The sequence below is a fragment of the Streptosporangium sp. NPDC050284 genome (assembly GCF_044459525.1).
Classification (GTDB): Bacteria; Actinomycetota; Actinomycetes; order Streptosporangiales; family Streptosporangiaceae; genus Streptosporangium.
In genome coordinates this window covers 1-41,884 of the sequence record NZ_JBITIZ010000034.1, presented here as the reverse complement: position 1 = coordinate 41,884, position 41,884 = coordinate 1, and the positions used below count along the sequence as shown (strand labels likewise).

Sequence of the window (41,884 nt, the reverse complement as noted above, 5' to 3'; positions counted from 1 at the left end):
GACCAACCGGTCCGGCAGAACTCCGGGGCGTTCGTTTTATTCTGTTCTTTCGTTGTGCCTTTATTCTTTCAGGCCCGCTTTTTCGTGTCAAACCGGCTCGTTTTAATCCGGTTGATTCGATCTGGCAGATCCTGATGGAATTCAGGCAGCTCCGTTTCCAGAGCAACCCCTCAAACTTACCAGCCTCCGAGCGGCTCTGCGAACCGATCTTCGAGGCCTTTGGCTTCAAAGGGATTGTCGACAAACACGACACAAGCCATACGGAAGTCACCGGAGTGATTGGAGTGGTTTGCGCCGGACCTCGCCGACACCAAAAGATTAGCAGCCCTCGCGGACCGCTCAGGACACAACGACGAACCTCGCGGTCGTATTCCCCGGACTCCCCCGAGCCGGGAGGAGCCGGCGAGCCAGAGAGCCAGGGGCCGAGGCCGCCGAGCCGAGCACGCCCACGGGGACGGACCGACCAAAGGAGACCCGGCGAGACAGGCAGGGCCAAGGGAGACCCGCGACGTCAGGTGAGACGAAGCGAGACGACCGAGCGGGTACCCCCGAACAGGCACCGGCGGAAACATAGACTCGGCCGAGTGAGCAGCCAGACGCCGCCGACGGCGAAGAAGGTTCCCAGCGAGCGCGTGCACCACGGGGACACCGTGGTCGATGACTACGCGTGGCTGACGGTCAAGGACGACCCGGAGGTGGTCGCCTACCTGGAGGCGGAGAACGCCTACACGCAGGAGGCGACCGCCCACCTCAAGCCCCTGAGGGAGACGCTCTTCCAGGAGATCAAGGCACGCACCCTGGAGACCGATCTCTCGGTTCCCACCCGCAAGGGCGGCTGGTGGTACTACTCGCGGACGGAGGAGGGCAAGCAGTACGGCATCCAGTGCCGGGTGGCCGCGGACGGCGAGACGCCGCCCGAGCTGAAGGCCGGGGAGTCGCTTCCCGGCGAGGAGGTCATGCTCGACGGCAACGAGCTCGCCGGAGACTCCGACTTCTTCTCGATCGGTACCAGCTCGGTCAGCCCCGACGGCACCCTGCTGGCCTACTCGACCAACTTCACCGGCGACGAGCGCTTCACCCTGAAGGTGAAGAACCTCGCCACCGGCGAGACCCTCCCCGACGAGATTCCCGGCATCTTCTACGGCGGCGCCTGGTCCGCCGACGGCACGACGTTCTTCTACACGACGGTCGACGAAGCATGGCGGCCCAACCAGGTCCACCGGCACACGATCGGAAGCCCGGCCGAGGACGACGTGCTCGTCCACGAGGAGTCCGACGAGCGGTTCTGGGTCGGCATCGGGCTCAGCCGCAGCGAGCGCTACCTGGTCCTCTCCGCCGGAAGCAAGATCACCAGCGAGGTGCGCATCCTGGAGGCCGACAACCCCTCCGGTGAGTTCCGTGTCGTCAGGCCCCGGGAGACCGGTGTCGAGTACGGCGTCGACCACGCGGGTGACCATTTCCTGGTCCTGCACAACCGGAACGCGGAGAACTTCGAGCTGGCCACCGCGCCCCTCGACGCCCCCGGCGACTGGACGCCGCTCATCGAGCACCGCGCCGACACCCGGCTGCTCGACGTCGACGCCTTCGAGGGCCACACCGTCGTGCACTTCCGCAGGGACGGCCTCACCGGCATCCGCATCCTGCCCCGCGGCGGGGAGGCCTACGAGATCCCCTTCCCCGAGCCGATCTACGACGTCGCCCCTTCCGGCAACCCGGAGTTCGTCACGGGACGGCTGCGGCTCGGCTACACCAGCATGATCACCCCGCCGTCGGTCTACGACTACGACCTGGGCGCGGGCGAGCTGCTCCTGCTCAAGCAGAAGGTGGTGCTCGGCGGTTACGACCCGGCCGACTACGAGCAGTTCCGCGAGTGGGCGACCGCCTCGGACGGCACCCGTGTGCCGATCTCGATCGTCGTCAAAAAGGGCACGGAGCGCCCCGCCCCCACCGTGCTGTACGGCTACGGAAGCTACGAGATCTCGATCGACCCCTCGTTCTCCGTCGCGAGACTCAGCCTGCTCGACCGGGGCTTCGTCTTCGCCGTCGCGCACATCAGGGGCGGCGGTGAGATGGGCCGTCACTGGTACGAGAACGGCAAGTTCCAGCGGAAGAAGAACACGTTCACCGACTTCGTCGCCGCCGCCGAGCACCTCTCCGCCTCCGGCTGGTCGAGCGCGATCATCGCGAGGGGTGGCTCCGCGGGCGGGCTGCTGATGGGCGCGGTCGCCAACCTCGCACCGGAGACCTTCGCGGGCGTGGTGGCGGAGGTGCCGTTCGTGGACGCGCTGAACACGATCCTCGACCCGTCGCTGCCACTGACCGTGATCGAGTGGGACGAGTGGGGCGACCCGCTGCACGACCCCGAGGTGTACGCGTACATGAAGTCGTACACGCCCTACGAGAACGTGGACGGCCGGGTGTATCCGCCGATCCTCGCGATCACCAGCCTCAACGACACCCGGGTCTTCTACCACGAGCCCGCCAAGTGGATCGCGAAGCTCCGCGAGGTGGCGCGTGGCGGGCCGTTCCTGCTCAAGACGGAGATGGGCGCCGGACACGGCGGCCGCAGCGGCAGGTACGACTCCTGGCGCGAGGAGGCCTTCACCCTCTCCTGGATCCTCGACACGGCAAAGGTGGCCCAGTGACGTACATCGCGGCGAACGACAGGTACGACGACCGTCAGCCGTACAACAGGGTCGGCAAGAGCGGGCTCAAGCTGCCCGCCGTCTCCCTGGGGCTCTGGCACAACTTCGGCGACGACAAGTCCTTCGAGGTCCAGCGGGACATCCTCAGGAGGGCCTTCGACCTGGGTGTGACCCACTTCGATCTGGCCAACAACTACGGCCCGCCGCCCGGGAGCGCGGAGACCAACTTCGGGCGGCACTTCCGCGAGGACTTCTCCCCGTACCGGGACGAGCTGGTCATCTCCACCAAGGCGGGCTACGACATGTGGCCGGGTCCGTACGGCGAGTGGGGCTCGCGCAAGTATCTGCTGTCCAGCCTGGACCGGTCGCTGGAGCGGATGGGGATCGACTACGTCGACATCTTCTACAGCCACCGGTTCGACCCGGACACCCCGCTTGAGGAGACGATGGGCGCGCTGGACCACGCGGTCCGGTCGGGCAGGGCGCTGTACGCGGGCATCTCGTCCTACTCGCCCGAGCACACCAAGGAGGCGGCGCGGATCCTGCGGGAGATGGGCACGCCGCTACTGATCCACCAGCCCTCGTACTCGATGTTGAACCGGTGGATCGAGGGCGGGCTGCTCGACGTCCTGGAGGAGGAGGGCGTGGGCTGCATCGCGTTCTCGCCGCTGGCGCAGGGCATGCTGACCGACCGCTACCTGAACGGGATCCCCGAGGGGTCGCGAGCCTCGCAGGGGCGCTTCCTCACCCCGGAGATGCTCACCGACGAGACGATGCGGCACATCCGCATCCTGAACGAGATCGCGAGCCGGCGCGGTCAGTCGCTGGCGCAGATGGCGCTGGCGTGGGCGCTGCGCGACAAGCGCGTCACCTCGGTGCTGATCGGCGCGAGCAGCGTCGAGCAGCTGGAGAACAGTCTCTCCGCGGTGGAGAACCTGTCGTTCGACGACAGGGAGCTGGAGACGATCGACAAGGACGCGGTCGACGCGGGCATCAACATCTGGGCCAGATCCAGCGAGGCCTGACCCCACCCCGCCCGTCCGCGCGTTTCCGAGGAGGCCGCCGGTCCAGGTGACCGGCGGCCTCCGCCTGTCCGAACCGTCCTCGAAAGCCGTTACAGAAGCCCGAGACGAACGCGGAGCGGGTCAGAGCGCCTCGTGTCGCTGCAGGTACGTGAACGAGGCCCAGCCGGGCAGGACCGGCAACCAGAAGGTGAGCAACCGGAACAGCAGCACGGCCGGGGCCGCCACCTCGCGTGGTACGCCCGCCAGGGTGAGGCCGGCCGTGAGAGAGAACTCGACGGCTCCGAGCCCGCCGGGGGTCGGGGCGGCCGAGCCGATGGCGTTGCCCGCGAGGAAGACGATGGCGACGGCGGCGAAGTTGATGGAACCCCCGAAGGCGCGGACACAGGCGTCCAGGCACATCACGAAGGACAGGGTGAGCATCAGGGTGCCGCCGAAGCCCTCGATGATCTTCTGGGGTGACTGGAGGATGTCGAGCAGACGCGGGACGACGCCGGAGAACAGTGAGCGGAGCCGTGCGGTGATCAGTCGGCGCAGGCGCGGGACACTCACCGCGACCAGGGTCAGTACGGCCACGGCGAGCAGCGTGATCACGAGCGTGCGCGACGGGGTGAACGACGAGGCGGTGTTGGAACCGGTGATGTAGGCGAAAAGCAGCAGCAGGGCGACGTGGAAGGCGAGCCCGATGAGCTGGGAGGCCCCTACGCTGGCCACCGCCTGCCCCGGAGGGATACCTCGTTTTTGCAGGTAGCGGGTGTTGACCGCGACCCCGCTCACCGCGGCGGGCGCGACGAGCTTGACGAACGACCCGGCGAACTGGGCGAGAACGGTACGGCCGAGGGGCAGCTTCTCCGGGACGAACCCCCTCAGCATGAGGGCGGCGGCGACGTAGCTCAGCATCGCCCCGGCCAGCGCCACTCCGGTCCAGCTCCACTTGGCCGACGTGATCATGTTGAGGTTGATCTGGGTCAGGTAGTAGACCAGGAAGTACGCGGCGAACGCGGTGCCGATGATGGTGATCAGGGTCCGGGGACGGAAGCGCTCCAGGCGCACCTCCTCGGCCTCGACCTTCGGCTTGAGCTCGACGATCCGGTCGCGGATCTCGGTGAGCAGCTCCTTGTTCCTGGTGAGCGCGGCCCTGGTCTCGCGGGTCAGCGCGATCCGCTGGAGCAGGGGGAGCGCGTCGGCGAGCACGCCGGACCCCGCCACGGCCGCGGCGGCGGCGACCGCCCGCTGGGCACCGACGCGCAGGCTGAGGTAGGTGAGCAGCTGGGCGACGTCGAGACGGAGCAGCAGGTCACCGGCGGCGATCTCGCCGCTGCGGGCGTCCATCAGGACGACCCGGCCGTCGCCGTCGACGTGGATGCTGTCGCCGGTCAGTCTCCGGTGGGCGAGCCGCTGGACCTGCAGCAGCAGGACCTGCTCCCAGATCTGGGCGAGCAGGTTGTCGTCGATCTCGTTGTCGGGGATGCTGTCGAGCGCGCGGGTGGGAACGTGCTCGTAGGCGAGCAGGGCGGCCTCGCTGCCGATCTCGCTGGTGGCGACGAGCCTGGGGGTGCTCGCTCCGGCCGCCTGCGCGGCGTACGCCATGAGGGCCTCGCGCTCCAGCTCGGCGCGGAGCGAGCGGATGGCCTTGCGGCGGGTCTCGGTGTTGAGGCGCATGCGCCGCCAGAGGCGGTAGAGCACGCCGGCGACCTGACGGTCACGGTCGAGGACGGTGACGTCGAGGCGGCTGCCGTCCCTGAGGTCGACGGCGTAGCGGCGGCTGCTCTGGTGGTCGTCGTCGAGCCTGCGGGCCTTGACGGGGACGAAACCCAGCTTGCGGAGCGCCGTGACGACCGTGCTGCCCGGGGGGCGGGTGTTGGGGCTGCCCACGCCGTACAGGGTGGCGTAGCCGACGGCCAGCCCGATCAGGATGGAGACGACGATGCCGAGGATCGTCGCGGCGAGCCCTGCGAACAGGGCGACGGCGTTGAGCGCGACCGCGCTCCACAGGGCCGCCCGCCAGGTGGGGCGGCGGGATATTCGCACCGCGGTGACGTAGGCGATGATCGGGGTGAGCAGGGTGTTGATCGGCTCGACCCCGGCCCGCCCACCGGTCAGCAGGACCCGCAGGTCCTCGGGACCGGCCTTGAGGATCCACTCGCCGAGCGCGAAGGAGAACACCATCGCGGCGATCGCCGCGAAGAGCCCCTCGGCCACCCTGAGGCCGTCGCGGTGGAGCACTCTCTCGATGGCGAAGGCGACGGGCACGCCGAGCATGGCCGACGCGCTCAGCACCCCGGCCAGACCGCTGAGCAGGAACGGTGCCCGGCTGGTGCCGTCGGCGACGTCGCCCTCCAGGCCGTTCAGGGTCTTCTTGGCGACGAGGGCGAGCAGGACCACGGCCGTGAGCACAAGCAGGGTCGCCAGGAACCGCAGCAGGTCGGAGGGGCGGCGGATCCGCTGCGGGAGCAGCGGCTCGACGACGTGCACGGCGAGATCGCCGTCTGTCGGCGGCCGTGTGCCGTCGACGGACGCCGTTTCGTCCAGTTCCTTGATTTCCGTCACCGCCTGCGATTCTGCATGTTCCGCATTACAGGTGCGTCACCGATCTTCTCGTTGAGTGTTCACAATCAGAGTCATGCGTATCTCGGTCGCCTCTGACAGTCTTGACGGTGTGGCCTCCATCTTGGTCTCCGAAATCGAAAAACGAGGCCACATGGTGATACCTCACGGCGCCCTGGCCGACGAGCGGGCCGACTGGGCGTGGTGCTGTGCGCGTGCCGCCGGAGACGTGGCCTCGGGGGCGGCCGATCAGGCGATCGTGTGCTGCTGGACCGGGACGGGCGCGTCGATCGCGGCGAACAAGGTGCCCGGCGTACGGGCCGCGCTGTGCGCGGACGCGGTCACGGCGGACGGGGCACGTCGCTGGAACGACGCCAACGTGCTGGCGATCAGCCTCCGGTTGATCTCCGCCCCCCTGCTCGGGGAGATCCTGGACGCCTGGTTCGCGGGGAGTCCCAGCCTCGACGAGGGAGACCGGGCGAACACAGCGTACCTGTCACAGATGGAGAATTGACCGTTCTACCTGCGAGAACAATCAATTCGATGGGTGAAGGACTGGAAGGCTGAACAACATGTTCCGTCACCCGCTCGCGTCCCGCCGAGTCGCGTCCGAGGGGCGGGAAGCCCCTTCCGTCGTCCCCAGGAAGTTGATGACCGCGATCACCATGGTCTCGGTCCTGTCCCTGGCCGCGGTGTCCGCCGCGACCCCCGCCCCGGCCGACGCGGCACCCGTCACGGGAGGCCCGGCAGCCATCGTGGGAGGCCCGGCACCCTTCACAAAGGGCTCCGCAGCCGTCACAGGAGGCTCGGGACCCGTCGTGGCCGACGCGGCACCCCTCGCGGGAGGCGACGACTCCGGGAGAGCCGCCGGGTCCGTCATCTCGGCCGGCGCGGCACCTGTTTCCGGGGGCGGCGACTCCGCGCCGCCGGCCGGAAGCCCTCTGCCGCCGGAGGCGAAGGCGTTCGGGGCGTCGATCAAACTCGCCGCCCTCAGGGGGCACCTGGAAAGGCTCCAGAGCATCGCCGACGCCAACGGCGGCACCCGGGCGGCGGCCACACCCGGCTACGCCGCCTCGCTCGCCTACGTCGCGGACAAGCTCCGCGAGGCCGGATACCGGCTCACCTCGCAGGAGTTCAAGATCTCCTTTTTCCGCGAGGTCACCACACCCGTGCTCAAGCGGACACGGCCCCTGGCCAAGAGGTACGTGCCCGGCACCGACTTCAGGACCATGACGTACTCCGGCTCGGGGGAGGTGACGGCCCCGGTGCAGGCGGTCGACCTGGTCCTGCCGCCGAGGAAGGGACAGGAATCCACCTCGGGGTGCGAGGCGGGCGACTTCTCCAGATTCGTCCGGGGCAACGTCGCGCTGATCCAGCGCGGCACCTGCAGCTTCCAGGCCAAGGCGGAACGGGCCGAGGCCGCCGGCGCGTCCGGTGTGATCATCTTCAACGACGGCAGGGCAGGTGAGGGAGCCGACAACCACAAGGCCCTGTTCGGTGGCTCGATCAACACCTCCACCGTGCGCATCCCGGTCGTCAGCGCCGACTTCGCGACCGGTGAGCAGCTGGCTGCCCGGGGAACGACGGTGGCACTCGTCGTGCAGACCGAGATCGCCCCCGACCGCAGGACACGCAACCTCATCGCCGAGAGCCCCTGGGGGGACCCCGACAGAGTCGTCATGCTCGGCGCCCACCTGGACAGCGTCATGATGGGCCCCGGCGTCAACGACAACGGCTCGGGCACCGCCGGCATCCTGGAGACGGCGCTGGCGGCGAAGTCGCTGCGGACGAAGAACAGGCTGCGCTTCGCCTTCTGGGGCGCCGAGGAGCTGGGCCTGCTCGGGTCGAAGTACTACGTGTCCGCCCTGCCCCCCGCGGAGCGGGCGAAGGTCAAGCTCTACCTGAACTTCGACATGATCGCCTCACCGAACTACGTTTTCGGGATCTACGACGGCGACTCGTCAGGCAACGTGATCAGCGCGACCCCTCCTCCCGGCTCCGGCCAGATCGAGAAGCTCTTGCAGGCGTACTTCGAGGCGGTGGGCGAGCCGTACCAGGACGCCGATTTCAGCGGCCGATCCGACTACGGCCCCTTCATCGGGATCGGCATCCCCGCCGGCGGCCTGTTCACCGGCGCGGAGGGCCTCAAGAGCACCGAGGAGGCCAAAAAGTTCGGCGGCACCGCCGGGGTCGCGTACGACAAGTGCTACCACCAGGCGTGCGACACCATCGCCAACATCAACGACAAGGCCCTGTTGGTGAACAGCGGCGCGATCGCGGCGTCGGCGTTCACCTACGGGTACGCCGAGGACCTCCCCCACGCTCCCAACAGCCCGCCGAATGCCGGTGATTCCAGGGGCTCCAGGGGTTCCAAGGGCTCCGGGGTGCCCGGCGTGCCAGGCAAGGGGGCCGTCGTCCCCGGCAGGCCGGGCACCGGCGCGGGCGGCCTGGAATCCGGCCACGACCACGAGCACGGCGGCCTCCTCAGGTAACACGGGGGTCGCGTGGCGTACGGCCACGCGGGTGCGGGGTGCCGGACACGGGATACGGCGGGATACGGAGGAGCCGGGGCGCGGGGTGCCGGGCGGAGCGCGGAGATGCGGGCCCCTGGACGCGGGACGCGGAAGAGGGCACGGCTCGATCCGGCCATGGCGACCGTCGGACCGATCCTGCGTGCCCCCACGTGGGGGGCACGGTTAAAGTCGGGGCATGTCGTCAGGCGAATTGCGAGTGCTGGGGGCGTGCCCGCTGGACTGCCCGGACACCTGCTCCTGGGTGGTGACCGTCCAGGACGGCAGTGCCGTCAAGATGCGCGGCAACCCGGACCATCCGTACACCCGGGGTGCGCTCTGTGTGAAGGTGAACCGCTACCTGGAGCACACCAGGGCGGCCGACCGCATCCTGCACCCGATGCGGCGGGTCGGTCCCAAGGGGTCCGGCCGATTCCAGCGGATCAGCTGGGACGAGGCCCTGGAGGAGATCTCCGGACGGCTGCGCGGCATCGTCGACGAGCACGGCGGCGAGGCGATCTGGCCCTACGTGGGCACCGGAACGCTGGGATACGTCCAGGGGTCGGAGGGGATCGCCGGGAGGCGGTTCTGGAACGTCCTCGGGGCGTCGAAGCACTTCCTGAACATCTGCTCCTCGGCAGGAAACTTCGGGCTGCGGCAGGTCTACGGCACGCCGGGCGGCATGGATCCCGAGACGTTCGCACTGTCCAGGCTCATCCTGCTGTGGGGAACGAACACGCTGACGACCGGGCACCACCTGTGGAAATTCATCCAGGACGCCCGCGCGGCCGGGGCGCACCTGGTGGCGATCGACCCGATCCGCACCCGCACCGCCGAGCAGGCCGACGAGCACCTGCCGATCCGGCCGGGCACCGACGCCGCCCTCGCCCTGGGGCTGATGAACGTCGTCCTCGCCGAGGGTGCCGAGGACCGCGACTACCTGGAGAACCACACGAACGGCTGGGAGAACCTCCGCGAGGAGATCCTGCGCCACCCTCCGGCGCGCGTGGCGGAGATCACCGGGCTGCCCGAGGCCGACATCCGGGCCCTGGGGACGCGTCTGGCGCGTACGCGGCCCACCGGGATCCGGGCCACCATGGGCATGCAGCGGCACGCGGGCGGCGGCACCGCGATGCGCACGATCGCCTCCATCCCCGGCGTGACGGGCGACTGGCGCCACCCGGGCGGCGGGATCGTGTACTCCACCAGCGGGCACATCCACCTGAACATCGACACCCGCGACGACCTGCTCCCCGGCCCTGTCCGCACGCTCACGATGACGCGGCTCGCCGACGAGCTGGACGAGTCGGTCAAGTGCCTGTGGGTGTACGCGGCCAACCCGATGGGCTCCACCTCCGGCCAGAACCGGATCCGCGAGAGGCTGCTGCGCGAGGACCTGTTCACCGTCGTGATGGAGCAGTTCCCGACCGACACCGTCGACTACGCCGACATCGTCCTTCCCGCCACCATGCAGATCGAGCACGCCGACCTGCACGCGGGCTATGGGCACATGTACCTGATGTGGAACGAGCCCGCCGTCGAGCCGCCCGGCGAGTGCCTGTCCACCACCGAGACGTTCCGCCGCCTGGCGCGGCACATGGGGCTCACCGAGCCGTCCCTGTACGACTCCGACCTGGAGCTGGCCGAGGAGCTGCTCACCTCGGGGCACCCGTCCTTGGAGGGGATCACCCTCGACCGGCTGCGCAAGGAGGGCTGGGTCCGCCTCAACGTCCCCCGGCCGTTCGTGCCGTTCACCGACGGCTTCCCGACGCCCTCGGGCCGGATGGAGTTCGGCTCGGGACCGGCCTACGTCCCCCCGCACACGGCCTCGGCCACGCCGGGGCCGTACCCGCTCGCGCTCATCACGCCCGCCTCCCACACCTTCCTGAACACCACCTTCGGCAACAACCCCGAGCTGCTGAGGCGCTCGAAGGGCCCGCGCGTCCTGGTCAACCCCGAGGACGCCTCGCGGAGAGGGTTGAGCGAGGGGCAGCGAGCGCGGGTGTTCAACGACGAGGGCGAGTTCGAGGCCGTGGTCGAGATCACCGAGAGGGTACGGCCCGGCGTGGTCGCGTCCGCCAAGGGACACTGGCGCAAGCTCAGCCCGGGGGGCGCGACGGCGAACGCCGTGGTGGCCGCCCGTGACGCCGACATGGGCCGGGGCGCGGTCTACCACGACAATCTGGTCGAACTCGCCCCCTGCGCCACCACGGAATGACCGGCGGTCCCAGGGGGACGACTCCGGGGACGAGTCAGGGTTACTCCCCGATGTGGGCAAGGGGAGGCGAGGGGCACCCTGGAGGCATGAACGACGAACTGACTCGACGTGACGAGATGTCCCTCGCCGGAGCGGCGCTGCGCGGTGCTCCCTGGAAGGCCGCGGCGGTGACCGGCGGCGCGGTGGCGGCGGTCAGCCTGGGGCTGGACCTGCTCACCGGGGATCTGGATCTTACGTGGGCGATGGCGGTCGGTATCGGCCTGTTCTCGCTCATCGCGGCCATCGGCGCGATCAGCAAGCCCGACGTCGGCGACCGGGTCACCCGGCAGGCCCGGCTCTGGGCGCTGCGCCACCCCTGGAGGTTCTCCCTCTATCCCGCGCTCGGCTCCGCGATCCTGCTGTATCCGGTGCAGCTCGTCCTCGACCGTGAGGGTGTGTTCGGGGCGGCGCTGGACGCGCTCCAGGGGGGTGTCGTGGTCTATCTGATCACGGCGATCGTCGCCCTCACGCTCAAGGGACGTGGCCAGACCTCGCTCCCCGGTGGCCGCTGAACCCCGCGGCCCGGCCGTCCGGATCCTGGGCGACCGTCTGGCTCCCGGCGAGCGTTCAAGGTCCCGGCGAGTGCCCAAGGCCTCCGGTGGACGTCCGGGCTCCCAGTGGGTTCAGGGTCTCCGGTAGACGTCCAGGCTCCCAGTGGGTTCAGAAACCCCGGTGGACGTCCAGGCTCCCGGTGGGCGTCCAGGACCCAGCGAGCGGCCTGGGCGTGCGTGTCGCCCGGTCTCGCGGCCCGGCTGAGCCTTTCCGCGTGACCGGGCCAAGGGCGTCCGGGGACGCTAGACCCTCTCGTGCTCGGCGCGGCAGACGCAGAACTCGTTGCCCTCTGGGTCGAGCATCGTGACCCAGCCGCCGCCTTCGGGGTCGCGATGGTCCTCGGAGATCGTGGCGCCGAGCCCGGCCAGACGCTCGACCTCCTCGTCGCGGGTGGTGCCCGCGGAGCCGGTGAGGTCCAGGTGGACGCGGTTCTTGACCGCCTTGTCCTCGGGGACCTTGATGAACAGCAGGTCGACCCTGTCTCCCTGGAGAAGGACCTCGTCGTCGTTCTTCTCCGTATCCGGGTGGAGCTTTCCACCGGTGGCGTCGCGCCAGAAGGTCGCCAGCTCGTACGGCTGGGCGCAGTCGAAGGTCACGCAGTGAACGTCAATCATCGCTCCACCCAACCCGACACCACCAAAGCCGTCAAGCCGGTTTCCGGATAGCCCGATTCGGTTGCGGCGGGTCACGCCGTCGAACCTACGCGTTTCGGTTCTCGCCGGACGCGTCGCCGGGTGCGCCGGACGCGTCGCCGGACGTACGCGTCTCGGTTCTCGCCGGTCGAATGGCCGGACGTACCGGTCGGGTTGCCGAGCGTACGGAGCGTGGCGCCGGATGTACGCGTACAGCCCGCCGGGACGTCCGGGTACGCGGTCAGTGGCCGCCGGCGGCGAGGTTGAGCCCGACGACGCCCGCGACGATGAGCAGGATCGAGGCGATCTTGAGGGCCGACGCGTCCTCGCCGAGGGCGACGATGCCGAGCGTGGCGGTGCCGACGGCTCCGATACCCGTCCAGACGGCGTAGGCCGTACCGACCTCCAGGCTCTTCAGACCCAGGGCGAGCAGGCCGAAGCTGAACGCCCCGAAGACCAGGAAGCCGACGCTCGGCAGCGGCACGGAGAATCCGTTGCTCAACTTGAGTGAGTACGCCATCGCGACTTCGAAGAGACCGGCGACCACGATGAAGATCCAGGCCATGACAACTCCTCCTTGATCAGGAGCGTCGTCTTTGCCTACCGGGTACGGCGCGTCTCGTCCGGAAACGCTCCTTTTGAGCGTTGTGACAGTGGAACATAGCCGAACCTCACTTTGATTCCCACCAGATTGTGAACCACTGGTCGCGGGGCACCGGCCACATGTCCAGCTCGACCACCGCCGCGATGACCTCGTTCGCCCGCTCCCGCCCGAGGCAGAGCCTGCGGCAGGCGCTCTCGGCGAGGTCTTCCAGGCGGGTGAAGCGGGGCAGCGGGGCCACGCGCCGCTCGTGGTGAACCTCGTGGCCGAGCCCTTCCGCGATGGCGATCACGTCGCGGGCCGTGGGCCCGCTGGGGCGGGTGATGCCGTGGAAGTGCTGCCAGAGGGGGTTGAGCCAGCTCATCGGGTGCCGCCCGGTGAGCTCCAGGACGACCCGGACGCGGGCGTGGCGGGTGAGCTCGGCGAGGAACCCCGCCAGTTCGGGCACGTTGTAGACGACGTGGGCACAGACCGCGACGTCCGCCACCGGTGTCCGCGCCGCCACGTCGGGCCAACGGCCGTTGACGACGAGGGCGGGAACGCCGAGCACCTCGGCCCTGACGGCCAGTTCGGCGAGCATCGCCTCCGAGGTGTCGACCGCGATCAGCCGCCCCAGGTCCCGGCCCAGCGGCAGGGAGGCGGCCCCGGTCCCCGCGCCGACGTCCAGCACGCTCCCGCCGGGTGGGAGCGCCTCGGCGATCCGCGCCAGGGTGGGTCCCTCGGGGGCCGCGAGGGCGAGGTCGGTGCGCTCGGCGAACCTGGCGGGAGAGTGACCCCAGGGATCGGCCGGCGCCCTCGCCGCGATCTCCTCGGGAATGCTCCACATCCCGAGGTCGGCCCGCCACTGATCGTCCATGGGAAGAGCCTAGAAGAGCTCTCCCCTCCCCGTCGATCGGCACCGCCTGAGCGTCGTTCCAGCAGTACGGCGGCGTGATGAACGTCCCAGTCAAGGGTGTTTTCTAGGGGTTACCCACGGGTAGCATTACAGGTAACGTTACTGACGAGTATGGAAAGTTCCGGATCCCCCGGTTTCAAGGAGCAGACCCCATGGGCCACTACAAGAGCAATGTCCGTGACCTGGAGTTCAACCTCTTCGAGGTCTTCGGACGCCGGGACATCCTGGGCACCGGTCTTTACGCCGATCTGGACGAGGATGTCGTGCGGAGCCTGCTCGACGAGGTCAACCGCCTCGCCACGGGCGTGCTCGCCGACTCCTTCGAGGAGGGCGACCGCACCCCGCCGGTGTTCGACCCCGCCACCGGGACGGTGACGATGCCGGAGGGCTTCAAGAAGTCCTTCGCCGCCTACCGTGACGCCGGCTGGACCAACCTCAGTCTCCCCGCCGAGCTCGGCGGCCCCGGTCTGCCCAGCAGCGTGAGCTGGGCACTGGCCGAGATGGTCCTCGGCTCGAACCCGGCCATCTGGATGTACTCCAGTGGCCCGGCCTTCGCCCACGTGCTCCACGTGATCGGCACCGAGGAGCAGAGGCGCTACGCCGAGCTCGCCATCGAGAAGCAGTGGGGCGCCACCATGGTCCTCACCGAGCCGGACGCCGGCTCCGACGTGGGCGCCGGCCGCGCGAAGGCCGTGCGTCAGGACGACGGCACCTGGCACATCGAGGGCGTGAAGCGCTTCATCACCAGCGCCGAGCACGACCTGTCCGACAACATCTTCCACCTCGTGCTCGCCCGCCCCGAGGGGCACGGCGTCGGCACCAAGGGCCTGTCGATGTTCCTGGTCTCGAAGTACCACGTGGACCTGGAGACCGGCGAGCTCGGCGAGCGCAACGGCGTGTACGTCACCAACGTCGAGAAGAAGATGGGCCTCAAGGTCTCCACGACCTGCGAGCTCACCTTCGGCGGCGAGCACCCGGCCGTGGGCACGCTCATCGGCGAGGTGCACGAGGGCATCAAGCAGATGTTCATGATCATCGAGCACGCCCGGATGATGGTCGGCTCGAAGGCGATCGCGACGCTCTCCACCGGCTACCTCAACGCCCTCGAATACGCCAGGCAGCGGGTGCAGGGCGCCGACCTCACCCAGATGGCCGACAAGTCGGCCCCGCGCGTGACGATCACCCACCACCCGGACGTACGCCGGGAGCTGATGCTCCAGAAGTCGTACGCCGAGGGCATGCGCGCCCTGGTCATGCTCGCCGCCACCTACCAGGACGACGTGCTGATCGCCGAGCACGAGGGCCGCAGGAACGAGCACGCCGAGGCGATGAACGACCTGCTGCTCCCGCTGGTCAAGGGTGTCGGCTCCGAGCGCTCGTACGAGCTGCTCGCCCGCTCGCTGCAGACCCTGGGCGGGTCCGGCTACCTGCAGGACTACCCGATCGAGCAGTACATCAGGGACGCGAAGATCGACTCCCTGTATGAGGGCACCACCGCGATCCAGGGCCTGGACCTGTTCTTCCGCAAGGTCCTGCGCAACCAGGGGGTCGCCCTCGGCTCGCTGTACGACGACGTGAAGGCCTTCGCCGCCTCCGAGGCGGGCAACGGGCGGCTGAAGGAGGGGCGCAAGCTCCTGGACGAGGCCGCCGACGAGGTCAAGGCGATGGCCGACACGATGGCGGGCTGGGCGATCGGCTCGCTGGAGACCCCGCAGGAGGTCTACAAGGTCGGCCTCAACACCACCCGGTTCCTGCTCGCCCTGGGCGACCTGGTGATCGGCTGGCTGCTGCTGCGCCAGGCCGAGGTGGCCCTGGCCGCGCTCGGCTCGACCGCCGCGGGGAGCGACCACGCCTTCTACAGCGGCAAGGTCTCCGCGGCCTCGTTCTTCGCGCAGACCGTCCTGCCCCGCATCGCCGCCGAGCGCCGCACGCTCGACGCCACGGACCAGGATCTGATGGAACTGCCGGAAGAGGCCTTCTGACCCGCCTTATCCCGGCCTGACACCGGCCTGACCCGGTCTGGGCCTGTCGGTTCAGGCCGCGTGATCACCTGCTCCCGCGGCAGGCACGACGAGGGACCGGCCCCGTTCTCACGGGGCCGGTCCCTCGTCCGTTTCCGCTTCTCCGCAAGGACGAATCACCGCGAAGTCATTGACATCGGCCATCTGTTATTCTCATACTGAGTTTGTCTCAATTTGAGAAGGACATGGAATGGATGAATCGGAGTTCCTCGCCGGCTATGACCCTCGGGCATACCCGGCGGTCGCGGTGACGGTCGACGTGGTGGCGCTCACCATTCGCGGGGGCGGGTTGCGCGTTCTGCTGATCAGGCGGGCCGAGCAACCCTATGCGGGGCTGTGGGCGCTACCCGGAGGATTCATCCGGCCGGGAGAGGACCTGCCACAGGCCGCGGCGCGGGAGCTGGCCGAGGAGACAGGGCTGTCCGACCTGTCCGGGCCATTGGGTCGAATCCACATCGAGCAGCTCGCCAGCTACGGGGCGCCCGAGCGTGATCCGCGGATGAGGGTCGTGTCGATCTCCTACCTCGCCTTCGCCCCCGACCTGCCCGATCCCCAGGCAGGCTCGGACGCGGCCGACGCCTCCTGGCACTCGGTCGACAAGCTTCCTGAGCTCGCGTTCGACCACGACCGCATCCTGGCGCACGGGCTGGAGCGGGCGCGCGGCAAGCTGGAGTACACCCCGCTCGCCACCGCGTTCGCCGGTGAGAGGTTCACGATCTCCGAGCTGCGCGGCGTCTACGAGACGGTCTGGGGAGTGCAGCTGCACGCGGGCAACTTCCACCGCAAGATCCTGTCGGTGCCCGGCTTCGTGGAGAGCACCGGCGAGACCACCGAGAGCGGCGGGGCCAGGGGCGGGCCGCGCGCCAAGCTCTACCGGGCCGGTGACGCCCGGCTCCTGCACCCCGCCCTGCTGCGACCGGCCAGGGAGGAGCAGATCCGATGACCACGGCCGAGGCGATCGCGCTGGTGACCGCCGCTCACACGCCCGAGGACCTGTTCGGCGAGGGCTCCCCCCACCGGGCGTACCGGAGGCTCGCGAGGCTGCTCCACCCCGACCTCGCGTCGGGAGCGGAGGCCGCCGTGGCGTTCACCCGGCTGGCGGAGCTGTGGGCGGCCCGCGAGGGAGCCTCGGAGCGGGCCAAGGGGACGGTGATCACCACCAGGCGGGGCACCTACCGGGTCGGGGGCGTCTTCCGCCGGGGCGCGTCGGCCGTGCTCTACGAGAGCGGCACCGACACGCTGCTCAAACTCCCGCGCAGCCACGCGGACAACGACCTCATGCGCCGTGAGGCGGAGTCACTGAAGACGATCGCGCACGACGGCGACCCGCTGCTCCTGCCGTACGTGCCTCGTCTGGTGGAGTCGTTCCGGCACCGCTCGGAGGGGGTCGAGCGGCAGGCCAACGTGATCAGCCGGGTGCCGGACGGGTTCCTGAGCCTGGACGAGGTCCGGCGGCGCCGGCCGGTGCTGGACGTGCGGGACGCGGCGTGGATCTGGCGGCGGCTGCTGGTGGCCGTCGGCGCGGCTCACCGGGCGGGGGTCGTGCACGGAGCGGTTTTCGGGCACCACGTCCTCGTCCACCCGCTCGACCACGGTCTGGTGCTCGTCGACTGGAGTCAGTCGGTCCCGCTCGGCACCCCGATCACCGCCCTCGTGGCCAGGCACCGCGACGACTATCCGCCCTGGGTCCTGGCCAGAAAGCCCGCGACCCCGGCCACCGACATCCACCTCGCCACCCGCTGCGTGGCCGCCCTCATGGGCGACCGCGTCCCCACCCCGGTCAGGCACTTCGTCCGGGGCAGCCTGCTCAGCCCGCCGAACGACGCCTGGCGGCTCCTGGGAGAGCTCGACGACCTGCTCGACGACCTGTACGGGCCGAGGAAATACCGGCCGCTCCATCTCTGACCCTCGAAATCTCCGACCCTCGAAACCTTCGACTCCCAGAACGACCTTCGAAACGACCTTGACGACCTTGACGACCTTGACGACCTCAGGAACGACCTCATAGAACGTTCCACCCCTGATCCGAGGAGATCCCCCGTGGGAAGCGGAATCTGGTCCACCGACGTCTACTCCGCCGCCGCGAGCTACCGCGCGGCCAAGGGTTCGAGCGCCTTCGCCTACAGTGACAGCGGCGCCCGCTCCGCTCACCCCGACCTCGACCCGCACAAGGTGGCGCTCCGCGAGAGCCGCGACTCCGACGAGCACCCCAACTCCCTCGCCGTGGCCGTCCTGTTCGACGTGACCGGCTCGATGCGCGGGGTGCCCCGCACCCTCCAGACCAAGCTGCCCGACCTGCTCGGACTGCTGCTCCGCAAGGGGTACGCCACCGACCCGCAGATCCTCTTCGGTGCGATCGGCGACGCCACCTGCGACCGTGCCCCCCTTCAGGTCGGCCAGTTCGAGTCCGACAACCGGATGGACGAGCACCTGGGCAAGATCCTGCTTGAGGGCGGGGGCGGCGGCCAGATGTCCGAGTCGTACGAGCTGGCGATGTACTTCATGGCCAGGCACACCTCGATCGACTGTTTCGAGAAGCGTGGCCGCCGGGGTTACCTGTTCATCATCGGCGACGAGCTGCCCTATCCGCAGGTCAAGCGGCGCGAGGTCGAGAAGGTGGTCGGCGAGCGGCTCCGGCGCGACATCCCGACCAAGGACCTCGTCGCCGAACTGACCAGGATCTACGACGTCTACTACATCCTCCCCGCCGGATCGAGTTACGCCGGGGACAGCCGGGTGCTCGCCGCCTGGCGCGAACTGCTCGGCCAGAACGTGCTGGAGCTGGACGACCTGGACGCGGTCTGCGAGACCATCGCGCTCACCGTCGGCCTCGGCGAGGACGCCATCGACCTGCGAGAAGGGCTGGACGACCTCGACGAGATCGGCTCGAACGCCGGGAGCGCCGTGGGCAAGGCCCTCGCCAAGCTCGACCGGGGCACCCTCGTGGTGTCCGACGGGCTCGACCTGGGCGGCGACAGCGGCGTGATGCGGCTCTGAGAACCTCCCCGCCGTGCGGCGGCCACCGCGAAAAGCGGCGGGGAGTGCCACCACGAAGGGAGACGGTTCCTCCCCGGCGGGACGAAACCCGCCGGGGAGGGGCCTCGACGGACCTCGGCGGAGGAGACCGTCCCGGCGCCTTCGATGACGGGGACGTTCGAGGAGCCTCCGGCGGAAGAGACCGACGGCTCCGACGGAGGGGCCGGCAAGGGCATCCGGCTGAAAAGACCGGCCGGAGAACGACTCGTCCGGGACGAGAACCAGCGGAAGGGGAGACGAGGGTGAACGGGTGGCCGTATGCGTGAGCACGTGATCGTGACCGACCTTGGGTACGGCGACGCGGGGAAGGGTACCGTCGTCGACTGGCTCTGCGCCCGCGAGCCCGTCCAGGCGGTCGTCAGGTTCAACGGGGGCGCGCAGGCGGGGCACAACGTCGTCCTGCCCGACGGGAGACACCACACGTTCGCGCAGTTCGGGTCGGGCACGTTCAGAGGCGTGCCGACCCACCTGTCCAGGTTCATGGTCGTGGATCCGCTCTCGCTGGCCGGGGAGGCGGCCCATCTGGAGGCGCTGGGCGTCCCCGACCCGTTCCGCCTGCTCTCCGTGGACCGGGACGCCCTGCTCGCCACGCCGTACCACGTGGCGGCGGGGCGGGCCAGGGAGCTGGCGCGCGGTGAGGACCGGCACGGGTCGTGCGGGATGGGCGTCGGGGAGACGATGGCCTACGCCCTGGAGCACCCCGATCTCGCGCCGGTCGCGGGCGACTGCGAGGAACCTGTCCGGCTCACCCGCAAGCTGCGCGCGCTCCGCGACGCCCTCGGCGGGAGCGGGCCGCCCGTGCAGGACTGCGTCGACGCCTACCGGGCGTTCGCCGAGCGGGTGATCCTGGTCGGCTCCTCGTTCATGGCGGCGCTGCTGCGCAGGCGGCCCGTGGTCTTCGAGGGGGCACAGGGCGTGCTGCTCGACGAGTGGCACGGCTTCCATCCGTACACCACCTGGAGCACGACGACCTTCGCCAACGCGCTGGAGCTGCTCGACGGGGTGCCCGCCACCCGGCTGGGCGTGCTGCGGACCTACACCCCGCGGCACGGCCCGGGACCGCTCGTCACCGAGGACGCGGCGCTCGCGCCGCCCGAGGCGCACAACGGGGCCGGTCCCTGGCAGGGCCCCTTCCGCGTCGGCCACTTCGACGCGGTGGCCCACCGCTACGCGCTCGCGGTCTGCGGCGGGGCCGACGCCCTCGCGCTCACCCACCTGGACGCGCCGGTGTCGCGAATGTGCGTCTCGTACGAGATCGGCGAGCTTCCCGTGGGCGTGACGGGCGACCTCGACGGGCAGGCCCGGCTCACGGAACGGCTTCTGGAACCGCTGACAGGGGCCGGGCCGCGCTACGCCGACGGGATCGACGACTGGCCCGCGGCGGTGGCCGAGGCCCTCGGGGTGCCGGTGTGGCTCGGCTCGTCGGGACCCACCGCCGCAGACAAGGTCCTTCTCGGTGGTGTGATCACGCCGGAAAGGGTATGACCAATCCCGGACTCTCTCTTTGCCTGGCGTACAGCCTTACCCGGAGGAACTCATGGGTGTCGGGGTCAGTATCTTCTTTCTCACGCTCGGCGCCATCCTCCGCTTCGCCATCGATCCCGACGTCCTCGGCGAGGCGGTGCACATCGACGTGATCGGCCTGATCTTCATGATCGTCGGTGCTGTCGGTATCGTGCTGAGCATCGTGATGTCCCCCAAGCGCGGGCACACGTCCGAGGATCGCCTGATGCACCGCGAGAACCACCCGCCGGAGGTCTAGGACCTCCGGGGGACCTTTGGCCGTGCCGGCTGTGTCTTCTCAGACCTCGAACTGCACCGCCGCCCGCGAGGCCACGATCGGCTTGATGTGATCGGTGACCACGGCCTGGTGCAGCGGGTGGTCGCGGTAGACGAGGAAGTCGTCGGCACTGTCGAAGTCCGCGACGACGGCGAACTGGTGGTTGCCGGGGTTCACGCCCGCGTCGGAGCCGATGGTGTAGGAGCGGATCTCGGTGATGGCTCCGGGCAGCTTGGCGAGCTCCGTGGCGACCCTGACCCTCTGCTCCTCGGTGGCCTCTTCCGTCCAGGTGAACAGCACGACATGCCGGAACATGATCTTCCCTTCCCTCGGGTATCCCAGGTGCCCTGAGCGCCCGGCCAGCGTACGGCCAGACGCGCCGGGACGCGGCGGCGCCCCCACGGCACGGGATGGCGCCGGACCCGTACGCGGACCCGCTCTCACGCGGGGACGGCGTGGACCTGCGGGCACGGGAGTCCTCCGTCACGCCGGACGGAGGACTCGGATACGGGAGCCCGTCCTCACGCGGGACGCGACGTGGACCCTCGGCGGCGTCCGGCGGACTTGATCCTTATCCGGCCGGAGCGTCTCGGTACGGCTTCGAGCACGATCTTGTGGGCCGCCTCGGGGATGAACCTGAGGTCGTGGGTGATCAGGATGGTCGTGCGCCCGGCCATGAGCCTTTTGAGCGGTTCCATGATCCGCGCCGCCGTGGGCGCGTCGAGACCCGTCATCGGCTCGTCGAGGACGAGGACGGGAGCGTCGCGCAGGATCGCCCTCGCGATGGCGATCCGCTGGCGCTGCCCGCCCGACACCAACCGGCCGCGCTGCCCGATCGGAGTGTCGTACCCGAGGGGGAGCGTGGCGACGAAGTCGTGGACGTCCGCCATCACGGCGGCCCGCACGATGGCGTCCAGGTCGGCGCCGGGACTTCCGTAGGCGATGTTCTCGCGTACGGTCCCCGAGAAGAGCAGGCTCTCCTGCTGCAGGATGGTGATGTTGTCACGCAGCGACTCGCGCGACAGGTCCCGGATGTCCATCCCGTCGAGGAGGACGCGTCCCGCGGTGGGATCGTGGAAGCGCAGCAGCAGCTTCGCGAGCGTGGACTTGCCCACGCCACTCGGCCCGGTGCACACGACCAGTTCCCCCGGCTCGACGGTGAAGGACAGGTCCCGCAGCGTGGGCCTTCTCCTGTTCGGATAGGTGAAGCCGACCCCCTGGAACTCGATGCGGCCCCGTCCGCGCCCCAGGTGGACGGCGTCGTCGCGATCGACGACGGTCGGCCGGGTCGTGAGGATCTCGATGACACGGTCGGAGCCCGCCGCCGCCTCGGAGACGGTGAGGGCGATCTGTCCCAGGCTCTGCACCGCCGGGTAGAGGTAGGCGAGGTAGGCGGCGAAGGCGAGGAGGCCGCCGATGGTGAGGCGCCCCGAGGAGATCTCCCAGGCGCCGAACCCGAGGATGATGACGAGACAGGCGGTCTCGATGACCTGGACGACGGGTCCGTACAGGGAGGAGAGCCACGCCTGCGCCACGTTCGCCCGCATCCAGGTGTGTCCCTCGGAGTGCAGTCGCTCGGCCTCGGCGCCCTGGCGGTTGTACGCCTGGACGAGCGACTGGTTGGACAGGCCCTCCTCGATGACACTGTTCATGATCCCGTTGCTGAGCCGCTCGCGCGCCGACACGATCCTGAACCTGCTCGCGAAGCCCTTCGCGACCAGCAGGAAGGCCGGGACCAGGAGGAACGTCAGCAGCGCCAGGTCCCACCTGATGTAGAAGGCGGCACCGGCGAAGAAGACCACGCTGACGAGCGTGGTGAAGAGTCTGACCAGGCCGGAGCCGACGAGCTCCTCGATCGCCTCGATGTCGTCGGTGAGCCTCGCCATCAGGTCGCCCAGGCGGCGGTTGTCGAAGAAGTCGGGCGTGAGCGTCTGGATGTGCTCGAACACCCTGTCGCGCAACCTCAGCAGGAAGCGTTCGCCCCCCAGGGCGGTGAGGTAGGACCCCGCGAAGGAGACCAGACCCGCGACGGCCGCGAGGCCAAGCCAGACGGTGGCGGGGAACCAGAAGGCCCCCAGGTTCTGCTTGCTGAGCACCTCGTCCGTGATGTACCCGAACAGGCCGATCGCGGCGACCTCGCAGACGGCCGCGACGATGGCGAGCACGCCACCGGCTACGAGCAGATGACGGAGGCCGCGGGTGTACGGCCAGAACTCCCGGAAGGTCCTGCGGATGGAGACCGTGGGTGCCACCGGAGGACGGCGTACGGTGGCCCTCGCTCCGTGGGGCGAGGGCGACTCTGAGAATGAGAGCCGACGGTTGACCCGCCGGCTCTCATTTGTTTCCGCTAGCACCGGATCCGGCTCACCACCACCATCCGCCACCGCACCCTCCGCCGCAGCGGCATCCACAGCGGCGGCGACGACGGCAGCAGCCGCCTCCCCAGTCCAGGAAACGGCCGGCCGGGAAGAGCTGTTTGAAAGTCATGGCTTCCCCCTTCGCACTGAGCTTGTCGCGCTTACCAATCACGCACTAACTCTCATACCCGGACAAACCGTCATATTTATCACGTATTCAAGATGTTTCACCAAGCAATTCGTAAAGGCCACAAAACGGATCGAGAGTAAAGACCGCCTCGACCTCTCGGCATCGCTCTGCTGCCCCACCGGAGCCGGGAACGCGCACCTTAAAGATCGATCCGCAGGAGAGAAAAGGGGTTTCCCATTACCGGCCGAGCGACGGCCCGCACGGCGTTCCGACTGTCCGGTACGGACCCTCCCGAGGCACGCCCTCGTTTTCCCGCCGAGGTAATCGGGCCTGTGCAGCAGGGAAAGGGAAGGCGAGCGCCGGGGGTATATCGCACCCCTCTCTCCCACCCCGCTTTCCCGACGGGCACGAAGGGAAAGGTGCCCTCACGGACATGCCGGAAGGACCCCGCCCTCTCCTGGCAGGCGGGAAAGAGCCCTTACCCGCGCGGGGAGGAGACGCTCGCGGCCGCGGGAAATCCGCGTTCTCGGGCGCGGGAGGGAGTTCTCACCGCGGCGGGAGGGGACGCGCACGTGGTCTCCCCCTCCGCGGAGGGGGAGACCACGTCACCACGTCACCACGTCACCACGTCGCGGGGTCACCACGTCGCGGGGTCAGGCCCAGGCGAGCATGCGGAGGGGGTCCTCAAGCATGGCCCCGACGTCGCGAAGGAAGAGCGAGCCGAGTTGCCCGTCCACCACCCGGTGGTCGAACGAGAGGGCGAGCGTGCAGACCCTGCGCGGCACGACCTGCCCGTCCACCACCCACGGCATCTCCCTCACCTGCCCGAAGGCCAGGATCGCCGACTCACCCGGGTTGAGGATCGGGGTGCCCGCGTCCACCCCGAAGACACCCACGTTCGTGATCGTGATCGTGCCCCCCGCCATGTCGGCGGGCTGGGTACGGCCTGCCCGCGCGGTCTCGGCGAGGGCTCCGAGGGCGGCGGCCAGGTCGGGCAGCGACAGGCGGTGGGCGTCCTTGACGTTGGGAACGAGCAGGCCGCGCGGGGTGGCCGCGGCGATGCCCAGGTTGACGCGGTGCTTGACCACGATCTCCTGGCGGGCCTCGTCCCAGGCAGAGTTGATCATCGGGTGACGACGGACGGCGACGAGCACCGCCTTCGCGACCATGAGCAGCGGGGAGACCTTGACCTCGGCGAAGTCGGGCAGCCCGCGGAGGCGCTGGACCGCGTCCATGGTCGCCGTCATGTCCACCTGGAGGAACTCCGTCACGTGCGGCGCGGTGAACGCGGAGGACACCATCGCCTGCGCGGTCGCCTTCCGCACCCCCTTGATCGGGATTCGCTCCTCGTCCTCGCCCTCCCAGGTCGCGACCGGTACTCGTGCCCTGACGTCGTTCTCGGTGAGGAGCCCGGCCTCGGCGGCGTCCCCGGGGGTGGAGGCGGCGCCGAGGGCGGCCTGGACGTCACCCCTGGTGATCGAGCCGTGCGGGCCCGTCCCCACCAGGGAGGCCAGGTCGACCCCCAGGTCCCTGGCGAGCTTCCGCACCGGGGGTTTCGCCAGAACCGCGATCTTTCCCGGCGACGAGGCCGGACCCGCACCGGGACCGGCCACCCCGGGACCGCCCGGACCAGGCCCGTTCACACCGGGCCCGTTCACACCGGGCCCGTTCATACCAGGCCCGTTCATACCGGGACGAGCCGGACCGTTCACACCGGACGGCACCGGCTCGGGGGCCCGCGTCGTGGGCGCCGTCCCCGTGGACGCACCCGCCGTCCCCTCACCGGGCCGCGTCGCCCCCGCAGCGGGGGACGTACCGGGCGAGACCGGTTTGCGTGGACGACGCTTGGCCGTACCCGGCTTCACGCCGTACCCCACCAGCACCGGCTGCCGGACCTCGGCCGGCGGGGTCGGCACCATGTCGTCGGCGAGGGCCTCCGTCCGCGCCGCCGCCCCGTCAGGGGCCGTGGCCTGAGCAGGGGCCTGAGCGGGGGCCGGAGAGGCGCCCGTGCCGTCGTCCACCGAGATGATCGGCCTGCCGACGTCCACGACCTCGCCCTCGTCCGCCATCAGGGCGGCCACCACGCCCTCGAACGGGCAGGGAAGCTCGACGACGGCCTTGGCGGTCTCGATCTCCACGATGATCTGGTTGACCTTGACCGGGTCACCGGCCTTCACGTGCCAGCGGACGATCTCCGCCTCGGTGAGGCCCTCCCCCACGTCGGGGAGCTTGAACTCCTTCATCTCTCCGCCCCTCCTCAGAACGCGAACGCGCGGTCGACGGCGTGCAGGACCCGGTCCAGGTCGGGCAGGTAGTGGTCCTCAAGCCGCGAGGGCGGGTAGGGGGTGGAGGGTCCTCCGACCCTCAGGACCGGGGCCTCCAGGTGGTAGAAACACTCCTCGGTGACGCGGGCGGCGACCTCGGCGCCGAAGCCGTTGAAGACGGGCGCCTCGTGCACCACGACGCAGCGCCCGGTCGCGCGCACCGACTCCGTGACCTTCGCGATGTCGAGCGGGTTGAGCGAGCGCAGGTCGACGACCTCCAGGGAGCGGCCGTCCTCCTCGGCCGCCTTCGCGGCCTCAAGGCAGGTCTTCACCATCGGCCCGTACGCGAGCAGGGTGAGGTCCGTCCCCGGCCGCGCCACCCTGGCCTCGTCGAAGGGCGGCCAGCCGGAGGGTTCGACGTCCACCTCGGCCTTCTCCCAGTAGCGCCGCTTGGGCTCGAAGAAGATCACCGGGTCGTCACAGCGGATCGCCTGCTGGATCATGGTGTAGGCGTCGGCCGGGTTGGAGCAGGCCACGACGCGCAGGCCCGCGGTGTGGGTGAAGTAGGCCTCGGGCGACTCGCTGTGGTGCTCCACCGCGCCGATGCCCCCGCCGCACGGAATCCGTACGACGACCGGCAGCCTCAGCTTGCCCAGCGAGCGCAGCGGCATCTTGGCGAGCTGCGTGATGATCTGGTCGGCCGCGGGGAAGACGAACCCGTCGAACTGGATCTCGCAGACCGGGCGGTAGCCGCGCAGCGCCAGGCCGATGGCCGTCCCGACGATGCCCGACTCGGCCAGGGGGGTGTCGATGACCCGCTGCTCGCCGAAGTCCTTCTGCAGGCCGTCCGTCACCCGGAACACCCCGCCGAGCTTGCCCACGTCCTCCCCCATCACGAGGACCTTGGGGTCGTCCTCCATGGCCTTGCGCATCCCCTCGTTGAGCGCCTTGGCCATCGTGAGAATGCTCATGCCTCGAACCCCTCCAGGTAGGTGGCGAACTCGGCACGCTCGGCGTCGATCAGGGAGTGCCGCTCGGCGTAGACGTGGTCGAAGATGGCCGACGGCTCGGGGTCGGGTAGTTCGAGACAGCGTTTGCGGACGTCGCGTCCCAGCTCGTCGGCCTCGGCGTCGACCGCGTCGAAGAACTCCTGGTCGGCGAACTGGTTCTTGAACATGTAGGCCCTGACCCGCTCGATCGGGTCCTTGAGCTTCCACGCCTCCAGCTCGGCGGCCACCCGGTAGCGGGTCGGGTCGTCGGAGGTGGTGTGGGCACCCATCCGGTAGGTGAAGGCCTCGATCAGCATCGGCCCCTGCCCGGACCTGGCGTCGGCGAGCGCCTTGCGGGTGACGGCGAGGCAGGCGAGGACGTCGTTGCCGTCGACACGGACGCCGGGGAACCCGAACCCGCTCGCCCTGCGGTACAGGGGGATGCGCGACTGCTTCTCCAGCGGTTCCGAGATCGCCCACTGGTTGTTCTGACAGAAGAACACCACCGGCGCGTTGAACACCGACGCCCAGATGAACGACTCGTTCACGTCCCCCTGGGAGGTGGCGCCGTCGCCGAAGTAGACGATGCTCGCGGCCTCGGCGCCGTCGCGCTGGATGCCCATCGCGTAGCCGACCGCGTGCAGGGTCTGGCTGCCGATCACGATCGTGTAGAGGTGGAAGTTGTGCTCTGCGGGGTCCCAGCCTCCGTGGTTGACGCCGCGGAACAGGCCGAGCAGGTTGACCGGGTCGACCCCCCTGCACCAGGCCACCCCGTGCTCGCGGTAGGTCGGGAAGGCCATGTCGGCCTCGGTCAGCGCTCGGCCGGAGCCGATCTGCGCGGCCTCCTGCCCGAGCAACGAGGCCCAGAGCCCCAGTTCGCCCTGGCGTTGCAGTGCGACGGCCTCCAGGTCGACGCGGCGGACCATGACCAGGTCCCGGTAGAGCCCGCGGATCTCCTCGGGTGTCAGATCTATGTCGTAGTCGGGATGCTCGACCCGTTCTCCCTCGGGGGTCAGCAGCTGGATGAGCTCCGGAGGTGCTTCCGCACCACGAGAGGCGTCGGCTGTCACGTGCCACTCCTGTGTGCTCGGGGCCGTCTGGATGGGTTCTCCACCGTCGTCCGGCCGATTCGCGACGCGTTCGACCCTTCTGGTGGTGGTTCGTCCGCGCTTGTGGCCATCGTGGCAGAGGTCACATACCTGTGCGCAAGACCTGCCTCGACGTCCATATGATCCCCGTTCCCCGCGCGTTCCTTTTCACCCGCCCGTACCTCCGCGCGAGATCCGGCGTATCGCCTGCCACGTCGGGGATCCAGGGGCGTCACCCGCCGCCGGGTCCCTTCACCCGAGAGATCCGCGACCGCTCACCATCCGTGACCTTTCGCGCGGGATCTGTAGGTCCGGCCCCTGCACCGGAGCGCGGCCGGAGCCCGTTACTCTTGAGGCGCCGGACCGTCCCCGTCTCAACCAGGAGGAACACCGTGGCGCGCGTCATCGTCGACGTCATGCTGAAGCCCGAGATTCTCGACGCGCAGGGGCAGGCGATCGCCCGTGCACTGCCGCGGCTCGGCTTCGCAGGTGTCTCAGCGGTACGGCAGGGCAAGCGGTTCGAGGTGGAGCTCGAAGGGCCCGCCGACGAGGCGGCAATTGCGGACGTCCGAAAAATGGCCGAGACCCTCCTCGCCAACACGGTGATCGAGGACTACACCGTCACCGTCGAGTCCTAGGCCGTCACTCCACGCAGATCGACTGCACAAATCCGGCTATATCCGGCTTTATGGGCGGAGCAATCCCACGGCTTGACCACCAGTCAATAACATTACGGTTATTTTGCGGTTAGCCCGGATTCTGCAGGGAAGCCTTCACGAGGTGACGTCTTACCCCGGGAGGAAACCGGTGGACATGGAGTTCTCGCTGGCTCTGCCACGACAGGCCGTCGGTATCCCGATGGTCCGCAGGGCGCTCGGTGACTCCCTGCGCTCACTCGGCGTCACGGAAGACTGCGTCGCCGACATCCTGCTGGCGGTGACCGAGGCGTGCGCCAACGCCGTGAGACACGGGGGTCCGGCCACTCGTTACGAGGTCGAGACCACCATCGGCCACGGTCGCTGCGACGTCCGCATCATCGACCGGGGCCAGGGCCTCGTCCGGGTGCCCGAGCACTACCCGCCGACCGACGCCGAGAACGGCAGGGGCCTGCTGATCATGCAGGCCGTGGTCGACGAGATCTCCTTCGACATCACTCCCGGCCGCGGAACCGTCGTGCACCTGTGCAAGCACCTCGACTGGGACCACGACGCCGCCTACCTCCGCGACCGGGTGCTCGCCGCCGTCTGAAAGGCCCGCCCGGCCGCGCACCCGAGGCCATACAAGATCGTACGAGGCCGTACGAACCCGGCGGCCGCCCGCTGAGCTGTGCGATCGGACACTCCGCGCCTGAGCGCCCACCGGGAGCGGATAACCTGGAAGCACCGCCGCGGACCGACGTCCGAGTGTGTGAGACGCCGGCGCGGTGCTCGTTTGTGGAGGGGAACGCTGTCTTGTCTTCTTCCCCACGGCTGAAGCCGAAGGCAGGGTCTCCGCGCTGAAAGGAACACGATGAGTGCTGCCCGCGTGGGCGTGGTCACTTTTCCCGGAACTCTCGACGATCAGGACGCGGCTCGCGCCGTGCGCCACGCGGGCGGTGAGGCCGTCCCGCTGTGGCACGCCGACCCCGACCTCAAGGGAGTCGACGCGGTCTTCCTGCCCGGCGGATTCTCCTACGGAGACTACCTGCGCTGCGGGGCCATCTCCAGGTTCGCGCCGCTGATGGAGGAGCTGATCCCCGCCGCCAGGGCCGGGCTGCCGGTGCTCGGCACCTGCAACGGCTTCCAGATCCTCTGCGAGGCCCACCTGCTGCCCGGGGCGCTGATGCGCAACGCCGGGCTGCACTACGTCTGCCGCGACCAGGGCATCCGGGTCGAGAACACCGCCACCCCCTGGACCTCCGACTTCACCGAGGGTCAGGAGATCGTGCTGCCGATCAAGCACGGCGAGGGCCGCTACGTCGCCGACGAGGCGACCCTGAGCGCTTTGGAAGCGGGCGGGCAGGTCGTCTTCAGGTACGCGGGCGGCAACCCCAACGGCTCCCTGAACGACATCGCGGGCATCCGCAACGAGGCCGGAAACATCGTCGGTCTCATGCCGCACCCCGAGCACGCCGTCGAGGATCTCACCGGCGCCCCGAGCACCGACGGCCGCGGCTTCTTCTCCTCGATCCTGAAGAATCTGGTGAACGCATGAGTCTCGACACCGTCAAGCGGGCCGAGGACACCCCGGACGAGCGCCAGCCGTACGCCGAGCTGGGCATGAAGCTCGACGAGTACGAGCGGGTCCGCCAGATCCTCGGCCGCCGGCCCACCGGCTCCGAGCTCGCCATCTACAGCGTCATGTGGAGCGAGCACTGCTCCTACAAGTCGTCCAAGGTGCACCTGCGCCAGTTCGGCACCAAGGCCCCCAAGTCGGAGGCGCTGCTCGTCGGGATGGGGGAGAACGCCGGGGTCGTGGACATCGGCGACGGCTGGGCCGCCACCTTCAAGATCGAGTCGCACAACCACCCGTCCTACGTCGAGCCTCACCAGGGCGCGGCGACCGGCGTCGGCGGCATCGTCCGCGACATCATGTCGATGGGCGCCCGGCCGATCGCGGTGATGGACGCGCTCCGCTTCGGCGCGGCCGACGCCCACGACACCCGCCGGGTGCTGCCCGGCGTGGTCGAGGGCATCAGCCACTACGGCAACTGCCTGGGCCTGCCCAACATCGGCGGCGAGGTCGTCTTCGACCCCTGCTACATCGGCAACCCGCTGGTCAACGCCCTGTGCGTCGGCCTGCTGCGCAAGGACCAGATCAAGCTCGCGGTGGCACCGGGTCCCGGCAACAAGGTCGTCCTGTTCGGCGCCCTCACCGGCCCCGACGGCATCGGCGGCGCGTCCGTGCTCGCCTCTGCCACGTTCGAGGACGAGTCGCAGGCCAAGCGCCCCAGCGTCCAGGTCGGCGACCCCTTCATGGAGAAGCTGCTGATCGAGTGCTGCCTGGAGCTGTACCAGGCGGACGTGGTCGTCGGCATCCAGGACCTCGGCGCCGCAGGCGTCTCCTGCGCGACCACCGAACTCGCGGCCAAGGGCACCGGCGGCATGGACGTCAGGCTCGACCTCGTACCGCTGCGCGATCCCTCGCTGCGGCCCGAGGAGATCCTGATGAGCGAGTCGCAGGAGCGCATGATGGCGGTCGTCACCCCCGACGACATCGATGCCTTCATGGCGATCTGCGCGAAGTGGGACATCCCCGCGACCGTGATCGGCGAGGTCACCGACTCCAGTCGCCTCGTGATGACCTGGCACGGCGAGACCATCGTCGACATCCCGCCGGGCACCGCGGCCGACGAGGGCCCGGTCTACGAGCGGCCGTTCCACGAGCCCGCCGGCCAGGTCGCGCTGAACGGCGACGCCCCCGGCCGTCTCGCCCGCCCCGCCGACCTGCGCGCGACGCTGCTCGAACTCCTCGGCTCGCCGAACCTCGCGTCCAAGGAGTGGGTCACCTCCCAGTACGACCGGTACGTCCGCGGCAACACCGTGCTGGCCCAGCCCGCCGACGCGGGCGTGCTGCGCATCAGCGAGGCGATGCCCGGCGCCGAGGAGACGACCAGGGGCATCGCGCTCGCCACCGACGGCAACGGCCGCTACACCCGCCTCGACCCGTACGCAGGGGCACAGCTCGCCCTCTCCGAGGCGTACCGGAACGTGGCCGTGACCGGCGCGACGCCGCTCGCGGTGACGAACTGCCTCAACTTCGGCTCCCCCGAGGACCCCGAGGTCATGTGGCAGTTCTCCGAGGCCGTGCGCGGTCTCGCCGACGCCTGCAAGACCCTCGGCGTCCCGGTGACCGGCGGCAACGTCTCGTTCTACAACCAGACGGGATCCGTCCCGATCCACCCGACGCCGGTCGTCGGCGTGCTGGGCGTCATCGACGACGTGGCCTCGCGGGTGCGCACCGGCTTCACCGGCGGCGGCGACAGGATCGTCCTGCTCGGCGAGACCGAGGAGGAGTTCGGCGGCTCGGAGTGGGCGCACGTGGCCCACGGCCACCTCGGTGGCCTGCCGCCGGTGGCGCGGCTGGAGTCGGAGCGCGACCTCGCCCTCGTCCTGACGGAGGCCGCCGCACAGGGGTTGCTCACCGGTTCTCACGACCTGTCGGACGGCGGGCTGGCCATCGCCCTCGCCGAGGCCTGCATCGCCCAGGGCGTGGGCTGCGAGGTCTCCTTGACGGGCGACGACGCGTTCGTCGACCTGTTCAGCGAGTCGTCGGCCCGCGCGCTGGTGACCGTCGCGCCGGAGTCGTTCGACGCCTTCGCGCAGCTGTGCGCGGCCCGCGACGTCCCCTGCTACGGCCTGGGCACCACCGGTGGCGACTCGCTGAAGGTGGAGGGCGTCCTGGAGATCCCGGTCGCCGAGCTCAGGGAGACCCACACGTCCACCCTGCCGGGCATCTTCGGCTGATCCTCGTACGAGATCCCAGGGATCTCGGAGGTCTTTTCTTTGGGAGGCCGGGCCCTTCACCGTCGTGTGACGGTGAGGGGCCCGGCCGATCTATATGGATCACACGGTCGGCGCGGGGAGACGGCGTGGTGAGGACGGTGAGTCCCCACCGCGCCGCCCGCCCTTCGCGTTCCCGCGAAAACGGGCCGGACGGATCACGTGGGTCGCGTTCCCGTGAACCGGGTCGGGCGACCGGACGGATCACGAGGACGGCGCCCGGGCACGAGGATTCCCTTCCTGTGACCGCCACCGGTGGCATCACACGGTGGATCGCGCGGCCGTCCGCGTTCCACGGCACGTGAGCGCCCTGACAACCGTCCGGGATCTCTCACGTGCCGGTGGAGTGCCGCCGTAGATCAGGAGGCGCTCATGCAGAGCGCGTAGGCGGTGCCGCTGGTGTTCTTGCCGGCCACGGTCCAGCCGCTGCCGCTGGGCGCGCTCGTGTAGATCTGACCTGAAGCGCTACCACCGCTGCTGCTGAAGCCGCCACCCGTGACGACCTTGCCCGCACCGCAGCTCACGCTCTTGCTTCCGCCCTGACCGCCGAATGAGAAGGAGTCGGTGACGGTGGTGATGGTCGGGACAGCGCCCTTGCCGTCCTTACCTGCGGGACCGGCAGGACCCGCAGGTCCCGCGGGTCCGGCCGGACCGGTCTTGCCGTCCTCACCCTGGAGACCCTTGTCACCCTTGGGACCGGCAGGACCGGCAGGCCCCTGCTTGCCGTCGTCACCCTTGGGACCCTGGAAGCCCCTGTCACCCTTGGGACCGGCGGGACCCTGGTGGCCCTTGTCGCCCTTGGGACCGGCGGGACCCTGAAGGCCCTTGTCACCCTTGTCACCCTTGGGACCGGCGGGTCCCTGAGCGCCCGGCTTGCCCTCTTCACCCTGCGGACCCTGTGGGCCGGTGTTGCCCTTCTCCCCGTCGGCCCCCTTGGGACCCTGCGGGCCGGCCTCGCCCTTGACACCCTGCGGGCCGGTGGCGCCGTTCTTGCCGGGAAGCCCGCGCAGCCCCTGCGGACCCTGCGGGCCCTGCGGTCCGGCGTCGCCCTTGAGGCCCTGCGGACCGCGCTCGCCCTGCGGGCCGGCGCTGGCGATGCCCTGCTGCTGGGCCTCGCCCTGCTGCCCCCACCTGATCCGGATCTCGGTCGTCCTGCACTTGGCCGTCGCGTTGACGATCCGGGTGTAGCGCGTCTGCTTGTGAACGCACGCGTGAATCTCCGCGCCCGCCGACGAGGCGACGGCACTGCCGCCCGCGGTGAACAGCGTTCCGACGAGCACGCCAACGGTGACGGCGGCGAGCGAGCGTCCGCCCGGCAACCTGATAGCCACTGGGCTTCCTTTCTGCGACACCAGAGCCTGGTGTGATTGAAGAGGTACACGTAGTACACGTTTCAAGCGTTCCAAGGGTTGGCACGCCAAACATCACGCTTAGGCCTCGAAACCCTGCCGTTCGACTCGCCTGCCGACACCTGCCGCGTACGGGATAATCGGGCCGTTCGGGGGAACCCGCCCGCTGGGCGCGGACGAACAAAGACAGGGAACCGACAGGGTTCTCCAGACGCGGAGGCCACCGTGCCGACCATCAACCCGACAGACGCGGTCTCGGAAGACCACGCCCGGCGGGAACCGTACCTTCCACCGGCGACCCAGCCGATCCGCACCGTGGTGTGGGCGCTGCATCTGGCGCTGCCGATGCTCGGGCTCTGGCTGCTGCTCGCCGAGCCCGACCTGAACATCGTGTTGCACGACAATCCCAGTCATTTCTGGCTGATCATCACCATCGCCGGGATCAACCTGGTCCTGGGGCTCATGGTCGGCGAGGCGTCGGCCCGGCGCTCGGACGCCCGCCTGCTGCTGGTCTCCCTGGTCTTCCTGAGCGGCGCGGGATCGTTCCTGGTGCACGGGCTGACCACGCCGGGGATCATCCTGGAGGGCACGAGCTACGGCTTCGACCTCTCCCATCCGGTCGGTCTTCTCGTCGCCTCGGTGTTCGCGTTCGCGTCGGCGCTCCCCCTGGGCGAGCGGGCGGCCGAGGCCGTGCTGAGAAACCAGATGTGGCTGCGCGGAGGACTCGCCGCCCTGATCATCGGGTGGGGGGTGGCCTGTCTGGTACCGGACCTCACCCCGCTCAGCGGCTCGCCTCCCATGGGGACGGGCCTGGGCGGGCTGGAGTGGGTCGGGGTGGCCCTGTTCGCGGCTGCGTCGGCGATGATGTTCCAGCTGCACCGCAGACGCCCGGCGGTCGTGCTGATCAGCCTGGTCACCGCGTACGCGCTCCTCGCCGAGGCGCTGGTCGCGGGGTTGTCCCACCGCAACTGGCACCTGTCGTGGTGGCTGTGGCACGCGCTGCTGACCACCGCGTTCGTCTTCGTCGCCTACAGCGCCTACCTGCAGTTCCGGCGTGAGGGCACCAGCGCGGGGCTGTTCGACTCGGTGGCGCTGTCGGCGACGGTCCGCAGGATCAGAGCCGACTACGAGGCCGCCCTGGAGGAGCTCGTCGGCCACCTGCGGCGCAGGGAGGAGAGCAGGGTCCCGATCGCGGACAGGCTGGCGGGCAAGTTCGGGCTCACCGAGTCGCAGGCGGCGGTGCTCGACCGGGCGGGTGAGGCGCTCGCCAACGAGCGGGAGCTGAGCGACCGGCTCGCGGCGCTGGTCGACATCGGCAGGCAGGCCCGCGTGGGCCTGCCGGAGAAGGAGATGCTCGCCCAGGGCCTCGACCGCGTCCGGCAGGCGTACGGGGACGTACGGATCAAGCTGGTCGACAACGGCCGGGTCACCGTGAACTCCACGGAGTACGGCCGGCGGGACTTCCCCGAGGACCGGCCGATCCGGCTGGAGGGGAAGGTCATCCACCCGCTGATGGTGAAGGGCAGGCTCGCCGGGGCGATCGAGGTGCCGATCGGCAGGACCCCGCAGGACGAGGCGCTCGCCGCCACGCTCGCCGGCCAGATGTCCATCTCCCTGGAGAACGCCCGGCTCTACAGCGAGCTGGAGACCCTCTTCCGGCAGTACATGTCACCGGACGTGGCCCAGTCGCTGCTCGCCGACCCCCAGACCGCGGCGCTCGGTGGTGAGCTGGTGGAGCTAACCGCGCTCTTCGCCGATCTGAAGGGCTTCACGAGCTTCTCCGAGCGGGTGGCGCCCGGCGAGATCGTCGAGATGCTGAACCGCTACCACACCGCGGCCGTGCCCATCGTGCTCGGCAACGGCGGCACGATCGTGCAGTTCGTGGGTGACGCGCTGCTCGCGCTGTTCAACGCCCCGGCCCGGCAGGAGGACCATGCCCTCGCCGCGGTGCGGGCGGGCCTCGCGATGCAGCGGGCCGCTGAGGAGATCGCGGAGGGAATGCCCGGATATCCTCGCTTCAGAATTGGGATCAACACCGGTGAGGCGCTCGTCGGAAACATCGGCAGCCCCGAGTTGCGTGGTTTCAACGCGATGGGCGACTGCGTCAACGTGGCCGCCCGGCTTGAGGGGATCGCCGAGCCGGGCAGCGTCGTGATCGGCCAGAGCACCCTCGACCTGGTCGGCCCCCGGGCCGAGACCCGACCGCTGGGCCCGCTCAGCCTCAAGGGCAGGGCGCAACCCGTCCATGCCTACGTACTGGCCGATCTCAGGTAAAAGTACCTTTCGCCGCGAGAGCGGTGCGAACACAATCGAAGTCGCCAGGAGGTGGTCATGATTTCTTCCCCCGAACCGGGCGAATTCATCACGTTGCTCACGGAAGACGAGGTGAAGGCTCTGTACGCCGCCGGGAGGCCCCGGCGCTGGGACAGGGGTGACACGGTGTGCACCGAGGGCGACGAGAGCGACTGGGTGCTCGTCCTCACCTCCGGTCGCGTCAAGGTCTCCTCGCACACCGCGGTCGGCAGTGAGGTGGTCCTCGCGGTACGGGGACCCGGTGCGCTGCTCGGCGAGTTCGCGGCGATCGACGGGCTGCCCAGGTCCGCCACGGTCACCGCCCTCGAACCCGTGGAAGGGATCACGATCCGCGACTTCTCCTCGTACCTGCGTGCCCACGGGAGGGTCGCCGTACTGCTGATGCGGATGGTGATCGGCAAGATGCGCGACTCCGACCGCAAGCGCATCGAGTACGGCGCGTTCGACACCACCGGCCGCGTGGCCACCCGGCTGGTGGAGCTGGCCGAGCGGTACGGCGAGCCGGACAACGGCGGGGTGCGGGTGGCGCTGCCCCTCTCTCAGGACGAGCTCGCCGGCTGGACCGGGGCCTCCCGCGAGGCGGTCAGCAAGGCGCTGCGCTCCCTGCGTGATCGCGGGCTGATCGAGACGGGCCGGCGCCGCGTGATCATCCACGACATGGAGGGCCTGCGCAAACGAGCCCGCTGAGGGCCCCGACGGGGCGACGTACGACGTCCGGCAGACTTGGAGGTATGGTCGCAATCCCCCAAGACCTACCCGGATCCCCCGAATACGCATCTAAGCTCCGTTACGCATGGCGGGTCTGCTCGGTCACCAGCCTCGGCCTGGTCTTGATCGGCATCTCGGGCAGCACCCTGAACGTGGCGCTTCCCACCGTGGTCAGGCACTTCCACGCCGACGCGTTCTCCGCGGGCTGGGTCCTGCTCGCCTTTCTGCTCGTCAACACCGCGACGCTGGTGTTCTTCGGCAGGGTGGCCGACCTGCTCGGGCGCCGGGAGATCTACCTCGCGGGGTTCGTCCTGTTCACCGTGGGGTCACTGCTCGCCGGACTGTCGCCGGGCATCTGGTTCCTGATCGCGATGCGCGCGGTGCAGGCGATCGGTGCCGCGATGATCCTCGCCAACGGCACCGTGATCATCACCGACGCCTTCCCTCCCGACAGGCTCAGCCAGGGCATGGGCGTCTACATCGGCACCCTCTCGGTCGCCCAGCTCGCCGGTCCCACCCTGGGCGGCCTCATCGCCGACACCGCGGGCTGGCAGTGGGTCTTCTGGATGAACGTGCCCGCAGGGCTGATCGCCCTCGTCTGGGGCGCGTTCACGCTGCGCCACGTCCCGCGGGGGGCGCGCCGGCCGGTGGACGCGCTCGGCAACCTGATCGTGTTCGCCGCTCTCTCCGCGGCCCTGATCGCGCTGTCCGAGGCGGGATCGCGCGGCCTGTCGAGCCCCGTGGTGATCGTCGGCGTGGCGATCGCGGCGGTACTGGTGCCGGCGCTGGTCGTGGTGGAGCGCCGGGCCTCGCATCCCGTACTCGACGTGGGGCTGTTCGGCGAGCGCGTGCTCGCCTTCGCCAACCTCGCCTCCTTCTGCAACGCGCTGGCGCGCTCCGCGCTGATCCTGCTGGTCGCCCTCTACTTCCAGGCCGCCAGGGGTCTCGACGCCGTCACCGCGGCCCTGGGTGTGCTTCCCGTCCCGATCGGCATGGCCCTCGCCTCCCCGATCACCGGCGCCCTCGGCCGCCGCATCAGGCCGTACGCGCTCTCGGTGGGCGGCGCCCTGATGAGCGCGACCGGGCTGGGCGTCCTGCTGCTGAACACCGCCCCCGCCACGCCGTACTGGATCATCGCGGCGGGTCTGTTCCTGTGCGGCTGCGGCAGCGGCACCTTCATAACCGGCAACACGACCCAGGTCATGTCCGCCCTGCCCGCGGGGAGCCTGGGCGTGGTGAACGGCTTCCGACTCATGATCATGAACGTCGGGATCGTGTTGAGCGTCGCCCTCACGCTCAGCATCCTGTCCGGCTCGGTCAGTGCCGAACTGCGCGGCCAGGTCTACGCGGGCACGCTGTCGCGCCTGTCCCCCGTCGCCGTCGAGCATCTGATGACCGGCTTCCAGAGGACCTACGCCGTCCTGTTCGTCGTCGCGCTCACGGGCGCCCTCACGGCCGCCCTCGCCCGTCCCCGTCTCCTCGACCGTCCAGCGTGACGCCGCCCCCGGTCGGCCTTCGCGAACCGCGTACTCACCTTCCCCGCCGCCCCGTGATCGGCGAGACGACCCCACCGTCCCCCGGCGGATCCCCCTGACTCTCGCGTGGGCGCCGGGGGTGACCGTGCACGGTCGACGTCGCGTGTCGTCTCGCCGATCGAGGGGGACGCGGGTCAGGAACCGATCTTGCCGCCCTTCGCGTGCCAGGCGACCACGACGGACGGGCGGGGCTGGGAGGTGCCGCCGTCGGGCCAGCGGCTGCTGGGGGCCTCCGGAGTGGCGCCGTTGGTCTCACCGGGGTGCTGCACGGCGACGAAGACGCTGCGCTGGTCCTCGCTGACCAGCGGACCGCAGGTCTCGGCGCCGACCGGCACGCTCAGGAACTGCTTCAGGTGGCCGCGCTCGGGACCACTGACCGGCATGACGAACAGGCCGTCGTTGGCGCCGAGCTGGCTGCCGTCGGTGGAGATCCAGAGGTTGCCGTCCGCGTCGAAGGCGACGTTGTCGGGGCAGGAGATCGCCGAGACCTTGGTCTTGTCGAACCCCGCGAAGTAGGTCGCCGGGTCGTTCGGGTCGCCGCAGACCAGGGGCAGGGACCAGGCGAAGGTCGTGGCCCCGGCGTCGTTGCGCCGTTCGACGATCTCCAGGACGTGGCCGTGCTTGTTGGCCGGGCGCGGGTTCGCCTCGTCCACCTGGGCCGGGGTCCGGTTGGTGTTGTTCGTCAGTGCCACGTAGACGCCGCCGGTGACGGGGTTGCGCTCCACGTCCTCAGGACGGTCCATCTTCGTCGCGCCGACCTTGTCGGCCGCCGTACGCGTGTAGACGAGCACCTCCTCGGCCGTCATCCCGGGAACGTGCGAGACCTTGCCGGTGACGAGCGGGATCCACTCGCCCGAGCCGTCGAACAGTCCGTCGGCGGGAAGCCTGCCGGTGCCGTCGATCTCGGTGGCCGGGCTGTCGCCGGTGAACTTCGCCACGTACAGCGTGCCGTCGTCCAGCAGGGTCCGGTTGTGCCGGTCGAAGCCCCGGATGTAGCGCTGCCGGGAGACGAACTTGTAGACGTACTCGAACCGGGAGTCGTCACCCATGTAGGCGACCACCCGGCCGTCGGCGGCGAGGGAGGTGGTGGCGCCCTCGTGGGCCATCCTGCCCAGGGCGGTGCGCTTGATCGGGGTGGAGTCGGGGTCGAACGGGTCGATCTCCACGATCCAGCCGGTGCGGTTGATCTCGTTCGGGTGCCTGGCCAGGTCGAAGCGCTCCTCGACCCGGTCGAACCTGCGGTTGCCGCTCGGGATGCCCGTGGTGGTGTTCACCCCGTACCGGGCGAGGTACGGCTTCTGCGCCTCGGGCACGCCGTTGCCGTTGACGAAGTACTGGTTGAAGTTCTCCTCGCCGCTGAGCACCGTGCCCCACGGCGTGGTGCCGCCCGCGCAGTTGTTCAGCATGCCGATCGGCGTGGTGCCCCGGGGGTCGGCCGTGGTCCTCAGCAGGGCGCTTCCGGCCGCCGGGCCGGCGAACCTCATGGGGGTCTGCACGGTGATGCGGCGGTTGTAACGGCGGGGGCCCTTGGTGACCAGCTTCCACTGGCCGGAGCCGCCCACCCGCTCGATCTCGACCACCGAGCCGCCGTGCGCCGCCAGCGCGATCCTGATCTGCTCCTCCGTCGCGGCGGTGCCGTCCGTGTAGCCGCGGAACATGAGGTTCTCGTCGGTGTACTCGTGGTTGACCCAGAGCAGACCCCGGTGCTGCCCCATCGGGAAGAGGGTGACGTAGTCGCAGTTGTAGCCGAACTGCTTGGCCTGCGCGGCGGCAGTCTGCTTCTCGAAGTCGAATGCGGGGGCGCCGGGCAGAACCGGGTCGCCCCAGCGCACCACGGCCGCCGACAGGTAGCCCGAGGGGACCGTCACCTTGTCGTCGGTGTTCGGCGCGATGGCGGTGAAGCGGAGGCCGTCCTTCTGACCAGGGCCGTGGCCCGGACCGTGGCCGTGACCTCCGCCGGAGGTCTTCGCGTTCACATCCGTGTCCGGGTCGGCGAGGGCGGGGGCCGCCGTACCGAGCCCGACTCCGGCGACGACCGCGCCCAGGGCGCCGGCGCGCAGCATGCCCCTGCGGGTCATCGCCTCGGCGACCACGTCGCCGAAGTAGGTGTTGTCGCTGGTGTTCACCACATCGTGAGCGCACTGGTCACCGCAGCGGAACCGGCAGGTGAGCGCGCTGCGGCCCCCCTTGTGCGGGCTCGTGAGCAGGGGGAGCAGTCGGCGCGGTGACGTGTTCGCCACGGGGTCCTCCAAAAAGGGGCGAGGTCTTCCGGCCCGGAGGCTACGTGCGCCGGCCGAACCTGAGGTGAACGACGTTTGCCGGGATAATGAACCGTCTGTCCGAATGAGCTGTTCAGGCGAGCGTCACGCCCCGGACGAGCGGGCCCGTACGGGCCGCTCCGACACCGTCCGGAAGGTGCGAGTGGGCCCGGAGCCGTCCGCGGGCGCCGCTCAGGCGGGCATCATGGAGGGCGTGCCACCTCACAAACCCGACCCGGCCAAGGTCCGCGCCGCTCTCGACACCCAGCTGAGCGCCCTCGACGAACCACCCTACGACGGGCCGGGTGGGCTCGCGGCGCTGCTCGGCGCCTGCGTGAGCGTGGTGCTTCGAGCCTTCGCACGGGAGGTCCGCCCGGAGCGGGACATCACCCGCTTCGCCGTACGGCACCTGCTGGACGAGCTCGCGACAGCGGCCCCCGGCAGGACCGTCGAGGTGCGGGTCCCGCCCTACGCGGCGGTGCAGTGCGTGGAGGGGCCCCGTCACACCCGGGGCACCCCGCCCAACGTGGTGGAGACCGACGCGCGCACCTGGCTGGAACTCGCCACCGGCGGCCTGACCTGGTCGGAGGCGACGGCGGCGGGAAAGATCGCGGCGAGCGGCGCCCGCGCCGACCTGTCCGGCCATTTGCCTCTGCGATAACCCCCGGATACGCCGGGCACCCCCGGCGACGCTCGGCCCCCGGGTACGCCGTGGTACGCCGTCACGTGCCCTCACCGCACGCCCTTGATCCCCACCCGCCGTCACGTGCCCCCACGTACGCCCGTGAGCCCCGCCCGCCGTTACGGGGCGGGCGGAACCTGGATGCCGAACCTGTCCTCGACACAGCGCCGCTGGAGCTCGGGAGGCAGGTTCATGCAGTCGCCGACCTTGCTGTAGACCCAGCTCAGGAACACCGCCGCGATCACCAGGGTGAGCAGGCTCAGCACGATCCCCACCCAGGCGCGGCCTGGAGCCGACCGCTTGGTGAGCGCGACGATGCCGATGATCAGGCCGACGACCGCCACCAGTACGCCGAGGCCGCAGACGACGAGCGAGAGGATCGCGACGATCCCGAGCACGAGCGCGGCGGTGCCCAGCTTCCCGCTGGACCGGCGCCCCTCGTCCTGATACGCCGGATAGGGCGTGGCGTACGGGTAGGCGGGCGCGCCCGGCGGTGCGGGGTACGGGGTGCCGGCATAGGGCTGCTGGGAGGGGTCGGTCCCGGGTGGCGGCACTCCCGGACCACCGTAGGGCTGCCCGGCCTGCTGCGTCTCCCCGTATCTCGGCTGCTCGTATCCCGGTCCCGGTTGCTCGTAGCGTCCCGGTCCCGGTTGCTCGTAGCGCGAGGGCGGGGTGGGGGGCTCAGGGATCTCGGGGTGATCCGTCTCGGGCCTGCCGGACTCGCCGGAGGTCTCCGAGGCGCTCTCCCAGCCGGGGTAGGCGGACGGCGTGGTGCCGGGCACCGTGTAGGGCTGCCCCTCGGGCTCCCCGGCTCCCTTGGACGTCCCCTCCCGTGCTCCTTCGGGTGTCCTCTCGGGTGCCCCCTCGGACGACGGGCCGATCGGCGATCCCTGCGCCCCGAGGCTTCCCGGGGTCCCGGGAGACCCCGGCGTGACGTGCCTGCCACCCCCCTGGTCGGGCGGGGGTACCTCGGGCGCGGTCGGCGTGTCCGGGTGCGGCGGCACCTGCGGTTCCGTGGGGATGGAGGACGGCCGCCAGGTCGGCTCGTTGGGATCGGGCACGGGTGTTTCTGGGTCCGGCTCCTCCCACGGCTCGGGAACCGACGGCGTCGGGGGGGTGGGGGGGGGGGGGCCCCCCCCCCCCCCCCCCCCCCCCCCCCCCGGGCGCCCCCCCCCCCGGGGGGGGCCCCCCGGGGGCCCCCCCCCCCCCCCCCCCCCCCCCCCGCCGCCGGG

General features: G+C 70.0%; 32 protein-coding genes and 1 riboswitch. Of the genes, 20 read left to right on the top strand and 12 right to left on the bottom strand.

Features of this window, described 5'->3' with window-relative positions; genetic code table 11:
• The first annotated feature begins 584 nt into the window (after positions 1-584).
• Positions 585-2,645, top strand: a complete 2,061-nt coding sequence (locus ACIBH4_RS38465) for a S9 family peptidase (protein ID WP_362769760.1) — start codon at positions 585-587, stop codon at positions 2,643-2,645.
• Positions 2,642-3,670, top strand: a complete 1,029-nt coding sequence (gene mgrA / locus ACIBH4_RS38460) for an L-glyceraldehyde 3-phosphate reductase (protein ID WP_362769762.1) — start codon at positions 2,642-2,644, stop codon at positions 3,668-3,670. Before ACIBH4_RS38465 ends, mgrA begins: the two co-directional genes overlap by 4 nt.
• Before the next feature lie 120 nt (positions 3,671-3,790).
• On the opposite strand, the gene ACIBH4_RS38455 is transcribed toward mgrA, so the two are convergent.
• The gene (locus ACIBH4_RS38455) at positions 3,791-6,217 is read right to left on the bottom strand and encodes a lysylphosphatidylglycerol synthase transmembrane domain-containing protein (RefSeq protein WP_362769764.1); all 2,427 of its coding nucleotides are present in this window, start codon (positions 6,215-6,217) and stop codon (positions 3,791-3,793) included.
• Positions 6,218-6,290: 73 nt separating this feature from the next.
• Between ACIBH4_RS38455 and ACIBH4_RS38450 the strand changes: the two genes are divergently transcribed.
• The 4 genes from ACIBH4_RS38450 to ACIBH4_RS38435 all read left to right on the top strand — a co-directional run bounded on the left by ACIBH4_RS38450 (position 6,291) and on the right by ACIBH4_RS38435 (position 11,493).
• Complete coding sequence (locus ACIBH4_RS38450; protein ID WP_362521829.1) at positions 6,291-6,728, top strand: RpiB/LacA/LacB family sugar-phosphate isomerase; 438 nt, start codon at positions 6,291-6,293, stop codon at positions 6,726-6,728.
• 136 nt (positions 6,729-6,864) lie between these two features.
• Entirely contained in the window at positions 6,865-8,706 is a 1,842-nt protein-coding gene (locus ACIBH4_RS38445; protein ID WP_362769766.1) for a M28 family metallopeptidase, read from the top strand.
• Positions 8,707-8,923: 217 nt separating this feature from the next.
• Entirely contained in the window at positions 8,924-10,942 is a 2,019-nt protein-coding gene (locus ACIBH4_RS38440; RefSeq protein WP_362769768.1) for a molybdopterin oxidoreductase family protein, read from the top strand.
• An 86-nt stretch (positions 10,943-11,028) separates the two neighbouring features.
• Complete coding sequence (locus ACIBH4_RS38435) at positions 11,029-11,493, top strand: hypothetical protein (protein ID WP_362521835.1); 465 nt, start codon at positions 11,029-11,031, stop codon at positions 11,491-11,493.
• 282 nt (positions 11,494-11,775) lie between these two features.
• Here ACIBH4_RS38435 and ACIBH4_RS38430 read toward each other — a convergent pair whose 3' ends face one another.
• The 3 genes from ACIBH4_RS38430 to ACIBH4_RS38420 all read right to left on the bottom strand — a co-directional run bounded on the left by ACIBH4_RS38430 (position 11,776) and on the right by ACIBH4_RS38420 (position 13,622).
• Positions 11,776-12,147: a VOC family protein gene (locus tag ACIBH4_RS38430; protein WP_362521837.1), complete on the bottom strand. Its 372-nt coding sequence runs from the start codon at positions 12,145-12,147 to the stop codon at positions 11,776-11,778.
• Between the two features lie 259 nt (positions 12,148-12,406).
• A complete protein-coding gene (locus ACIBH4_RS38425) occupies positions 12,407-12,730 on the bottom strand; it encodes a multidrug efflux SMR transporter (RefSeq protein WP_362521839.1) in 324 nt (107 codons plus the stop codon).
• A gap of 19 nt (positions 12,731-12,749) precedes the next feature.
• Positions 12,750-12,815, bottom strand: a riboswitch (guanidine-III (ykkC-III) riboswitch).
• A gap of 21 nt (positions 12,816-12,836) precedes the next feature.
• The gene (locus ACIBH4_RS38420) at positions 12,837-13,622 is read right to left on the bottom strand and encodes a class I SAM-dependent methyltransferase (protein WP_362769770.1); all 786 of its coding nucleotides are present in this window, start codon (positions 13,620-13,622) and stop codon (positions 12,837-12,839) included.
• A 191-nt stretch (positions 13,623-13,813) separates the two neighbouring features.
• Between ACIBH4_RS38420 and ACIBH4_RS38415 the strand changes: the two genes are divergently transcribed.
• The 6 genes from ACIBH4_RS38415 (at position 13,814) to ACIBH4_RS38390 (ending at position 20,480) form a co-directional block, all read left to right on the top strand.
• Positions 13,814-15,643, top strand: a complete 1,830-nt coding sequence (locus ACIBH4_RS38415) for an acyl-CoA dehydrogenase (protein ID WP_362769772.1) — start codon at positions 13,814-13,816, stop codon at positions 15,641-15,643.
• Between the two features lie 229 nt (positions 15,644-15,872).
• Entirely contained in the window at positions 15,873-16,625 is a 753-nt protein-coding gene (locus ACIBH4_RS38410) for an NUDIX domain-containing protein (RefSeq protein WP_362521845.1), read from the top strand.
• Positions 16,622-17,587, top strand: a complete 966-nt coding sequence (locus tag ACIBH4_RS38405; RefSeq protein WP_362769774.1) for a lipopolysaccharide kinase InaA family protein — start codon at positions 16,622-16,624, stop codon at positions 17,585-17,587. The genes ACIBH4_RS38410 and ACIBH4_RS38405 overlap by 4 nt, the downstream gene beginning before the upstream one ends.
• Before the next feature lie 135 nt (positions 17,588-17,722).
• Positions 17,723-18,679 (top strand): hypothetical protein, encoded by a 957-nt coding sequence (locus ACIBH4_RS38400; protein WP_362521849.1) that lies wholly within the window; start codon positions 17,723-17,725, stop codon positions 18,677-18,679.
• 297 nt (positions 18,680-18,976) lie between these two features.
• Complete coding sequence (locus ACIBH4_RS38395) at positions 18,977-20,203, top strand: adenylosuccinate synthetase (protein WP_362521850.1); 1,227 nt, start codon at positions 18,977-18,979, stop codon at positions 20,201-20,203.
• 52 nt (positions 20,204-20,255) lie between these two features.
• Entirely contained in the window at positions 20,256-20,480 is a 225-nt protein-coding gene (locus ACIBH4_RS38390) for a DUF6458 family protein (protein ID WP_350950153.1), read from the top strand.
• Between the two features lie 39 nt (positions 20,481-20,519).
• On the opposite strand, the gene ACIBH4_RS38385 is transcribed toward ACIBH4_RS38390, so the two are convergent.
• The 5 genes from ACIBH4_RS38385 to pdhA all read right to left on the bottom strand — a co-directional run bounded on the left by ACIBH4_RS38385 (position 20,520) and on the right by pdhA (position 27,308).
• Positions 20,520-20,813: a Dabb family protein gene (locus ACIBH4_RS38385; protein WP_362521853.1), complete on the bottom strand. Its 294-nt coding sequence runs from the start codon at positions 20,811-20,813 to the stop codon at positions 20,520-20,522.
• 206 nt (positions 20,814-21,019) lie between these two features.
• Complete coding sequence (locus ACIBH4_RS38380) at positions 21,020-22,750, bottom strand: ABC transporter ATP-binding protein (protein ID WP_362521855.1); 1,731 nt, start codon at positions 22,748-22,750, stop codon at positions 21,020-21,022.
• Between the two features lie 888 nt (positions 22,751-23,638).
• Entirely contained in the window at positions 23,639-25,228 is a 1,590-nt protein-coding gene (locus tag ACIBH4_RS38375) for a 2-oxo acid dehydrogenase subunit E2 (protein ID WP_362521857.1), read from the bottom strand.
• 14 nt (positions 25,229-25,242) lie between these two features.
• A complete protein-coding gene (locus tag ACIBH4_RS38370) occupies positions 25,243-26,220 on the bottom strand; it encodes an alpha-ketoacid dehydrogenase subunit beta (RefSeq protein WP_362521859.1) in 978 nt (325 codons plus the stop codon).
• On the bottom strand, positions 26,217-27,308 hold the full coding sequence (gene pdhA / locus ACIBH4_RS38365) for a pyruvate dehydrogenase (acetyl-transferring) E1 component subunit alpha (protein ID WP_362521861.1): 1,092 nt from the start codon (positions 27,306-27,308) through the stop codon (positions 26,217-26,219). Before pdhA ends, ACIBH4_RS38370 begins: the two co-directional genes overlap by 4 nt.
• Before the next feature lie 410 nt (positions 27,309-27,718).
• Between pdhA and purS the strand changes: the two genes are divergently transcribed.
• The 4 genes from purS (at position 27,719) to purL (ending at position 31,771) form a co-directional block, all read left to right on the top strand.
• Positions 27,719-27,964, top strand: coding sequence for a phosphoribosylformylglycinamidine synthase subunit PurS (gene purS / locus ACIBH4_RS38360; RefSeq protein ID WP_350950147.1), 246 nt, complete (start codon positions 27,719-27,721; stop codon positions 27,962-27,964).
• Between the two features lie 175 nt (positions 27,965-28,139).
• Positions 28,140-28,574 (top strand): ATP-binding protein, encoded by a 435-nt coding sequence (locus tag ACIBH4_RS38355; protein WP_362521863.1) that lies wholly within the window; start codon positions 28,140-28,142, stop codon positions 28,572-28,574.
• 261 nt (positions 28,575-28,835) lie between these two features.
• A complete protein-coding gene (gene purQ, locus ACIBH4_RS38350; RefSeq protein ID WP_362521865.1) occupies positions 28,836-29,519 on the top strand; it encodes a phosphoribosylformylglycinamidine synthase subunit PurQ in 684 nt (227 codons plus the stop codon).
• The gene (purL, locus tag ACIBH4_RS38345) at positions 29,516-31,771 is read left to right on the top strand and encodes a phosphoribosylformylglycinamidine synthase subunit PurL (protein WP_362521867.1); all 2,256 of its coding nucleotides are present in this window, start codon (positions 29,516-29,518) and stop codon (positions 31,769-31,771) included. The genes purQ and purL overlap by 4 nt, the downstream gene beginning before the upstream one ends.
• Before the next feature lie 395 nt (positions 31,772-32,166).
• Here purL and ACIBH4_RS38340 read toward each other — a convergent pair whose 3' ends face one another.
• Positions 32,167-33,138 (bottom strand): hypothetical protein, encoded by a 972-nt coding sequence (locus ACIBH4_RS38340; protein ID WP_362521869.1) that lies wholly within the window; start codon positions 33,136-33,138, stop codon positions 32,167-32,169.
• 243 nt (positions 33,139-33,381) lie between these two features.
• On the opposite strand from ACIBH4_RS38340, the gene ACIBH4_RS38335 reads away from it, so the two are divergent.
• Genes ACIBH4_RS38335 through ACIBH4_RS38325 form a run of 3 tightly spaced genes read left to right on the top strand, consistent with a single transcriptional unit; the run spans position 33,382 to position 37,673 of the window.
• Positions 33,382-35,430, top strand: coding sequence for an adenylate/guanylate cyclase domain-containing protein (locus ACIBH4_RS38335; RefSeq protein WP_362521871.1), 2,049 nt, complete (start codon positions 33,382-33,384; stop codon positions 35,428-35,430).
• Positions 35,431-35,487: 57 nt separating this feature from the next.
• The gene (locus tag ACIBH4_RS38330) at positions 35,488-36,156 is read left to right on the top strand and encodes a Crp/Fnr family transcriptional regulator (RefSeq protein ID WP_362521873.1); all 669 of its coding nucleotides are present in this window, start codon (positions 35,488-35,490) and stop codon (positions 36,154-36,156) included.
• A gap of 44 nt (positions 36,157-36,200) precedes the next feature.
• Positions 36,201-37,673: an MFS transporter gene (locus ACIBH4_RS38325; protein ID WP_362521875.1), complete on the top strand. Its 1,473-nt coding sequence runs from the start codon at positions 36,201-36,203 to the stop codon at positions 37,671-37,673.
• Positions 37,674-37,846: 173 nt separating this feature from the next.
• On the opposite strand, the gene ACIBH4_RS38320 is transcribed toward ACIBH4_RS38325, so the two are convergent.
• On the bottom strand, positions 37,847-39,952 hold the full coding sequence (locus tag ACIBH4_RS38320) for a PhoX family phosphatase (protein WP_362521877.1): 2,106 nt from the start codon (positions 39,950-39,952) through the stop codon (positions 37,847-37,849).
• 223 nt (positions 39,953-40,175) lie between these two features.
• Here ACIBH4_RS38320 and ACIBH4_RS38315 point away from each other — a divergent pair, with 223 nt between their 5' ends.
• Entirely contained in the window at positions 40,176-40,631 is a 456-nt protein-coding gene (locus ACIBH4_RS38315; protein WP_350950171.1) for a sterol carrier family protein, read from the top strand.
• Positions 40,632-40,771: 140 nt separating this feature from the next.
• On the opposite strand, the gene ACIBH4_RS38310 is transcribed toward ACIBH4_RS38315, so the two are convergent.
• On the bottom strand, positions 40,772-41,713 hold the full coding sequence (locus ACIBH4_RS38310; protein ID WP_362521881.1) for a hypothetical protein: 942 nt from the start codon (positions 41,711-41,713) through the stop codon (positions 40,772-40,774).
• Positions 41,714-41,884: the final 171 nt, after the last annotated feature.

Bases quoted from the DNA above. Each gene is read 5' to 3' on its own strand.
- ACIBH4_RS38425 (WP_362521839.1), bottom strand. From the start codon at position 12,730: ATGGCCTGGATCTTCATCGTGGTCGCCGGTCTCTTCGAAGTCGCGATG.
- ACIBH4_RS38410 (WP_362521845.1), top strand. From the start codon at position 15,873: ATGGATGAATCGGAGTTCCTCGCCGGCTATGACCCTCGGGCATACCCG.
- ACIBH4_RS38395 (WP_362521850.1), top strand. From the start codon at position 18,977: ATGCGTGAGCACGTGATCGTGACCGACCTTGGGTACGGCGACGCGGGG.
- ACIBH4_RS38420 (WP_362769770.1), bottom strand. From the start codon at position 13,622: ATGGACGATCAGTGGCGGGCCGACCTCGGGATGTGGAGCATTCCCGAG.
- ACIBH4_RS38450 (WP_362521829.1), top strand. From the start codon at position 6,291: ATGCGTATCTCGGTCGCCTCTGACAGTCTTGACGGTGTGGCCTCCATC.
- ACIBH4_RS38315 (WP_350950171.1), top strand. From the start codon at position 40,176: ATGGAGGGCGTGCCACCTCACAAACCCGACCCGGCCAAGGTCCGCGCC.
- ACIBH4_RS38440 (WP_362769768.1), top strand. From the start codon at position 8,924: ATGTCGTCAGGCGAATTGCGAGTGCTGGGGGCGTGCCCGCTGGACTGC.
- ACIBH4_RS38390 (WP_350950153.1), top strand. From the start codon at position 20,256: ATGGGTGTCGGGGTCAGTATCTTCTTTCTCACGCTCGGCGCCATCCTC.
- ACIBH4_RS38415 (WP_362769772.1), top strand. From the start codon at position 13,814: ATGGGCCACTACAAGAGCAATGTCCGTGACCTGGAGTTCAACCTCTTC.
- purQ (WP_362521865.1), top strand. From the start codon at position 28,836: ATGAGTGCTGCCCGCGTGGGCGTGGTCACTTTTCCCGGAACTCTCGAC.
- ACIBH4_RS38430 (WP_362521837.1), bottom strand. From the start codon at position 12,147: ATGATTGACGTTCACTGCGTGACCTTCGACTGCGCCCAGCCGTACGAG.
- ACIBH4_RS38325 (WP_362521875.1), top strand. From the start codon at position 36,201: ATGGTCGCAATCCCCCAAGACCTACCCGGATCCCCCGAATACGCATCT.
- ACIBH4_RS38355 (WP_362521863.1), top strand. From the start codon at position 28,140: ATGGAGTTCTCGCTGGCTCTGCCACGACAGGCCGTCGGTATCCCGATG.
- ACIBH4_RS38445 (WP_362769766.1), top strand. From the start codon at position 6,865: ATGACCGCGATCACCATGGTCTCGGTCCTGTCCCTGGCCGCGGTGTCC.
- ACIBH4_RS38385 (WP_362521853.1), bottom strand. From the start codon at position 20,813: ATGTTCCGGCATGTCGTGCTGTTCACCTGGACGGAAGAGGCCACCGAG.
- ACIBH4_RS38330 (WP_362521873.1), top strand. From the start codon at position 35,488: ATGATTTCTTCCCCCGAACCGGGCGAATTCATCACGTTGCTCACGGAA.
- purL (WP_362521867.1), top strand. From the start codon at position 29,516: ATGAGTCTCGACACCGTCAAGCGGGCCGAGGACACCCCGGACGAGCGC.
- ACIBH4_RS38375 (WP_362521857.1), bottom strand. From the start codon at position 25,228: ATGAAGGAGTTCAAGCTCCCCGACGTGGGGGAGGGCCTCACCGAGGCG.
- ACIBH4_RS38370 (WP_362521859.1), bottom strand. From the start codon at position 26,220: ATGAGCATTCTCACGATGGCCAAGGCGCTCAACGAGGGGATGCGCAAG.
- ACIBH4_RS38405 (WP_362769774.1), top strand. From the start codon at position 16,622: ATGACCACGGCCGAGGCGATCGCGCTGGTGACCGCCGCTCACACGCCC.
- ACIBH4_RS38435 (WP_362521835.1), top strand. From the start codon at position 11,029: ATGAACGACGAACTGACTCGACGTGACGAGATGTCCCTCGCCGGAGCG.